The organism is Candidatus Mycobacterium methanotrophicum (assembly GCF_023515995.1).
In the GTDB taxonomy this organism is placed as follows: domain Bacteria; phylum Actinomycetota; class Actinomycetes; order Mycobacteriales; family Mycobacteriaceae; genus Mycobacterium; species Mycobacterium methanotrophicum.
This window is the reverse complement of the sequence record NZ_CP097320.1, coordinates 2,329,769-2,387,004: the sequence shown is the minus strand read 5'-3', so window position 1 is coordinate 2,387,004 and position 57,236 is coordinate 2,329,769. Positions and strand designations below refer to the sequence as shown.

At 65.4% G+C, this 57,236-nt stretch carries 53 protein-coding genes and 9 pseudogenes (2 of these 62 running past the window's edge); 17 read left to right on the top strand and 45 right to left on the bottom strand.

Annotation, left to right across the window (positions count from 1 at the left end):
* From M5I08_RS12560 to M5I08_RS12530, 7 genes are all read right to left on the bottom strand, one after another.
* Window positions 1-211, bottom strand: the beginning of a protein-coding gene (locus M5I08_RS12560) for a metal ABC transporter permease (RefSeq protein ID WP_219066920.1). It extends 740 nt beyond the left edge of the window; 211 of the gene's 951 nt are visible here — the first part of the coding sequence; it begins with the start codon at window positions 209-211; its stop codon lies off the left edge, out of view.
* Between the two features lie 17 nt (window positions 212-228).
* Window positions 229-1,014: a metal ABC transporter ATP-binding protein gene (locus M5I08_RS12555; protein ID WP_219066864.1), complete on the bottom strand. Its 786-nt coding sequence runs from the start codon at window positions 1,012-1,014 to the stop codon at window positions 229-231.
* On the bottom strand, window positions 1,001-1,972 hold the full coding sequence (locus M5I08_RS12550; protein WP_219066865.1) for a metal ABC transporter solute-binding protein, Zn/Mn family: 972 nt from the start codon (window positions 1,970-1,972) through the stop codon (window positions 1,001-1,003). The genes M5I08_RS12555 and M5I08_RS12550 overlap by 14 nt, the downstream gene beginning before the upstream one ends.
* Window positions 1,973-2,081: 109 nt before the next feature.
* Window positions 2,082-3,041: a sulfotransferase family protein gene (locus tag M5I08_RS12545; RefSeq protein ID WP_219066866.1), complete on the bottom strand. Its 960-nt coding sequence runs from the start codon at window positions 3,039-3,041 to the stop codon at window positions 2,082-2,084.
* Window positions 3,041-4,246, bottom strand: coding sequence for a cupin domain-containing protein (locus M5I08_RS12540; RefSeq protein ID WP_219066867.1), 1,206 nt, complete (start codon window positions 4,244-4,246; stop codon window positions 3,041-3,043). The genes M5I08_RS12545 and M5I08_RS12540 overlap by 1 nt, the downstream gene beginning before the upstream one ends.
* A 224-nt stretch (window positions 4,247-4,470) precedes the next feature.
* The gene (locus M5I08_RS12535) at window positions 4,471-5,973 is read right to left on the bottom strand and encodes a PPE family protein (protein WP_219066921.1); all 1,503 of its coding nucleotides are present in this window, start codon (window positions 5,971-5,973) and stop codon (window positions 4,471-4,473) included.
* An 88-nt stretch (window positions 5,974-6,061) separates the two neighbouring features.
* Window positions 6,062-6,982, bottom strand: a complete 921-nt coding sequence (locus tag M5I08_RS12530) for a heme o synthase (protein WP_219066868.1) — start codon at window positions 6,980-6,982, stop codon at window positions 6,062-6,064.
* A gap of 237 nt (window positions 6,983-7,219) precedes the next feature.
* On the opposite strand from M5I08_RS12530, the gene tkt reads away from it, so the two are divergent.
* The 6 genes and pseudogenes from tkt to M5I08_RS12505 all read left to right on the top strand — a co-directional run bounded on the left by tkt (window position 7,220) and on the right by M5I08_RS12505 (window position 12,457).
* Entirely contained in the window at window positions 7,220-9,310 is a 2,091-nt protein-coding gene (gene tkt, locus M5I08_RS12525; RefSeq protein WP_219066869.1) for a transketolase, read from the top strand.
* A 39-nt stretch (window positions 9,311-9,349) separates the two neighbouring features.
* Window positions 9,350-10,468, top strand: coding sequence for a transaldolase (tal, locus tag M5I08_RS12520; protein ID WP_219066870.1), 1,119 nt, complete (start codon window positions 9,350-9,352; stop codon window positions 10,466-10,468).
* A pseudogene (locus tag M5I08_RS26815) lies at window positions 10,465-10,617 on the top strand (hypothetical protein); the annotation flags it as partial. The gene tal and the pseudogene M5I08_RS26815, both read left to right, overlap by 4 nt.
* A gap of 5 nt (window positions 10,618-10,622) precedes the next feature.
* Window positions 10,623-11,119 (top strand): annotated as a pseudogene (locus tag M5I08_RS12515) (glucose-6-phosphate dehydrogenase assembly protein OpcA); the annotation flags it as partial.
* Between the two features lie 41 nt (window positions 11,120-11,160).
* A complete protein-coding gene (gene pgl / locus M5I08_RS12510) occupies window positions 11,161-11,904 on the top strand; it encodes a 6-phosphogluconolactonase (protein ID WP_219066871.1) in 744 nt (247 codons plus the stop codon).
* Window positions 11,905-12,058: 154 nt separating this feature from the next.
* Complete coding sequence (locus M5I08_RS12505) at window positions 12,059-12,457, top strand: ATPase (protein WP_219066872.1); 399 nt, start codon at window positions 12,059-12,061, stop codon at window positions 12,455-12,457.
* Between the two features lie 109 nt (window positions 12,458-12,566).
* On the opposite strand, the gene ppc is transcribed toward M5I08_RS12505, so the two are convergent.
* The 4 genes from ppc to secG all read right to left on the bottom strand — a co-directional run bounded on the left by ppc (window position 12,567) and on the right by secG (window position 16,492).
* The gene (gene ppc, locus M5I08_RS12500; RefSeq protein ID WP_219066873.1) at window positions 12,567-15,359 is read right to left on the bottom strand and encodes a phosphoenolpyruvate carboxylase; all 2,793 of its coding nucleotides are present in this window, start codon (window positions 15,357-15,359) and stop codon (window positions 12,567-12,569) included.
* A gap of 147 nt (window positions 15,360-15,506) precedes the next feature.
* Complete coding sequence (locus M5I08_RS12495; protein WP_219066874.1) at window positions 15,507-15,902, bottom strand: PIN domain-containing protein; 396 nt, start codon at window positions 15,900-15,902, stop codon at window positions 15,507-15,509.
* Entirely contained in the window at window positions 15,899-16,192 is a 294-nt protein-coding gene (locus M5I08_RS12490) for a type II toxin-antitoxin system Phd/YefM family antitoxin (RefSeq protein ID WP_219066875.1), read from the bottom strand. The genes M5I08_RS12495 and M5I08_RS12490 overlap by 4 nt, the downstream gene beginning before the upstream one ends.
* Window positions 16,193-16,255: 63 nt before the next feature.
* Entirely contained in the window at window positions 16,256-16,492 is a 237-nt protein-coding gene (gene secG, locus M5I08_RS12485) for a preprotein translocase subunit SecG (RefSeq protein WP_219066876.1), read from the bottom strand.
* A gap of 149 nt (window positions 16,493-16,641) precedes the next feature.
* Here secG and M5I08_RS12480 point away from each other — a divergent pair.
* A pseudogene (locus tag M5I08_RS12480) lies at window positions 16,642-16,749 on the top strand (VapC toxin family PIN domain ribonuclease); the annotation flags it as partial.
* Between the two features lie 743 nt (window positions 16,750-17,492).
* Here the strand turns inward: M5I08_RS12480 and M5I08_RS12475 are convergent.
* From M5I08_RS12475 to M5I08_RS12410, 14 genes and pseudogenes are all read right to left on the bottom strand, one after another.
* Window positions 17,493-18,752 (bottom strand): hypothetical protein, encoded by a 1,260-nt coding sequence (locus M5I08_RS12475; RefSeq protein ID WP_219066877.1) that lies wholly within the window; start codon window positions 18,750-18,752, stop codon window positions 17,493-17,495.
* A gap of 437 nt (window positions 18,753-19,189) precedes the next feature.
* Entirely contained in the window at window positions 19,190-19,738 is a 549-nt protein-coding gene (locus M5I08_RS12470; protein WP_219066878.1) for a hypothetical protein, read from the bottom strand.
* A 502-nt stretch (window positions 19,739-20,240) separates the two neighbouring features.
* Window positions 20,241-20,594 (bottom strand): DNA-binding protein, encoded by a 354-nt coding sequence (locus tag M5I08_RS12465; RefSeq protein ID WP_219066922.1) that lies wholly within the window; start codon window positions 20,592-20,594, stop codon window positions 20,241-20,243.
* A 63-nt stretch (window positions 20,595-20,657) separates the two neighbouring features.
* Window positions 20,658-21,443, bottom strand: a complete 786-nt coding sequence (tpiA, locus tag M5I08_RS12460; RefSeq protein ID WP_219066879.1) for a triose-phosphate isomerase — start codon at window positions 21,441-21,443, stop codon at window positions 20,658-20,660.
* Between the two features lie 8 nt (window positions 21,444-21,451).
* A complete protein-coding gene (locus M5I08_RS12455; protein WP_219066880.1) occupies window positions 21,452-22,669 on the bottom strand; it encodes a phosphoglycerate kinase in 1,218 nt (405 codons plus the stop codon).
* Window positions 22,670-22,672: 3 nt separating this feature from the next.
* Window positions 22,673-23,695, bottom strand: coding sequence for a type I glyceraldehyde-3-phosphate dehydrogenase (gene gap / locus M5I08_RS12450; RefSeq protein ID WP_219066881.1), 1,023 nt, complete (start codon window positions 23,693-23,695; stop codon window positions 22,673-22,675).
* Between the two features lie 40 nt (window positions 23,696-23,735).
* Window positions 23,736-23,858, bottom strand: a pseudogene (locus M5I08_RS12445) (hypothetical protein); the annotation flags it as partial.
* Between the two features lie 68 nt (window positions 23,859-23,926).
* Window positions 23,927-24,904: a DNA-binding protein WhiA gene (whiA, locus tag M5I08_RS12440; RefSeq protein WP_219066882.1), complete on the bottom strand. Its 978-nt coding sequence runs from the start codon at window positions 24,902-24,904 to the stop codon at window positions 23,927-23,929.
* Window positions 24,901-25,980: a uridine diphosphate-N-acetylglucosamine-binding protein YvcK gene (yvcK, locus tag M5I08_RS12435; RefSeq protein ID WP_219066883.1), complete on the bottom strand. Its 1,080-nt coding sequence runs from the start codon at window positions 25,978-25,980 to the stop codon at window positions 24,901-24,903. Before yvcK ends, whiA begins: the two co-directional genes overlap by 4 nt.
* Window positions 25,981-26,029: 49 nt before the next feature.
* Complete coding sequence (gene rapZ, locus M5I08_RS12430; protein ID WP_219066884.1) at window positions 26,030-26,971, bottom strand: RNase adapter RapZ; 942 nt, start codon at window positions 26,969-26,971, stop codon at window positions 26,030-26,032.
* Window positions 26,968-28,938 (bottom strand): excinuclease ABC subunit UvrC, encoded by a 1,971-nt coding sequence (uvrC, locus tag M5I08_RS12425; protein WP_219066885.1) that lies wholly within the window; start codon window positions 28,936-28,938, stop codon window positions 26,968-26,970. The genes rapZ and uvrC overlap by 4 nt, the downstream gene beginning before the upstream one ends.
* A 69-nt stretch (window positions 28,939-29,007) precedes the next feature.
* Window positions 29,008-29,475, bottom strand: a complete 468-nt coding sequence (locus M5I08_RS12420; RefSeq protein WP_249763353.1) for a PH domain-containing protein — start codon at window positions 29,473-29,475, stop codon at window positions 29,008-29,010.
* Window positions 29,475-29,957 carry a 6,7-dimethyl-8-ribityllumazine synthase gene (gene ribH / locus M5I08_RS12415; RefSeq protein WP_219066887.1) on the bottom strand — a complete coding sequence of 161 codons (483 nt, stop codon included), beginning with the start codon at window positions 29,955-29,957 and terminating at the stop codon, window positions 29,475-29,477. The genes M5I08_RS12420 and ribH overlap by 1 nt, the downstream gene beginning before the upstream one ends.
* Before the next feature lie 73 nt (window positions 29,958-30,030).
* Window positions 30,031-31,308, bottom strand: a complete 1,278-nt coding sequence (locus tag M5I08_RS12410) for a bifunctional 3,4-dihydroxy-2-butanone-4-phosphate synthase/GTP cyclohydrolase II (protein ID WP_219066888.1) — start codon at window positions 31,306-31,308, stop codon at window positions 30,031-30,033.
* A gap of 349 nt (window positions 31,309-31,657) precedes the next feature.
* Between M5I08_RS12410 and M5I08_RS12405 the strand changes: the two genes are divergently transcribed.
* On the top strand, window positions 31,658-32,158 hold the full coding sequence (locus M5I08_RS12405; protein WP_219066889.1) for an Rv2253 family sensor-like surface protein: 501 nt from the start codon (window positions 31,658-31,660) through the stop codon (window positions 32,156-32,158).
* Between the two features lie 3 nt (window positions 32,159-32,161).
* Here M5I08_RS12405 and M5I08_RS12400 read toward each other — a convergent pair whose 3' ends face one another.
* Window positions 32,162-32,764, bottom strand: coding sequence for a riboflavin synthase (locus M5I08_RS12400; RefSeq protein ID WP_219066890.1), 603 nt, complete (start codon window positions 32,762-32,764; stop codon window positions 32,162-32,164).
* A 92-nt stretch (window positions 32,765-32,856) separates the two neighbouring features.
* Here M5I08_RS12400 and M5I08_RS12395 point away from each other — a divergent pair, with 92 nt between their 5' ends.
* The gene (locus M5I08_RS12395) at window positions 32,857-33,567 is read left to right on the top strand and encodes an LppX_LprAFG lipoprotein (protein WP_219066891.1); all 711 of its coding nucleotides are present in this window, start codon (window positions 32,857-32,859) and stop codon (window positions 33,565-33,567) included.
* Complete coding sequence (locus tag M5I08_RS12390) at window positions 33,564-35,111, top strand: MFS transporter (RefSeq protein ID WP_219066892.1); 1,548 nt, start codon at window positions 33,564-33,566, stop codon at window positions 35,109-35,111. The genes M5I08_RS12395 and M5I08_RS12390 overlap by 4 nt, the downstream gene beginning before the upstream one ends.
* An 86-nt stretch (window positions 35,112-35,197) precedes the next feature.
* Here M5I08_RS12390 and ribD read toward each other — a convergent pair whose 3' ends face one another.
* The 4 genes from ribD to fmt form a co-directional block, all read right to left on the bottom strand.
* Window positions 35,198-36,217, bottom strand: a complete 1,020-nt coding sequence (ribD, locus tag M5I08_RS12385) for a bifunctional diaminohydroxyphosphoribosylaminopyrimidine deaminase/5-amino-6-(5-phosphoribosylamino)uracil reductase RibD (RefSeq protein WP_219066893.1) — start codon at window positions 36,215-36,217, stop codon at window positions 35,198-35,200.
* A complete protein-coding gene (gene rpe / locus M5I08_RS12380) occupies window positions 36,214-36,903 on the bottom strand; it encodes a ribulose-phosphate 3-epimerase (protein ID WP_219066894.1) in 690 nt (229 codons plus the stop codon). Before rpe ends, ribD begins: the two co-directional genes overlap by 4 nt.
* A 115-nt stretch (window positions 36,904-37,018) precedes the next feature.
* Window positions 37,019-38,404, bottom strand: a complete 1,386-nt coding sequence (locus M5I08_RS12375; RefSeq protein WP_219066895.1) for an RsmB/NOP family class I SAM-dependent RNA methyltransferase — start codon at window positions 38,402-38,404, stop codon at window positions 37,019-37,021.
* Window positions 38,401-39,333, bottom strand: a complete 933-nt coding sequence (fmt, locus tag M5I08_RS12370; RefSeq protein ID WP_219066896.1) for a methionyl-tRNA formyltransferase — start codon at window positions 39,331-39,333, stop codon at window positions 38,401-38,403. The genes M5I08_RS12375 and fmt overlap by 4 nt, the downstream gene beginning before the upstream one ends.
* A 59-nt stretch (window positions 39,334-39,392) precedes the next feature.
* Here fmt and M5I08_RS12365 point away from each other — a divergent pair, with 59 nt between their 5' ends.
* Entirely contained in the window at window positions 39,393-39,872 is a 480-nt protein-coding gene (locus M5I08_RS12365) for a DUF2231 domain-containing protein (protein ID WP_219066897.1), read from the top strand.
* Window positions 39,873-39,882: 10 nt separating this feature from the next.
* On the opposite strand, the pseudogene M5I08_RS12360 reads toward M5I08_RS12365, so the two are convergent.
* A pseudogene (locus tag M5I08_RS12360) lies at window positions 39,883-40,736 on the bottom strand (aconitase family protein); the annotation flags it as partial.
* A gap of 234 nt (window positions 40,737-40,970) precedes the next feature.
* Between M5I08_RS12360 and M5I08_RS12355 the strand changes: the two are divergent.
* Complete coding sequence (locus tag M5I08_RS12355) at window positions 40,971-41,183, top strand: hypothetical protein (RefSeq protein ID WP_219066898.1); 213 nt, start codon at window positions 40,971-40,973, stop codon at window positions 41,181-41,183.
* A 54-nt stretch (window positions 41,184-41,237) separates the two neighbouring features.
* Here the strand turns inward: M5I08_RS12355 and ligD are convergent.
* From ligD to M5I08_RS12290, 13 genes and pseudogenes are all read right to left on the bottom strand, one after another.
* Window positions 41,238-42,294: pseudogene (ligD, locus tag M5I08_RS12345) on the bottom strand (non-homologous end-joining DNA ligase).
* Between the two features lie 371 nt (window positions 42,295-42,665).
* The gene (eno, locus tag M5I08_RS12340; RefSeq protein WP_249763272.1) at window positions 42,666-43,976 is read right to left on the bottom strand and encodes a phosphopyruvate hydratase; all 1,311 of its coding nucleotides are present in this window, start codon (window positions 43,974-43,976) and stop codon (window positions 42,666-42,668) included.
* A 152-nt stretch (window positions 43,977-44,128) separates the two neighbouring features.
* A complete protein-coding gene (locus M5I08_RS26810; RefSeq protein ID WP_219066900.1) occupies window positions 44,129-44,221 on the bottom strand; it encodes a hypothetical protein in 93 nt (30 codons plus the stop codon).
* Between the two features lie 27 nt (window positions 44,222-44,248).
* Complete coding sequence (locus M5I08_RS12335) at window positions 44,249-44,734, bottom strand: hydrogenase maturation protease (protein WP_219066901.1); 486 nt, start codon at window positions 44,732-44,734, stop codon at window positions 44,249-44,251.
* Window positions 44,718-46,184 (bottom strand): Ni/Fe hydrogenase subunit alpha, encoded by a 1,467-nt coding sequence (locus tag M5I08_RS12330; RefSeq protein WP_219066902.1) that lies wholly within the window; start codon window positions 46,182-46,184, stop codon window positions 44,718-44,720. The genes M5I08_RS12335 and M5I08_RS12330 overlap by 17 nt, the downstream gene beginning before the upstream one ends.
* 16 nt (window positions 46,185-46,200) lie before the next feature.
* Complete coding sequence (locus tag M5I08_RS12325) at window positions 46,201-46,830, bottom strand: NADH-quinone oxidoreductase subunit B family protein (protein ID WP_219066903.1); 630 nt, start codon at window positions 46,828-46,830, stop codon at window positions 46,201-46,203.
* Window positions 46,827-47,540 carry a 2Fe-2S iron-sulfur cluster-binding protein gene (locus M5I08_RS12320; protein ID WP_219066904.1) on the bottom strand — a complete coding sequence of 238 codons (714 nt, stop codon included), beginning with the start codon at window positions 47,538-47,540 and terminating at the stop codon, window positions 46,827-46,829. The genes M5I08_RS12325 and M5I08_RS12320 overlap by 4 nt, the downstream gene beginning before the upstream one ends.
* Entirely contained in the window at window positions 47,537-49,333 is a 1,797-nt protein-coding gene (locus M5I08_RS12315) for an NAD(P)H-dependent oxidoreductase subunit E (protein ID WP_304502940.1), read from the bottom strand. The genes M5I08_RS12320 and M5I08_RS12315 overlap by 4 nt, the downstream gene beginning before the upstream one ends.
* Window positions 49,334-49,582: 249 nt before the next feature.
* Complete coding sequence (locus M5I08_RS12310) at window positions 49,583-50,629, bottom strand: zinc-dependent alcohol dehydrogenase family protein (RefSeq protein ID WP_219066924.1); 1,047 nt, start codon at window positions 50,627-50,629, stop codon at window positions 49,583-49,585.
* A gap of 8 nt (window positions 50,630-50,637) precedes the next feature.
* The gene (locus M5I08_RS12305) at window positions 50,638-51,015 is read right to left on the bottom strand and encodes an NAD(P)(+) transhydrogenase (Re/Si-specific) subunit beta (protein WP_219066905.1); all 378 of its coding nucleotides are present in this window, start codon (window positions 51,013-51,015) and stop codon (window positions 50,638-50,640) included.
* A 278-nt stretch (window positions 51,016-51,293) separates the two neighbouring features.
* Window positions 51,294-51,440 (bottom strand): hypothetical protein, encoded by a 147-nt coding sequence (locus tag M5I08_RS12300; protein ID WP_219066906.1) that lies wholly within the window; start codon window positions 51,438-51,440, stop codon window positions 51,294-51,296.
* Window positions 51,441-51,529: 89 nt separating this feature from the next.
* Window positions 51,530-51,703, bottom strand: coding sequence for a hypothetical protein (locus M5I08_RS12295; protein ID WP_249763474.1), 174 nt, complete (start codon window positions 51,701-51,703; stop codon window positions 51,530-51,532).
* Window positions 51,704-51,872: 169 nt separating this feature from the next.
* Complete coding sequence (locus M5I08_RS12290; RefSeq protein ID WP_219066907.1) at window positions 51,873-52,205, bottom strand: hypothetical protein; 333 nt, start codon at window positions 52,203-52,205, stop codon at window positions 51,873-51,875.
* A gap of 575 nt (window positions 52,206-52,780) precedes the next feature.
* On the opposite strand from M5I08_RS12290, the gene M5I08_RS12285 reads away from it, so the two are divergent.
* The 5 genes and pseudogenes from M5I08_RS12285 to sat all read left to right on the top strand — a co-directional run bounded on the left by M5I08_RS12285 (window position 52,781) and on the right by sat (window position 56,892).
* The gene (locus M5I08_RS12285) at window positions 52,781-53,068 is read left to right on the top strand and encodes a hypothetical protein (protein ID WP_219066908.1); all 288 of its coding nucleotides are present in this window, start codon (window positions 52,781-52,783) and stop codon (window positions 53,066-53,068) included.
* Window positions 53,069-53,469: 401 nt separating this feature from the next.
* Window positions 53,470-54,222, top strand: coding sequence for a phosphoadenylyl-sulfate reductase (locus tag M5I08_RS12280; RefSeq protein ID WP_219065908.1), 753 nt, complete (start codon window positions 53,470-53,472; stop codon window positions 54,220-54,222).
* Window positions 54,223-54,532: 310 nt separating this feature from the next.
* Window positions 54,533-55,043: pseudogene (locus tag M5I08_RS12275) on the top strand (PPE family protein); the annotation flags it as partial.
* Between the two features lie 360 nt (window positions 55,044-55,403).
* Window positions 55,404-55,592, top strand: a pseudogene (locus M5I08_RS12270) (ISL3 family transposase); the annotation flags it as partial.
* A gap of 34 nt (window positions 55,593-55,626) precedes the next feature.
* The gene (sat, locus tag M5I08_RS12265; protein WP_219065905.1) at window positions 55,627-56,892 is read left to right on the top strand and encodes a sulfate adenylyltransferase; all 1,266 of its coding nucleotides are present in this window, start codon (window positions 55,627-55,629) and stop codon (window positions 56,890-56,892) included.
* Between the two features lie 22 nt (window positions 56,893-56,914).
* On the opposite strand, the pseudogene M5I08_RS12260 reads toward sat, so the two are convergent.
* A pseudogene (locus M5I08_RS12260) lies at window positions 56,915-57,236 on the bottom strand (transposase family protein) (its annotated part continues 449 nt past the right edge of the window); the annotation flags it as partial.

The following is a 57,236-nucleotide window of genomic DNA, read 5'->3' as shown; positions in this document are numbered from 1 at the left end:
ACACTGGGGGCAGGCCCAGCAGAACAGCACCGGTGGCTCCAGGCAGCCCGATATGCGCGCAGGCGTGGGCAGCAAAGACGGTGCGCCGCACGACGATGAAATATCCGAGCAGCCCGGCCGCCAATGCCACAACCGTCCCGCCGACAAGCGCGTGGCGCATGAACGCAGACCCAAGGATCGGCCACCAGTCGCTCTGGTAGCCAATGGGCATCGCCACGAAAGTTGCTGTCACAGAGCACTCCTCATAAACAACTCGCCGTGCGGCGTGTGCGTGACCCGGATGGGTGTGCCGTAGAGATCGGTCAACAACACGTCATCGACCACGTCGGCAATCGGCGCGTGGTGAGCGTGCTTGTCGAGCAGATAGATCGCGCTGTCCAGGATGGGCAGCAGCGGATTGAGGTCATGAGCAACCACGAGGATGGTCATGCCCAGTTCGCCGTGCAACCGGGACAGCAGGAGAACCATCTCGCGCTGGCTGCGCAGGTCCAGCGAAGCCAGGGGCTCGTCGAGGATCAGCATGCGCGGCGAGTCCACCAGCGCCTCGGCGATAGCCACACGCTGCCGTTGCCCGCCCGACAGTGTGGCCAGTCGCTTGTTAGCGAAGCCGCCAGCCCCGACGGCGTCCAAGGTCTGCCGAACCTGGCGTCGTTGCGCGGTGGTGATCCGCCTCAACCCCCAATGATGACCGGTCAAGCCCAGCAGTACGGCGTCGGCAGCGCGGATCGCTTCTCCAGCGCTGGCCGCGTAGTCCTGAGGGACGTACCCGATGCGGTTGTCTGCGCCGGGTCGCCGGCCGAAAACCCGCAGCTGCCCCGATGGCACGGGAATCAAACCGAGAATCATCTGGAGCAGAGTTGTCTTGCCCGACCCGTTGGCGCCGATGACCGCAACGATGCCGCCGGCGGGCACCTCGAAGGAGGCCTGCGACCAGATCAGCCGCCCGCCACGCACCGCGCTGACATCACAAAACCGCAGCGCGGTGGGATCGGCGTGGACCTCAGAGCGGGACACCGAGCGCCTTCGCCAACTTAGTGAGTTGGGTGTCCTGCCAGCCCGCAAATGTCGTCTGGTCTTGTGGAACGGTCTCCGTAACGGTTACCACCGGGACATTGGCTCGCTCGGCGGCGACGCGGATCTGGTCGGGTATTGAGCCCTCGGTCTGCGGGTTGTAGATCAGCACATCGATCCGGTGGCCGGCCAACGCGTCAAGGAACGCTTGAAGGTCAGCTGGAGACGGATCGGATTCGCTGGCCGCGGCCTGTTGGTAACCCTGCGGGGTCTTGTTGACCAGCCCGAGCGCGTCGGCCATGTAGGTGAAGATTCCCTCCGTGGCGGCGTAGGACTTGCCTGCAGCGTGCACCTTGATGGTGTCGATCAGGCGGGTGTAGGGCTGCAGCGTTGTGCTGAACGCCGAACGCCGCCCGGTGAAGTACGCCTGCATCCGCGGATCGATCTTGCTCAGCTCGGCGCTGACCGCGTCGGCGACGGCGGTGACCGCCGACGGGCTGTACCACAGGTGCGGGTTAGCTCCGTCGGCTGTTCTCGTGACTTCGGCTGCGCTGACGACCGGTGCCACCGGCGCGGAAATCGCCGCCAGCTTTGATGCCCAGGGATCGTAATCCGCGCCGTTGACCACGATCAGTCTCGCACCGGAAAACGACGCCGCGTCGCGTGGTGACGGTTCGTAGTCGTGCGGGTCCACTGACGAACTGACCAGCACCGTCTTCACCTGAGCGCATGCGCCGCCGAGCTGAGAGACAATGTCTGCCCACTGATCGACACTGACCGCAACGTCCACCGGTGCGCCCGGACACGGCGGCGGTGCCGCACTACCACCGGCCGCTGCTACAGCACCAGCGCTCGCGGTCGATCTCGATTGACCGCCTCGCTCTGAGCCGCAGGCGACCAGACCGCAGATCAGCGCCACGACCACCGCGGCGGTGAGCCGAAAGCGGCGGCAACATGTCATGACGCAAACGATAATTGGCGCCAATAGTCCCGTCTCTTTTGAATACCACAATGGCCGCGAGATTAGGAACTCCATGGCCTCGTGTCGGTGCGCGAGCGGGCCAGCCGCTTTACTGATGCGATGCGAGCGCGCGATAGCCGGGCTCGGCGAAGCGCTCGGCGGCCTTACGCATCGCATCGGTCATCAGGCGCCGCTCGGAGGCATTCCCGTCAAAGACCCGGGGCGCTGCTTCCTTGGAGTAGAACCGGGACTCTTCGGTCATGCGTTCGATTGCCGCAGCGTCGTTCGCAAGCCCGAAATGGGGGGCCACCCACTGCCAGGTCGCGGTGGGCAGGTCGGCGTAGTCGATCGACAGGCGCCCTACAGGGTCCACCGCGGCCGCCGCCAGCATGGCGCCCAGCGCGCGGGCCCCGAACTCGACGCGCGCCCTCGCCGGAACCGCCACCGGATCGAGACCGAAGATCCGCGCAGTCTGCGGGGGCACCGCCTGGAGCCCAAGCCAGCCCGGCGGCGTAGCCAGGAGCGAGGCCAGGACGCGCGCCGGATCGCGCTGGACCCAGACCCACGGCGTGTCGGGAAAGGCGGCGGCGAGGATTTCCCGGCGGCGGATGTTCCAGCTGGTGCACTTGAGCACCAGGTGGTGTTCGTCGCCGTGTCGGCATCTGCCCAGCGCCCGCACCAAAAGCCGCACCAACCGGACCAGTGTGGCTGGCTCGACCCGATCGGGGTCGAGCCCGAGAAGCGCGTTGAGCGGGGACGGCTCGGCCACGACGATCACGCCCGGAAGCGTGCCCAGAAGTCGGGACACCAGCGTGGACCCGCATCGCGGGAGGTGAAAGATCATGCCCGCCGGCTCGAGCGACGGCTCGCCATCAAGAGCGAGGAGCGCGTCGAGTCCGGTCCTGACGAGCGGCTTGGCGTGCGGGCCGGTGGCCCAACGGGCGACGGTCTGGTCGAAAAACGGTTCGACGAAGCGTTCCGCCGAAAGATCGGCCCAGTCGACCATCGGTACGGGTCCGGAAAGGTCGAATCTGATCGGCGTCCACCGCGCCAGGTCAGCGAGTTCCATCAGTCGGGCAGCCGGACGAGAAATCCGCTCACGATCAGGGTTCGGACCAAGTCGGTCTGCTGCGCCGCACGCAGGCCTGGCAACTCACTGACCCGAAACGGCTCGGTAGTCCTGGAGATGAACCGCAGTGCTGCTTCGTGGTCGGCAGCGGCGGTCGTGGACAAGCCGGCGAACTGAAGGGCAACGCCGTCCTCAACGGCTTTCACGCGCGAATAGAGCGGTTGGTACTTCACCACCCGCGTTTGCCCGTCAAGTGCGTGGGCGTCCGCGACCTTTCCGACTGGCGGGCATCTGCCGCGCCGGACCAAGACATCCGCCAGTAGACCCAGACCACCAGCCATCGCGCCCGGATCCTCAACTGTTCCAACAGTTTCCCGCACCAGAGCGCGTAGCGTCGCATCCAACTCGGCATCGTCGAGATGCCGTGGCGGTACACGCGCGTTCAGCCGGTCATCGCGCCAGCTCTGCGAGTAAAGCGCTCCGATGGCGAGCATGAGCACGGTCGGTGCGTGGATTCCGACGGTCAGGTGGATGGATTGCTCTGCGGTTGTCTCGGCGGAATGAACGCGACCGCGTGGCACGTACAGCACGTCGCCGGCTTCCAGGCGCGAATCGGTGGGCGGCGGAAGGCCCGCGATGGCGACGGCTTTGTCCTTCTCACGCTGGATCTCGCGCGGCGGGCGGTCGGCGCCGAGGTACAACTGCCAGATTTTGGAGCCCTGGACCTGCGCGATCAACACGTCGTGGTCGTCGTAGTGGGCAGCCAGCCCGGTCTGAGCCGGTGGCGTGATGTAGGTGTTGACCTGTATTGGAAAGTTCAGCTCGACCTCGATCGAGCGGGCCAACGCCCCGACCGCGCGCACGTATTGCTCGACGCCGTCCAACACGATTGTGTAGCCGTCGGCGAACTCCCGGCGGATAGCGACAACATCGAGGCTGCCATCAACGAGCCGGTAGTTGTCGGAGCCCTTTTTGTCTCTGCCCTTTACCAGCCGCACCGCTGACGGCTCGCGGCGAAACAACTCCAGCAATTCGTCGACCGTCGAGGGGCCAGGCAGCAGACCATCGAAATAGCCTGGGCAGCCTCGCTTGACGTGGTGATGGGTTTGAGACCAGATCTCGTCGAGAAAGGTTTCGACGGAGAGCGGCTGAAGCAGCCAGGCCAACGAGAGCTCCACGTCGACGCCCGAAAAGCGTTGCTGCATCACACGTGCTCTCCGCCCCTGCCGGCCTGGCCTGGTTTCCAGGCCGTCAACGAGCCCCGAGCGGGGCTGAGATGAATATGATTTTCCACGATAACTACCACAGGACCGCGGATTCTAAAACTTGCGGCCGACCAGGTGCCGAACAGCGCAACTCGTCGCGCGATCCAAGCAAAGCGAGTGCCCGATAGGCCCACTCCGCGACACGCGTAGCAGCCTTGACGTTTCTACTCGTGGCAGCCTGCAGGCTTGCCCGCGCGATCCCAGCTATTCGGCAGCATCGGTATTTGCGGGCCACTGCCGAATTCATCATCGGCCAGCGTGGTCAAGCCCGCCGCCGCAGGCGCGGTCTCCTTGCCTACTGTGCCGGCGAAGCCCAGTGGCCCAGCGCCCCGATCAGAGCTCGGCGAGTCCGGCACGCCCCAATCTGGATCGACATTGGTATGCGCTTCCATGAATTCGTGACCATTCGCGCGCATCGCCGCCCGCCGTCGCTGCCGCGTCCGTCGGTGTACCTGCGCGGCTGCCGCGACAGCGGCTGCCGCGGCAGCCTCCGGCTCGGATCCCTTCTTCTTGGCGCCGGAGCTGGCGCGCGAATTCATCCCCGAATCGACTCCGATGCCAGGCGGCCCCACCGCGTAGGGCGGCACAAAGCCCGCCCCACCCCCAGCCGGCGTCGGCGTCGCCGCCGAACTGACCACACTGGTCGCGCTCGGCGCAGGAGCAGACGCCGTTGTGGTGCCAGGGGAAGTCGAAAAACCCATTGCAGCAGGGCTATTCGCCGCCAACGGCAAACCGTGCGGCTGAGGCGTCGGTACGGGCGGCGACACGGCGGGCGCCGTGGCGGCTTCCACCTGGATCCCGGCCAGCCCGCCCAGGCCCGCAACGCCTCCCGCGGCTGCGGCCGGCACGGCCAACGGAAGCGCCAGCAGTTGAGGGAAGTACTCGACGGCTTGGAGCGCGTGGCCGAACTCGTCTGATGCCAGTCCCCCGATGTCGGCGAACAGCTGCGTGAACCCCTGGGCCGGATGCTTCGCAATTAACTCGACGTCTCTCCACAACGTTTGGGGAACTTCGAGCAATCGATTTATCCACCAACTCAAGGCGTAGGGATCACCGGCGTCATTGTCGATGATGGGCAACATCCCGTTATCGCCCCCGCCACCGAACTCGCCATCGGCGGGGCGGGCATAACTGACGATCTGCGGGGCCGGATCGGTCCGCGGGGCCGAGGCCACCGCGGCATCGGAGACCGCTTCATAGGTGCTCATCGTGGTGGCGGCCTGGATCCACATCCGCGCATAGTCGGCCTCGTTGAGCGCGATCGGAACCGTGTTGATGCCAAAGAAATTCGTCGCCAGCAACACGCCGTGGACCGTATGGTTGGCGGCCAGCTCCGGCAAGGTCGGCATCGCGGCCAATGCCGCGGTGTAGGCGGTGGCCGCGGCCTCATGCTGGACCGCCATCGAAGCGCTTTTGGCGCTGGCCTGCACCAGCCACGCCAAAAAGGGCAGGTGCGCCGCCACGTACCGCTCGGCGCTGGGCCCTTCCCAGGCCCCAGCCTGAACCGCCGCCAAGAGCGCGGCGAGTTCCTCTGCGACTGACGCGTATCCGGTGCTCAACGAGTTCCACGCGCCGGCCGCGGCCGTCAGCGACCCGGGCCCGGGGCCGCTGCTCAGCAACGCCGAGTGCACCTCCGGCGGTGAAGCCATCCACGCCGGCGAGATCACGTCGGGCATTCAATACGACGCTGTGTCGTAGTGACAAGACCCCGGCCGGGTAGGGGGTATTCGCAGGTCTAGGACGTGGCGTTAAGGATCAGACGTGGAGCAGGGTCGGCAGCGCCATCGCCGAGTCGAGTGCCAACGCGCAGAACACCACCGCCAGGTAGTTGTTCGACTGCAAGAACAGCCGCAGCGGCTTGACCGGCTCACCGCGGCGCACACCGGCGTAGAGCTGATGGGCCATCGCCAGGAACCACGCCCCGGCCGCCGTCGCCACCGCGGTGTACAGCCAGCCGGCTGCCAGCGCCAGCGCCAGCGTGGCAGCCACCGTCAGCCAGGTGTACACCACGATCTGCTTGGTGACCTGACGCTCGGTGGCAACGGCCGGCAGCATCGGCACACCCGCCGCTTTGTAGTCGTCCTTGTACCGCATGGCCAGCGCCCAGGTATGCGGCGGCGTCCAGAAGAAGATGATCGCAAACATCACCAGTGCCGGCCATCCGATCGTGCCGGTGACAGCCGACCAGGCGATCATCACCGGCATACAACCCGCCGCCCCACCCCACACGACGTTCTGCGAGGTGCGGCGTTTGAGCAACAGCGTGTAGACGAACACGTAAAACGCGATCGTGGCCACCGCCAGCAGCCCCGAGAGCAGGTTGGTTGTCCACCACAACCAGAAGAATGAGCCGATACTCAGCACCAGACCGAACACCAGGGCGTTCCTGGTCGGCACGGCAGCCCGCGCCAGCGGTCGTCGGGCAGTCCGCTTCATCAGCTTGTCGATGTCGGCGTCGGCCACACAGTTCAGCGTGTTGGCGCCGCCGGCGGCCAGCATCCCGCCGATCAGGGTATCCAGGATCAGCAGCGGGTTCACCGTGCCGCGATCGGCCAACAACATCGCCGGGATGGCGGTGACCAGCAACAGCTCAATGACTCGCGGCTTGGTCAGCGCCAGATAAGCCAGCAATCTGGTGCTGACTCGACTCGGCGCAACGCGCTCGCGAATGCTCACGCAATAGCTCCTCGGATCACAGCAGCGCAGCTCCTCGGATCACAGCAGCATGCAGCTTCTACTACAGGCGATGGTAGACCGCCGCCCTGCACCGGTCGTCGTCCAGGGTCAATTCACAACAATTTCCCCGGGGTTCACCCGCTACCGGATCTGCATCGACTCAGGGTCCGGCATTAGGCATTAGGGTGGAAATGCATTAGGGTGGAATCCGATCACTCTGTCGACCGGAGGGCCCTCGTGACAGCACTCGAAGACATCTCCACCCTCACCCGCCCCCACCTTCCCGATGACTGGACCGAGATCGATTCGGTCGCCGTCGACACTGCCCGGGTGCTGGCCGCTGACGCCGTCCAGAAGGTGGGCAACGGCCATCCGGGGACGGCGATGAGTCTGGCCCCGCTGGCCTACACGCTGTTTCAGCGCACCATGCGCCACGACCCCAGCGACACCTACTGGTTGGGCCGCGATCGGTTCCTGCTGTCCTGCGGGCACAGCAGCCTGACCTTGTATATCCAGCTCTACCTGGGTGGATTCGGCTTGGAGCTATCCGACATCGAGTCGCTGCGCACCTGGGGATCGAAGACTCCCGGCCACCCGGAATTCCGGCACACCAAGGGTGTGGAGATCACCACCGGACCGCTGGGCCAAGGTCTGGCGTCGTCGGTGGGCATGGCGATGGCCTCGCGCTATGAACGCGGCCTGTTCGATCCGGACGCTGCCTGGGGCACAAGTCCATTCGACCACTACATCTATGTGCTCGCCTCCGACGGCGACATCGAAGAAGGCGTTACCTCCGAGGCGTCGTCGCTTGCCGCGGTCCAGCAGCTTGGCAACCTCATCGTGTTCTACGACTACAACCGGATCTCGATCGAGGACGACACCAACATCGCGCTCTGCGAGGACACCGCCGCCCGGTATGAGGCCTACGGCTGGCACGTGCAGCGCGTCGAGGGCGGCGAAAACGTGGTGGGTATCGAGGAAGCCATCGCCAACGCCAAGGCCGTCACCGACCGGCCGTCATTTATCGAGCTGCGCACCATCATCGGTTACCCGGCGCCGAACCTGATGAACACCGGTAAGGCGCACGGCGCGGCCCTCGGCGACGACGAGGTGGCCGCGGTCAAGAAGATCCTGGGCTTCGATCCCGACAAGGCGTTCGAGGTGCGCGACGCCGTTCTCGCCCACACCCGCAAGCTGGTGGAGCGGGGCAGAAAAGCACACGCCAAGTGGCGCCCCGAATTCGAGGCCTGGGCGCAGCGCGAACCCGAACGCAAGGCGCTGCTGGACCGGCTGACCGCCGAAAAGTTGCCCGACGGCTGGGACGCCGACATCCCGCACTGGGAACCGGGTGACAAGGCGCTGGCCACCCGCGCCGCGTCCGGCAAAGTGCTGAACGCGGTGGGCCCGAAGCTCCCCGAGCTGTGGGGCGGCTCGGCCGACCTAGCGGGCAGCAACAACACCACCATGGACAATGTCAAATCGTTTGGCCCGCCGTCGATTTCGACAAAAGACTACACAGCGGACTGGTATGGCCGCACGCTGCACTTCGGTATCCGCGAACACGCGATGGGTGCGATCTTGTCCGGCATCGTGCTGCACGGCCCGACCCGCGCCTACGGCGGCACCTTCCTGCAATTCTCCGACTACATGCGCCCGTCGGTGCGACTGGCGTCGCTGATGGATATCGACACCATCTACGTGTGGACCCACGATTCGATCGGACTCGGCGAAGACGGACCCACCCACCAGCCCATCGAGCATTTGGCGGCGCTGCGCGCCATCCCCAAGCTCTCGGTGGTCCGTCCCGCCGACGCCAACGAAACCGCATACGCCTGGCGCACGATCTTGGCTCGAGGCAACGGCAGCGGTCCGGTGGGCCTCATCCTGACCCGACAAGGCGTGCCGGTGCTGGAGGGCACCAACGCCGAGGGGGTAGCCAGGGGGGGATACATATTGGGCGACGACGGCAATGACGAGCCAGACGTCGTTCTGATCGCCACCGGCTCCGAGGTCCAGTTGGCTGTCGAGGCGCAAAAGCTGTTGGCGGGCAAGGACATTGTTGCGCGCGTGGTATCGATGCCGTGCGTCGAATGGTTCGAGTCGCAGCCCTACGAATACCGCGACAGCGTGTTGCCGCCGTCGGTGTCGGCCCGGGTCGCCGTCGAGGCCGGCGTCGCGCAGAGTTGGCACAAGCTGGTCGGCGACGCAGGCGAGATTGTATCGATCGAGCACTACGGGGAATCCGCCGATTACAAGACCTTGTTCCGCGAATTCGGGTTTACCCCGGAAGCCGTCGTCGACGCCGCCGAACGAACAATCGACAACTAGCCGCCGAACGAACAATCGACAACAAGAAGAAGGAACTCGATGACTCAGAATCCCAACCTCGCCGCGCTGTCCGCCGCGGGCGTATCCGTGTGGCTGGACGACCTGTCGCGACAGCGCCTGCAGTCCGGCAACCTTCAGGAACTGATCGACACCAGGAGCGTCGTCGGTGTCACCACCAATCCCACGATCTTCCAGAAAGCCCTGGCCAAGGGCGACGTCTACGAAGCCCAGGTCGCCGAGCTTGCCGAGCGCGGCGCCGATGTAGACGCCACCGTCCGTACGGTGACCACCGACGACGTCCGCAACGCCTGCGACGTGCTCGCACCACAGTGGCAGGCTTCCGACGGGGTCGACGGCCGGGTGTCGATCGAAGTCGACCCGCGGCTGGCGCACGACACCGACAAAACTGTCAAGCAGGCGATCGAGTTGTGGAAGATCGTCGACCGGCCGAACCTGTTCATCAAGATCCCGGCGACCAAGGCCGGCCTGCCTGCGATCACCGCGACTCTGGCGGAGGGGATTTCGGTCAACGTCACGCTGATCTTCTCGGTCGAACGCCATCGCGCGGTGATGGACGCCTACCTCGACGGGCTGCAGGCGGCCAAGGCGGCCGGCCACGATATCTCCAAGATCCATTCGGTCGCCTCGTTTTTCGTCTCACGGGTGGACACCGAAATCGACAAGCGGTTGGAAAAGATCGGCTCGACCGACGCGCTGGCGCTGCGGGGGCAGGCCGCCGTGGCCAATGCCCGGCTGGCCTACGCCGCATATCAGGAAGTCTTCGTCGGCGGCGACCGCTTCGAACAGCTCAACGCCGACGGCGCGCGGGTACAGCGGCCGCTGTGGGCATCGACCGGCGTTAAGAATCCCGACTATTCCGACACGCTCTACGTCACCGAGCTGGTCGCCCCGAATACCGTGAACACCATGCCGGAGAATACAATTGATGCCGTCGCCGACCATGGTGTCGTGACCGGCGACACGGTCACCGGCACTGCCGCGGCCGCTCATGAAGTCTTCGACAAGCTCGCGGCGGTCGGAATCGATCTGGCCGACGTGTTCCTGGTACTGGAGAACGAAGGCGTGCAGAAATTCGAGGATTCCTGGAATGAGCTGCTGAGGGAGACCAAGACTCAGCTTGACTCCGCGGCCAAATGAGTCCAGCCGCCACCCGGGCCAACGTCGGGCAGCGGCAAAACCCGTTGCGGGACAAGCGCGATAAACGGCTGCCCCGAATTGCCGCGCCGTGCGCCGTAGTGATCTTCGGCGTCACCGGCGATCTAGCCCGCAAGAAGGTGGTACCGGCCACGAGCTGCCGGACACCAGCACCAACGAGATCAACAAGAAGCTCGACGAACTGCGCGCGAAGTCCGGCGCAGTGACGTTGGGCCGAGTGCTGACTTTGGTCGTCGCGCCGGACAGCGAAGCGGTGCTCGAAGAACCCATCGACGCGGCCGACGCGGCCAGCCACGAGCATCCCAGCCGGGTGATCGTGGTGATGACCGGGGACGCCGATGCTGCCGACGCCCATTTGGACGCCCAACTGCGGGTCGGCGGCGACAGCGGCGCGCCGGCGAGGTGGTGGTGCTGCGGCTCTCGGGGCCACTCGCCGGGCATAACAGCACCGTGGTCGTACCCTTCTTGCTTCCCGATATCCCGGTGGCGGCATGGTGGCCGGATATCGCCCCAGCTGTGCCGGCCCAGGATCCATTGGGCCAGCTGCCAATTCGGCGTATCACCGACGCAACCAACGGAGCCGATCGGTTGTCCGCGATCAAAAGCAGGCTGCCCGGATACACCCCCGGTGACTACTTTTCAGCGCTCGAGGGCATCGACCGAGTGGAGTACCTATGAGCACCACGGTGGAGAAGTTCCCCGACAGCGACAGGCTGGTCGCCGCGGCGGGCGACCGGTTGATCGACGTCATCAACGCCTCAGTGGCGGCTCGCGGACGCGCGCTGGTTGTGCTGACCGGCGGCGGCAACGGCAACCGGCTGATGAGTCACCTTGCCGCCCAAGGGCAGCGGGTCGACTGGACCAAGGTGCACCTGTTCTGGGGTGACGAGCGTTACGTGGCCGAGGACGACGACGAACGCAACGACAAGCAGGCCCGTGATGCGTTGCTCGACCACATCGACGTCCCGGCCCGCAACGTGCATCCGATGCCCGCCCGCGACGGCGAGTTCGGCAGTGACCTTGCCGCCGCGGCATTGTCCTATGAGCAGCTTTTGGCGGCGAACGCCGAACCGGGCGATTCCGCACCCAATTTCGACGTCCATCTGCTCGGCATGGGGCCAGAAGGCCACATCAATTCGCTGTTCCCGGATAGCCCCGCCGTGCGCGAGACCACCCGGCTGGTGGTCGGGGTGGAGGATTCACCGAAGCCGCCGCCACTGCGAATCACCTTGACGCTGCCAGCAATTCAGCGGTCTCGCCAGGTCTGGCTGTTGGTGTCCGGGGCAGAGAAAGCCGATGCGGTGGCCGCGGCGATCGGCGGCGCCGACCCGGTGTCGGTGCCGGCGACCGGCGCGCTCGGCCGCGAGGACACGGCCTGGTTTCTCGACACCGAAGCCGCCGCCAAGCTTCGGAGCTAACGCCGCCGCTCAGCCAGCCGATCGGTGTAGCCGCGGGCGTACTCCTGCAGCCGTCGGATGATGTCGGGTTGGGCGGGCCGGTGATGGTCGCAGTGTCTGAATCCCATACCGATCAGATGCCGATTCCATCCACGGGGTTCCGCCGACAGCCATAATGAGCTGCATGGCAGATAAAAGCGCCGGCAGCCGCCCTCCGCGCCAGCGGATCAAGACTCTTACCCAGGCAGCGATGAACGCCGATGTCACCGTGGGGCGACTCGAAGGCGTGCTGGGCGGACTGGGCGATACCCTGGGCGACCTCAACGATTCACTTTCCCGGTTGAACGGCGCCGTGGACCGCCTCGACGACGGCCTGGACCGCTTCGAGGCCACGTTGAGCAGGATTGACGACTTGATGGGCCGGCTGGTCACGCTGGTTGCGCCGGTCGAGGCCATCGTCGAGCGCATCGACTACATGGTCGGCGTCTGCGAGACGGTGATGTCGCCGCTGTCGGTAACCGAACGCGCGGTGCGCAACGTGCTGAACGCCTTACGCAATCGGACCGTACGTTAGCCGCGGCGCTCAACCGTCCCCGCGGCGCTCGCCGAACGTGAAGCTGTTGCGAGATCTTGGCGAAAAAGTCGCAACAGTTTCACGCTCGGCGCGGCGTACCAGCAGAACACTAGCCGCTGTTGCGCAACGCGCTGGCCAGACCGTTCATGGTCAGCAGAATTCCACGCTGCACCAGCTCATCGTCCTCGCCGGCGCGGTAGCGGCGCAGCAGCTCGACCTGTAGATGGTTCAGCGGTTCCAGGTACGGGAAACGGTTGAACACCGAACGGGCCAGCGACGGGTTGTCTTCCAGCAGGTCGTCCTGGCCGGTGATCAGCTTGTGCGCGTTGATGCTTCGCTGACGCTCGGCGGCGATCTTGTCGAACACCCGGCGGCGTAGCGGTTCGTCGCCCACCAACTCGGCGTAGCGGGCCGCCAAGCCAAGGTCCGTCTTGGCCAGCACCTGCGCCATGTTCGAGAGCACCGTCTGGAAAAACGGCCAGCGTTGATACAGGTCACGCAGCGCCTCGACGCGCCCGTCGCCGTCGGCGATCCAGCTCTCGACGGCCGAACCGGTTCCGTACCAGCCCGGCAGCATCACCCGCGACTGGCTCCAGGCCAGCACCCACGGGATCGCCCGCAGGTCGGCGATCGACGACGTCGGTTTCCGCGACGTCGGGCGGCTGCCGATGTTCATCGACCCGATCTCGCTTACCGGTGTGGACTGCAGGAAATAGTCGACGAACCCCGGCGTCTCATGCACTAATTCGGTGTAGGCACGCTGCGCGCGGTCGGCCAGTTCGTCAAGGATCTCGTATGCCGGGCCGGCGGAGTCGCCGAGACCCTCGACATCGAGCAGGGTGGACTCCAAGGTAGCCGCCACCAGGGTCTCCAAGTTGCGTTGCGCCGTTTGCGGTTCGGCGTATTTGGCGGCGATCACTTCGCCTTGCTCGGTCAGCCGCAGCGAGCCGTTCACCGCGCCCGGCGGCTGGGCAAGGATGGCCTGATAACTGGGGCCGCCGCCGCGGCCCACTGTGCCGCCGCGACCGTGGAAGAGCCGCAACCGGATTCCGGTCTTGCGTGCTGATTGCACGAGGTCGAGCTCGGCGCGGTACAGCGCCCAGTTGGCGGTCAGGTAGCCGCCGTCCTTGTTCGAGTCGGAGTAGCCCAGCATCACCTCTTGGCTGTCGCCGCGGGCCCGCACGATGCCCTGATACACCGGAAGGTCCAGTGCCGCTTCCAGAATCGATGCACCACGCCGCAGGTCGTCGATGGTCTCGAACAGCGGCACGATGCCCACCGGGCAATACGGCTCGCTGCCGGTGGCGTCGAGCAGACCGCATTCCTTCAGCAGGATCGCCGCTTCCAGCAAATCGGAGACCGAACGACACATCGAGATGACGTAGTTGGGTACCGCGGGCGAGCCATAGGCGGCGACCGCGCGAGCGGCCGCCTCGATGATGGCGAGTTCGCCGCGGGCCAGTTCCGACAATTCGCCGCGGTCCCCGGTCAGCGGCCGTCGGGTGCTCAGTTCAGCAGCCAGGATGTTGACCCGTTCGTCTTCGCCCAGCGAGCTGTAGTCGGGATGCGCTCCGGCCCAGGCCAGTAACTCCGCGACCACCTGTTCGTGAACGTCGGAGTTCTGCCGCATGTCCAGACCGGACAGGTGAAAACCGAAGACGCGCAAGGCTTCCCGTAATCGGGCCAGCCGGTCGTCGGCCAACAAAGCGGAGCCGTTCGCCCGCAGGGACGCGTCGACGGTGTCGAGATCGGCCCGTAACTCCCCCGGCGTCGCGTATGGCGGCAGGCCGAGGTCGAGCAGGTTTGCCGGCTGGCGATCCAGGATCTGCGCGGCGGTAGCGGTGAGGCGGGCCCGGATCACGCGCACTGCCCGGCGGTACGGCTCGTCAGCGCGGGCGCCGTCGTCGCGGCCGGCCGCCAGCGCCGTCAGCGCGTCGCTGACGGCGACCAGTCGTGCCGACATCGACAGCTCCTGCTCCAGAGCGGTCAGCTCGGCGGCATATCGACCCAACGCGGTGTAGGCCGCGCTGCCGGTGGCCAGGCGCACGACACCAGCAGTGACGTTCGGGTTGCCGTCGCGGTCGCCGCCGATCCAGGAGCCGGGCCGCAGAATGGGTTCGGGGAGCAGGTCGGCGTCGGGCCAGCGGCTGCGCAGCGCCTGGCGGACCTCGGCGTTGACTTTCGGCACCACGTCGAAGAACGCGGCCTGGTAGTACCTCAACCCGACGGCGATCTCGTCGGAGATCTGCAGCCGCGACAGCCGGATCAGCGCGGTCTGCCACAGCGTCAGCACCTGGCGGCGCAGTTCCAGTTCGATGTCGCTGCCGTCGTCGGTTTCGGTGTGCCCGTGCGCCCGCAGCCGCATCAGCTGGGTGATCCGGTGCTGGGTGTCGAACACCGTTCGTCGGCGGGTTTCGGTGGGGTGGGCGGTGATCACGGGCGAGACCAGCGCGCCGGCCAGCGCCTGTGCCACGGTCGCCGCGTCCAGGTCGGCCGCGTCGAGCTTGCGGTAGGTGGCGGCCAGGCTGCTGTCCTGTGGCGGTTCACCCGCAGCCAGGTGGATGGCGCGGCGGCGTTCCCGGTGGATGTCCTCGGCGACGTTGGCCAGCAACGCAAAGTGGCTGAACGCCCGGATCACCGGGATCGCCTGGTGAATGTCGATGCCGTCGAACATGCCGGCGACCTCGGCCCGTTCGATCTCCGAGCGGCGTACCCGAAACGACTCGACCCGGGCCCGCTCGACCAAAGCGAACACCTCGTCGCCGTGCTGCTGGCGCACCGTGTCGCCCAGAATTGCGCCGAGCAGCCGAATGTCCTCGCGCATCGGCTCGGTGGCTTCGCGCCCGGTGCGGGTGCGTTGGACGGTGCCGATCGGCTCCAGCGAGTCGGGTGCTTCGACCATACCTTCTAGTATCAGGGCGGTTGGCCGTGTTCGCCTTTCGTGGGCTCAGGCGTTGTATGTGATCGGCAGCGACTGCACGCTGAAAACATCATCGGTCTCGGATGTTTCGCCTTGGGCGGCAACCGGTTTCAAGCCCGCGCGCCAATCTCAGAGTGCGACGATGCGCAGGAGTGGCTGCAGTCCGTCGAAATCGGAGGTGTTGCGGGTGGCCAGGGCTGCGCCGTCGCCGATGGCGACCGCCGCGATCATCAAATCGACGCGGCGCTTACCTCCTGGAGTCCGTCCGGCGGTGGCGGCGATGGAGCAGAGTTCGCGGTAGATGTCGGCTTCACGCTGAGCAAACGGCAGGCCGTCGCCGTAGGTAGACCGGTGCTGTATGAGGTCGATGCGGGCCTGCGCGGCGATGTCAGGGTCGGGATGTGCTGTGCCCTCACCGAATTCAGCGAATACCAGAGCTGAGACCAGATATTCATGGTCCCCGGGCGGTAGAAGCTCCCAGCGGGGCTTGCTGATCAGCAGGTTGGTATCCAGGTGGATTCTCACCGGTCGCGATCGCCGACGCGCCCCGATTCGTCTCGCCCGCGCTCGACGATCTCCAGCATCGCCTCCTCGTAGCCGGCAGGGGTGGGCTGGGCATAGATGCTGGCCTGTTCGATCTTGGTCAGGCTGACGCCTCGTCGGCGTTGAGCGGGGGGCGTGGATGGTTGTTTAGCGATGACAACGCCGGTGTCTTTGCCGCGGACGGTGACGTGAAATGCCTGGCCGGCCTCGGCGGCGTGGATTATTTCCGAGGCATTTTGACGTAGCTCGCGGATCCCGACGGTTTCACTCATCGGACGATAGTAGCACTTATGTAGCACATTGGCGTCGATAGTTAGGCGCGCATCCACACGACGTCAGACGTTGTATTTGATCCGCAACGCCATGCCGACGATGGCCACCAGCCAGATGCCGACGACGAATAACGTCAGCCGGTCCAGGTTTTTCTCCACCACCGTCGACCCGGACAGGCTGGACTGCACCCCGCCGCCGAACAGCGTCGACAGGCCACCGCCCTTGGCACGGTGCAACAGCACCAGCAGGACCACCAGGATGCTGGTCACCACCAGGGTGATCTGCAGGGCCAATTCCATGGCCCACACCTTACCGGTCCGCGGCGAGCCGCCTGCGATCGGCGCAAGGCTGCCGAGGAAGCACTGCCGTGATCGTCGTGGCACGTCGGGAATCTAGTGCCGCACCCGGGTGATGAGCACGTCGCCGGCGGTGCCGTGGCGCGTTCGACTGGGCATCGTGCGCGATAACCCAAAACGCCTTCGTCCGGATCATCAGCCAGCCCCGATATCCCAGCCCGGTGCCACCCGCCCAGGCGATCGGCAAGTTGGCCCACGCCGCACCCTCATCCACGCCGTGATGGCCCAACACCCACGGTGCCCCGCTGGCTTGCCGTGGGTCGCCGCCGCCTTGCCCAAGCAAACAATCCGCCGCACGTTCCCACCGGGACACCGGAGTTAACCATCTCGCAGCGCAGCGGCGCATGCGTGAGACCACGCCGTGGCGGCTGCCGTCCGCTGGCGCTGCCGTCCGCCGCCACGGACCCCGCCAGCCCCCTGCCGCCAGGGGGCAGCCCAACGGGTGTCACCCAGTGCGACGTGGCAGGGCTGCCCGTCGGGCGGATGACCGGCTCGGGGCGTAAGCACCGCGAACCGGCGACGGGCCGCACTGTTATCAAGAACTCGCCATAAGCCATTCGCAGATCACTCTCCAAAGAGCTGCCGATCTAAGCGATCGAAAACGAGGTCGAGTTTCTCGCAGGGGGTAGATATCCGACTTGTCAGCAACCTCACGCTGATCTGACTTCGTCGGGCCAGGCGCGGCAGAAAACCGCATCTGCCTCATTCGCCACGGATCGGCGCAGGTTGTCGGTGGTGTCGGTGGCCGCCGGTCATCGTCCCGCGAGTCAAGCCAGCGGCGACCGGATCGGAACGCACCCGGTTGGCCCTGCGCGCCCTGACCCGGCTGGCCGGCGCCAGCCCCGCGGCCGCCGCACCGGCTGACGGACTCCGGCTGAAACGACCACGCGCAACGTGCCCGCATACTCGGGTGTGAACGCGAATTTTCGGCGTCAACGCGCCGCTACGACGGTGGCGAGTCGAAGGTCAGCGTGTCGTCGGGGTAGTCGATGTAGATCGGCTCTTCGTCGAACGGCGCGAAGCCGCTGTCGATGCTGGTCACGCCTGAGACGGTGTCGCCTGCCGGCAGCACCGACGGCGCGTAGCCTGCACCGTTGTCCGTCACGGTGTAGGAGTACAGCTCCGTAGTGCCGTCGTAAACCGAAATCGTGTCGTCGACCGGCACGGAGCCGAGGGATGACGGGATGGTCCCGTAGACACCACCGGAGTCGACGTCGTCGGAAACCGACGCGTGATCCACGGTCGCCCCGGCGCTGTTCGTGACGGTTTCGGTCAAGTCACTGGTCGGGGTCGGGGCCCCGCTCACCGCCAGGCCGATGGGCGTTCCCGCGTTGGTGTCGCTGACGACCAGGTAGCCCGTGGGCACGTCGACGGTCACACCAGTGAAGCCCGCCGCCTCCAACGGGCTGGTGCCCGGCTCCGTGCCAGTCGGTCCGATGCCCAGGATGCCGGTGACCTGGTCATCGGCAAGGAAGGCCTGGAAGCTACTCGGCGCGGTGGAGGATGTCGGCCAGGACAAGATCTCCACATCGATGGGGGTCGTGGTGTCGAGGGCGCTGGTGCCGGGGGCGGTGGCGTAGTCGACCGGCACGTTGTCATAGGACAAATAGAGGTAGTCCACCCCGCCGCTGTAGCCGCTTTCGCTGATGCCGGCGGGAGAGCCCAGGGTGAACAGGTTTTCCAGCGCCGAGAAGTCGTTGGACCCGAGGTCTTGCCACGGGACCACGAGGCCGCTGGATCCGGTGTCGACAAGCAGCGTGTTGTTCGCGCCGTCGACCGTCGCCTGCACGGTCGGCTCGGTGTACTCGGCGACGGTGATCGGAACGTCGTAGGTTCCCGATGTGGAGCTGTCCGTTGTCGTCGCCGCGGCCGCGGTGGCATCCGATGTCGACGAGGCGGCGGTGGCCGCGGGTTCTGCGGCCGACGACGCCGCGGCCGAGGGATCGAGCGCGTTGAGGCTGGCCAGGACGCTGTCGCCGAAGCTGGTGACGTCGGTGCCGGCGGCGGGGTCGAAACCGGCGACGGCGTCGCTCAGCGACGTGATCAGCGGTTGGATGATCGGGTCGAGCAGGCTGTCGATATCGGCTTTCGCGGTCGGCGCCGAGCCGGTCGCCATCGCCGCTGCGGCGGCGAACGCGCCGACGGCCCCGCCCATGACGACAAGCCGACGCCGGTTGCCGTCGGCGCCGTCGCGACCAGCCATTTGTTGCCTCCCCCGGGCGCTAGATGTGCCGTGCAGTCGACAGACCGTAACGAAGCTGTATGTCGTGCAGGTGTCGCTAAGCTAAACGGCACCTCGGCCCGCCGTCAACTGCAACGGCCCGCCAAATGCTGTTTCACGGTACAACCGGTGGCGCGGCGAATGGCGCCAGTGGCGGACCAACCGCCACTGGCGGTCGTCTGTGGCGCGGCGTCGGTTGTGCGCCGAGCGGGTTTTCCGGGTTAGCGGCGCTGTCCGGTGCGGGGTCGTCGGCTGGCGCACTGAACGTGGCGAAATCGAAGGCGGCGCCGTCTAGGCGGGGCATGGTCGCGGGAGCCAGTGCGAGCAAGGCCGTCGCCGCCGTCGCGATACCAGACAACTTTGCGCGACCCATCTGCAGCTACCGGCTCACTGATGCGCGCAGCGAACCGATCGAAGCATCACAAGAGGGAAAACAGATCAGCCAGGCCAGCGGCGCTGCCGCCCGCGTCACCCCCGAGCCCGAAGAGCTGGTCAGCATAGCCTGCGAGGGTGTTGGGGATCAGGAGGTCGAGGGCAGCCCCGCCTAGCTGGGCATCAGCCAAAAACAAATCGAACGCGGTGAGCGTTGAGGGTGCGGTATCGAAGACTTGGGTAGCGGAGAGCACGTCACCGCTGGCTTGCTCAAGCTGTTGGTCACCGGCGAGAAACAGCAGATTGCCGAGGTCTACCAGGGAATTGTCGTCAGACGTCACCAGCGACGCTTGGATCTCCTCGTACTCAGTTATTACATTCAAGCCGTTATCGAGGACCCCTGTTTGAGGGCCTAGCATCCCTTGGAGCTCACCGGGCAAGTCTGCCTGACCCAAGTTGGTGTTAGCGTCGGTCAAGTTATCAGCGCTGCTGCTCAACAAGCTTTCAGGTGTGACCGGGGCGAAAGGGACAGACGTGTCGGCAGTGTCGGCATGGGCGGCAGGTGCGCCCATCATCCCGATCACGGCGGCTACCACCCCGGCGCCGACTATGCCCGCGCAGACACCCCACCGACCGGCACGTTCTGCGATGCGACGGCTGCTATTTATGATTTATCGCAAACTCCAAATTCCCTCGGGCGGCTAGCGGCTGGCACCCTGCCAGTAAGAAGAACCGAAGCTGAAACAAGTTTTTCCGTAGATATACGTAGGAAGGTATCGTTTGTTGCGTTCGCTGTCTACGCCCATGCTGACAAGCTGATAGTCCCATGAGCGCACTGAGGTTCCGCAACCTGACCGTCTGACCCATCCGAGCCCCCGACGAGCTGGGGCGTCGACGGCCTACTGGCAGCAATCGACAGGGGCTCACTACCGGACTGGCGCAACATCGCCAACACGGTCCGCGCCGATCCCTGGGGTCCATTCGTCAAGGAGTTCGTGCAAGCGCTCGACCTGGCCGAGGACCGCGGTGTCGCGCAAACCCTTCGGCGCGGCGTCCAACCAGGCACCGCCGACCAGAATGACGCGACAGAATCTCCCGTCAGCCGTTACGCGTTTCTCGCGCTACGAAGTCATCGAGCACGGGACGCAGCAGCTTGGACACGCTCATCCGCCGGCTGCTCGCAAGCTCCTTGAGCTTCGCGTGCGTGGTTTCGGAAACCACCACCTGCACAGCCGGCGAGTGCGCGGTGCCGCCGGACAGCGACTTGCCTCCGGGAATAAGGTTGGCTTCGCGTTCGCGCGCAAGCCTCACCGACTCCTCGGCCATCTGACTTACGCGCTCATCATTCAGCCGCTCGCCATTGACAAAGACCGCTTCGCTTTCGAAATCGACATCGGTGACCTCGACATCGTCACCAATCACGTAGTGGGAGGCATTACGCGTCTTCTTCATCGCGTCCACTGCTACCTCGCTTACATCGAAACGGAGCCGGCTTCATCGGCCCAGCCCCGCTCCTTACGGCAGCGGTCCGCCGGCCGCGATCGCGGACAGCGTGGCGAATTGCTCGCCGTCCAGCGACGCGCCGCCGACCAGCGCGCCGTCGACGTCATCCTGGGCCACGATGTCGCCGATGTTCTTGGCGTTCACCGAGCCCCCGTAGAGCACCCGGACGGTCTCGGCGATGTGCGGCGAGGCCAGTGCGTCCAGCTCCTTGCGCACCGCCGCACACACCTCCTGGGCGTCGGCGGCGCTGGCCACCCGCCCGGTACCGATCGCCCACACCGGCTCGTAGGCGATGACGACCTTGTCGATCTGCTCGGCCGAGAGCCCGGCCAGCGACCCGCGCAGCTGCTCTCGGCAGTGGCTGACGTGCTCACCGGCTTCCCGGACGTCCAGGTGCTCGCCGATGCACACGATCGGGGTCAGCTCGTGCCGCAGCGCCGCGGCGGCCTTGGCGGCCACCAGCGGGTCGTCCTCGCCGTGGTAGGTGCGCCGCTCGGAGTGCCCGACAACGACGTAGCTGCAGCCCAGCTTGGCCAGAAACGCCCCGCTGATCTCGCCGGTGTAGGCGCCCAAGTCGTGCTGCGATATGTCCTGGGCGCCGTAGGTCAGCCGCAGCTTGTCGCCGTCGACCAAGGTCTGCACGCTGCGCAGATCGGTGAACGGCGGAATGACCGCGGCGTCGACGCGGTCGTAGTACTTGTCCGGCAGCGAGAACGCGATCTTTTGCACCAGCGCGATGGCCTCGAAGTGGTTGAGGTTCATCTTCCAGTTGCCGGCTATCAGCGGCTTGCGGCTCATCGGCGTCCTTAATCTTCTGTGCTCAGCACTTCTAGACCGGGCAACGTCTTGCCCTCGAGGTATTCCAGCGACGCCCCGCCGCCGGTGGAGATGTGCGAGAAGCCGTCCTCGGGCAGGCCCAGCGCGCGCACCGCGGCAGCGGAGTCGCCGCCGCCGACCACGCTGAACGCGCCCTTGGCGGTCGCTTCGACGATCGCTTCGGCGACGCCCTTGGTGCCCGCGGCGTACGCCGGGAACTCGAAAACCCCCATCGGGCCGTTCCAGAAAACAGTCTCGGCGTTCGACAGCAGCGCGCCGAACCGGGTCACCGACCCGGGCCCGATGTCCAGGCCCGTCTTGCCTTCGGGAATCGCGTCGGCGGCGACGACCTGCGGCGGCGAATCGGCGGCGAACTTGTCGGCAACCACGATGTCCACCGGTAGCCGCAGCACGTCGGCGTAGGTGTCCAGCAACCGTCGGCAGGTGTCGATCATCTCGGGCTGCAACAACGAGGTGCCGACCGAAATCCCGTTTGCCGCAAGGAAGGTGAAGCACATGCCGCCGCCGACGAGGATGCTGTCCGCGTGCAAGGCCAGTTGCTCGATGACACCGAGCTTGTCCGAGACCTTCGAACCCCCGAGCACCACGGCATAAGGGCGGCGCGTCGAGCTGGTCAGCCGCTGCAGCACGCTGATCTCTTCGGCGACCAGGGTGCCGGCGTAATGCGACAGAAGCGTCGCGACGTCGTAGACCGAGGCTTGCTTGCGGTGCAGCACCCCGAATCCGTCGGACACGAAAGCACCTGTGGGCCCGACTAATTCGGCGAGCTCCCTGGCCAACGCCAGCCGTTGACCGTCGTCCTTGCTGGTTTCCCGCGGATCGAAGCGGACGTTTTCCAGCAGCAGCACATCCCCATCGGTCAAACGCTCCGCGCGGGCCCGCGCATCGCGGCCGACGACGTCATCGGCCAACTGCACGTCCCTGCCCAGCTGCTCACCGAGTGCCGCAGCGACCGGCGCCAACGACAGTGCCAATTCGGGTTCGCCCTTGGGCCGCCCGAGATGCGCGGTCACCACCACCCTGGCGCCGCCGTCGACCAGCGCCTTCAGCGTCGGCGCCGAGGCGATGATGCGGCCCGGATCGGTGATGACGCCGTCGTGCAGCGGCACGTTCAGGTCGGAACGCACCAGCACCCCGCGACCCGAAACCCCTTGTGCGAGAAGGTCGCCGAGGCTCGGAATGCTCACGGTCTACAGCGACTTGCCGACCAGCGCGACCAGGTCGACGAGGCGGTTGGAGTAGCCCCATTCGTTGTCGTACCAGGACACCACCTTGGCCTGGTTGTCGATCACCTTGGTCAGCCCGGAGTCGAAGATCGAGCTGTGCGAGTCGGTGACGATGTCGGTCGACACGATCGGCGCGTCGTAGTACTTCAGGATGCCCTTCATCGGACCGTCGGCGGCGGCCTTGTACGCGGTGTTGATCTCTTCGACGCCGGCCGACTTGGACAACTCGGCGGTCAAATCAGTGATCGAGCCGGTGGCAACCGGCACCCGCAGCGCGTAGCCGTCGAGCTTGCCCTTCAGTTCCGGTAGCACCAAGCCGATCGCCTTGGCCGCGCCGGTCGAGGTCGGCACGATGTTGACCGCGGCGGCGCGGGCGCGGCGCAGGTCCTTGTGCGGGCCGTCCTGCAGGTTCTGGTCGTGGGTGTAGGCGTGGACGGTGGTCATCAGCCCCTTGACGATGCCGAACTCGTCGTTGAGCACCTTGGCCAGCGGCGCCAGACAGTTCGTGGTGCACGAGGCCATGGAGATGATCCGCTGGCTGCCGTCGTGCGCCTCGTCGTTGACACCGAGCACGATGGTGACGTCCGCACCGGTAGCCGGGGCGGAGATGATCACCTTCTTGGCACCGGCTTGCAGGTGGCCCTTGGCCTTGGCGGCGTCGGTGAACCGACCGGTGGATTCGATGACGATATCCACACCCAGATCCCCCCACGGCAGCGCGGCGGGACCCTCCTTGACCTCCAGCGACTTGATTTTGGCGTTGCCGACGACGATGGTGTCCTCGCCCTCCAGGCTGACGTCATACGGCAGCCGGCCCAGGATTGAGTCGAACTTGAGCAGGTGCGCCAGCGCCGCATTGTCGGTCAGGTCGTTGACCGCTACCAGCTCGACGTCGGTGCTGGCGCCCTCGGCTTGCTGCGCAAGTAAGGCCCGGTAGAAGTTGCGTCCGATTCGGCCGAAGCCGTTGATGCCTACCCGGACCGTCACTTGTCTCTCCTTAGTCGGTGACGAATTGCTCGCCGCCAGCCTAGTAGCTACGAGTATGCGGGGCCAATTGGCCCAACGCGGCCCGGGCGGCGTGATAGCCGCACAGCCCGTGGATACCCCCGCCCGGTGGGGTGGATTGCGAGCGCAGGTAGACGCCGGGCAGGCGCCCTGCATTCACACTGGATGACGCTGCTGTCCTAGCCGGGATCGCGCGACGCGCCAGCGGGGCTGCTAGGCGTCTTCCAACAAGTCCGGGGTCACTGCCGATTCGGTGTCCGGGATGCCGTCGACTTTCGCCTTGCGGTCAGCCAGCGACAATAAACGCCGAATACGGCCGGCCACAGCGTCTTTCGTCATCGGTGGATCAGCGAGCCGACCCAACTCCTCCAACGAGGCCTGCCGGTGTTCGATGCGCAACTTGCCGGCTGCGGCAAGGTGGTCGGGCACATCCTCACCGAGGATTTCCAGTGCACGGTCAACGCGGGCGGCCGCCGCCACCGCGGCACGAGCCGAGCGCCGCAGGTTGGCGTCGTCGAAATTCGCCAGCCGGTTGGCCGTTGCCCGGACCTCGCGGCGCATCCGCCGCTCCTCCCAGATCAGCCGGGTGTCCTGGGCGCCCATCCGGATCAGCAATGCCCCGATTGCCTCACCATCACGCACCACCACCCGGTCGGCTCCGCGCACCTCCCGCGCTTTGGCGCTGATCCCGAGCCGGCGTGCCGCCCCCACCAGGGCCAGCGCCGCTTCGGGACCGGGACAGCTGACCTCGAGCGCCGACGAGCGGCCCGGCTCAGTCAACGAGCCGTGCGCCAAGAAGGCGCCCCGCCAAGCGGCTTCGGCGTCGCCGATGCTGCCGCCGACGACCTGGGCGGGTAGTCCCCGCACCGGGCGTCCGCGCAAGTCGAGCAGACCCGTCTGGCGAGCCAGCGCCTCACCGTCGTTGGCGACCCGCAACACGTAGCGCGTCGTCTTGCGGATTCCGCTCGCCGACAACACATGCACCACGGCGTTGTAGCCGTACAAGTCGAAGATGTCCTTGCGTAGCCGTCGCGCAGTGCTGCCCAAGTCCACCTCGGCTTCGACGACCACGCGGCCGGCCACGATATGCAACCCGCCGGCGAATCGCAGCAGTGAGGTCACTTCGGCCCGCCGCGCGGTCACTGAACTCACCACCAGGCGGCTCAACTCGTCTTTGACTTCAGCCGTCATCGCCACGCGTCGTCACCCCTCGGTCCGTTACGGCCCGGTCCCTCGGCGCCGGTCTGTCGACGCTCTTTGTCGATCGGCATCGCGGCCGTGGCCGTCGCTGACGGCGGCTCCGAGCCGGTGCTGCGCACACCCACCCCATCCAGCGTCGCGGCCAACTTGTCCGGGTCATGTAAAGGTGTACCAGGTCGGGCCACGTCTGCGAATTGAACCTGCGCACGAAGCAGAGTCGCCGTACGTCGCAGCTGCTCGCGCTCGCGCTCACTCGGCACCCGCTCAGCGTCGATGATCACGTCGTGGACGGTGAAACCGGGTGCGTGCTGTGCGAGCACATGCAGGTGACGCTCTGCTGAGAAGCCGGCCGTCTCCCCCGGCTCGGCCACCAAATTGAGCACCAGCGCCCGGCGGGCCGTGGCAGTCTGCAGCGCCGCGGCCAGCTCGGGCACCAGCACATGCGGGATCACGCTGGTGAACCAAGATCCGGGCCCTAGGACGACCAGATCGGCGGACATGATCGCGTCCACCGCCTGTCGGGTGGCCGGCGGGTCGCCGGGCAGCAGCCGAACCCGGCGAACCTTTCCCGGCGTGGTGGCGATGGCGACCTGCCCGCGGATCACGCGGAACATCCGCGGGTCGGCCTCCAGGCCCGAGACGTCGGCCTCGATCTGCAGCGCGATCGGGCACATCGGCAACACCCGGCCCCGCACGCCGAGAATCCGGCCAAGTTCGTCGAGCCCGGCCACCGGATCGGTGAGCAATTCGTTGAGCCCGGCGAGCAGCAAGTTGCCGATCGGGTGTCCGGCAAGCGCGCCGCTGCCGCCGAATCTGTGCTGCAGAACAGTTGCCCACAGCTGTCCGCGCGGACTGTCGGATGCCAACGCCGCCAATGCCATTCGAAGATCGCCGGGAGGCAGGACGTCGAGCTCACTACGCAGCCGGCCCGACGAGCCGCCGTCGTCTGCGACCGTGACGACGGCGGTGACGTGGGGGGTGAGTCGTCGTGCTGCCGACAGCGTCGCGTACAAACCATGCCCGCCGCCCAGGGCGACAATTCTGCGGTTTTTTCCCAGAAGGCTCATTGGCGCCGCTCCTCCTCGTCGCTGCGCTCTGCATCGTCGCCGGCGCGGCTCATTCGCGACCCAGATCTCGGTGCAACACCCGCACCGACAAGTGTTTGTTCGGCTCGAGCAGCCGCGCCAACGCCTCGGCGATGGCGACGCTGCGATGCTTGCCGCCGGTACAGCCGATCGCGACGGTCATATAGCGCTTCCCCTCTCTGCGATAACCGTCGACAATCAGCGTCAGCAATCGCTGGCAAGCCTCCAAGAACTCCCCCGCGCCAGGCTGGCCGAGCACGTAGTCACGGACCGCGGGATGTTGCCCGGTATGCGGACGCAGCTCGTCGACCCAGTGCGGATTGGGCAAGAATCGCGCATCCACCACCATGTCGGCGTCCATCGGCAGACCGTACTTGAAGCCGAAGGACTCCACGGTGACGCTGGTGCTGGCGACGGTCTCGCCGCCGAAGGCCCGCTCGATGCTTTCCCGCAGCTCGCGCACCGACAGCGTCGAGGTGTCAATGATCAGGTCGGCGTTGGCGCGAACCGGAGCCAGCATCTCGCGCTCAGCGGCGATGCCTTCGGCCAATGTCTGCTCGCCCTGTAATGGATGACTGCGGCGATTCTGCTCATAGCGGCGCACCAGCATGTCATTGGAGGCCTCCATGAACAACACCCGCGGGCTGATATCGCGGGTGGCCAGGTCGTTGCGCACCCAGTCCAGGTCGCCGGTGAACCCGCGGGAGCGTACGTCCATCACCACGGCCAACTGGGTGATTCGGGATCCCGCGGCGAGCCCGAAGTCCACCATCCGGGTGATCAGCTGAGGCGGCAGGTTATCGGCGACATACCAACCCAGGTCCTCGAGCACCTTGGCCGCAGTGCCACGTCCGGCGCCGGACAACCCAGTGACCAACACCACGTCAATGCCGGATTCCGTTGCGCCAGCGTGGTTATCGGCCTGATCCGCCGATACGGCCCGATCCACCCCGTCCCTTTCCTGACCCGTCATCCCGATGCCCGTTCGGCGACCCGGTCCGGGTCCGCCGCGTCCGTTCCGGCGGCGCGTGCTCGCAGCGCTTCGAGCACCGCGGTCGCCGTAGCGACCCCGATTCCCGGAACCGAAGTGATTTCGTCGACCGTAGCCTGCTTGAGGCGGGCCAGCGATCCGAAGTGGGTCACCAGCGCCTTGCGGCGATGCTCGCCCAAACCGGGCACCGCATCCAACGCTGAGGCGGTCATCCCCTTGGACCGTTTGCTGCGGTGGTAGTTGATGGCAAAGCGGTGCGCCTCGTCGCGCACTCGCTGCAGTAGGTACAGGCCTTCGCTGTTGCGCGGCAAGATGATCGGGTCGGGCTCGGAGGGAACCCACACCTCCTCCAGCCGTTTGGCCAGGCCGATCACCGCGACGTCGGTGACGCCCAATTCGTCGAGTACGGCGCTGGCGGCGTTGACCTGCGGGGCGCCGCCGTCGACGACGTACAAGTTCGGCGGGTAAGCGAACCGACGCGACTTGCCTTCGGGCGACAAAACGTTCGAGTCTTGTATGTGCCGCATGAAGCGGCGCCGCGTCACCTCGGCGATCGAGGCGACGTCGTCGGAGCGACCGCGGCCTGCGGCTTCCCGGATGGCGAAGTGACGGTAATCGGACTTGCGCGGCAGCCCGTCTTCGAACACCACCAGCGAGCCGACCACGTCGGTGCCCTGAACGTGGCTGATGTCCACACATTCGATCCGTAACGGCGCGTCAGCCAGCCCTAGCGCTTCCTGAATATTCTGCAGTGCAGCAGATCTGGCGGTGAAGTCCCCGGCCCGTTTGAGTTTGTGCTGCTGCAGCGCCTCCTTGGCGTTGCGCTGCACGGTTTCGGCCAATGCCTTCTTGTCGCCGCGGAGCGGCACCCGCAGTGTCACCCGCGAACCGCGCAGACCGGCCAGCCAGGTAGTCAACTCGTCGGCATTGGACGGCAGACACGGCACCAGAACTTCCCGTGGCACGGGGTTGGCGGATTCGTCTGCGCCGCCGTCAAGTTCGGCCTGATCGGCGTAGAACTGAGTCAAGAACTGCTCTACCAATCGCGTTTCGCCGGAATCACCTGGATCGCCGGGCTTTTCGACGATCCAGCCACGCTGGCCGCGGACCCGGCCGCCGCGGACATGGAATACCTGGACGGCAGCTTCGAGTTCGTCGTCGGCGAATGCCACCACATCGGCGTCGGTGCCGTCGCCGAGCACCACGGCCTGCTTCTCCAGGGCCCGCTTCAACGCCGACAGGTCGTCACGTAGCCGTGCGGCTCGTTCGAAGTCGAGTTGCGCCGCGGCGGCGTTCATCTCCTGTTCGAGCCGGCGGGCATACCGGTCGGTTTTGCCGGACAGAAAGTCGCAGAAGTCCAACACGATCTGGCGATGCTGCTCGGCGCTGACCCTACCGATGCACGGCGCCGAGCACTTGTCGATGTAGCCGAGCAGGCACGGTCGGTCGATGTGCTTGTGCCGTTTGAATACTCCGGCCGAGCAGGTGCGCGCCGGGAACACCCGGGTCAGCAGATCCAGCGTTTCGCGGATGGCCCAGGCATGCGAGTACGGCCCGAAATACCGCACGCCTTTGCGGCGTGGGCCGCGATAAACCATCAACCGCGGGAATTCCTCGTTGAGGGTCACAGCCAGCAGCGGGTAGGATTTGTCGTCGCGGTAGCGGACGTTGAATCGCGGGTCGAATTCCTTGATCCAGTTGTATTCCAGCTGCAGCGCTTCGACCTCGGTGTTGACCACTGTCCACTCCACCTTGGCGGCGGTGGTCACCATCTGCCGGGTCCGCGGGTGCAGGCTCGCGATGTCGGCGAAGTAGGAGGTCAGCCGGCTGCGCAGGCTCTTGGCCTTGCCGACGTAGATCACCCGGCCGTGCTGGTCCCGGAATCGGTACACGCCGGGCTCGACCGGGATGGACCCGGGCGCGGGGCGGTAAGTTGCGGGATCAGGCACGGTTACAAGGTTAGTGTGCCGCCGCGAGCAGACGCAGAATCGCACTGGGAAGGCGCTGAACGTGCGATTCTACGTCTGTTCGCGGGGAGGTCGGTACCGCGCCATCAGTGCTCGGACGGTGTCCATGGCGTCCACGGCGCGGCCCTTATCGACGGCCTGGATCGCCATCAATGGGATGTACTCGTCGGCGGGAAGATCGATCCGCGCCCAGCGTGCACCGGCGGGAAACGACACACCGACCATGTCCGACCATGGCACTAGGCGCTCGCCGAGCAGGTTGCGCACTAATAGCCCGGCAGCCCCAATCCGCAGCCTTGGCCGGGCGAACAACAACACGACCCCGGCGATCACCAGGCCCAGCCCCGCGATCGCCACCTGATCGGCAGTCTGGAAGATCACGCCGCTGGATTTGATCTTGAGCAGCAGACCCACCGCGATGTGGATAGCAGCGATCACAAACGCCGCGACGTAGGCGAAATACGGCGTCAGGTGCGGGCGAACTTGCACGTCCCAGCTGTCCTTTTTCGGCTTGACGATCACGGCTTTTCGGGCAAATCGCGCAGGGTCAGCGCGGTGCTCAGCGCCGCAGCCGTCGCCTGGGCGCCTTTGTCCTCGGTCGACGTCGGCAGCCCGGCCCGATCGCGTGCCTGCTCTTCGGTGTTGGTGGTCAAAACCCCGTTGGCGATCGGCTTCGACGCATCCAGTGAAACCCGCGTCAATCCCTGGGTGACCGCGTCACAGACATAATCGAAATGCGGTGTCTGCCCGCGAATTACCACGCCCAATGCGACGACGGCGTCATGACTGCGAGCCAATGCCTGCGCGACCACCGGAATCTCGATCGCCCCCAACACCCGAACCACTGCCGGGTCTTTCACGCCCCAGGCATCGGCCAGCTTGCGGGCACCGGCCAGCAGCGAGTCGCAGATTTCGGCATGCCATGTGCTGGCCACGATCGCCAGCCGGACTCCGGACGCGTCGTGTGCCGTCAAATCCGGCACACCGGCGGCTGGGCTCACTGGCGCGACTCTCCCCCGCGAGCGGGAGGTGCCCCCACCTCATCGCTTCGCTCTGCATCGTCGCCCGCGCGGCTCACAAAGCTCCCCCGAATTCGCCGCGCAGATACCCGGATTCGTTGTAGTCGTCGAGCCCGACCAGGTCGTGGCCCATCCGGTCGCGTTTGGTCATCAGATATCGGATGTTGTCCGCGTTCGCCCGTACCGGCAGGGGCACCCGCTCCATGATGTGCAGTCCGTACCCGTCCAGCCCGACCCGTTTGGCGGGATTGTTGGTCAGCAGCCGCATCGAACGAACCCCGAGATCAACCAGAATTTGCGCACCGATGCCGTAATCCCTTGCGTCCGCGGGCAACCCGAGCTTGAGGTTGGCGTCCACGGTGTCGTGGCCGGCGTCCTGCAGCTGATAGGCCTGAAGTTTGTGCATCAGACCGATGCCACGACCCTCGTGGCCGCGCATGTAGAGCACCACGCCGCGGCCTTCGCGAGCAACCATCGCCATCGCGGCATCCAGCTGCGGCCCACAGTCACAGCGACGTGATCCGAACACGTCCCCGGTCAGGCATTCGGAGTGCACCCGGACCAGCACGTCGTCGCCGTCGTAGTTGGGCCCTGCGATCTCACCCCTGACCAGAGCCACGTGCTCGACGTCTTCGTAGATGCTGGTGTAGCCAACCGTCCGGAATTCGCCGTGCCGGGTCGGGATCCGGGCCTCGGCGATGCGCTCGACGTGCTTCTCGTGTCTGCGGCGATGCTCGATCAAGTCGGCGATGGCGATGAGCGCCAGGTTGTGGTCGTCGGCGAAGACCCGCAGCTCGTCCGTCTGCGCCATCGCGCCCTCGTCCTTCTGGCTGACGATTTCGCAGATTGCGCCGGCGGGCGACAAGCCCGCCATCCGGGCCAAGTCGACCGCGGCTTCGGTATGGCCGGGGCGCCGCAAGACGCCACCATCCTTGGCGCGCAGTGGAACTACGTGCCCGGGTCTGGTGAAGTCATGCGCAGCACTGCCCGGATTAGCAAGCAACCGCATCGTAGTAGCCCGGTCTGAAGCCGAAATACCGGTTCCCACATCGTTTTTCGCGTCCACTGTCACGGTGTAAGCGGTACCGTGCTTGTCCTGATTGATCGCATACATCGGCAACAGACCCAGTCGGTCGCAGATCGCACCGTCCAACGGCACGCACAAATACCCCGACGTGTAGCGCACCATGAACGCCACCAGTTCAGGGGTGGCCTTTTCGGCCGCGAAGATGAGGTCGCCCTCGTTTTCCCGGTCCTCGTCGTCGATCACGACGACAGCCTTGCCGGCGGCGATGTCGGCAACCGCACGCTCGACGGAGTCCAACCTCGTCATCGCTGCCACCTTGTCAGAAGATCCACCTGAAGCGCTCAAGTGTTGCATCCAGTATGAACCACGAGGCGGCCGTGGTTATTGCCGCGGCTTACCGAGCGGGATGCTCCCCGCAACCCGGTGGCGTCCGTCGCAGCTGCAACGGTTCTAGCTGCGCAAATGCGGCGATTCATCGAGTGATGTGGACACCGCAAATCGCACTAGCGGAAATAAAGGCAGATGAACTGGTCTGGCCGCTCCCCGTTTGGCGGATGGCGGCAAACCACGGCGGCGACATAACGACGGGTATACATCCCAGGCTGTCGCGGCGCATCCTATTTCCAAAGCCGTTGCGGGCCGAGAGGAGAAACCTATGGCCTCGGACCGTCTCAAGAGTCTTGTCGGTTTATGCGCCGCGCCACTCACGATCGCGCTGTCACTTCCCCCTACCGCCTTCGCCGACACGCCGTCGTGGAACGGCGAGTACGCAATCACATTCATGGTCGGTCCAAAATCCGGCACCAGCATGGCCGTTGGCGACCCCGAGGTGCAGCACACCGATACCTATGGGTTCCGATCGAGCTGCACGAGCGGAAAATGCGTCGCCACGATCGTCAGCGGCCCTCCGCCGAGCAACCCGACGGTTCCCCAACCGGTGCAATTCACCTGGGACGGATCGGCCTGGACGCAAGTCAGCGATTTCCAGTGGGACTGCATGATGCCCGACACCACGATCCAATGGAGTCCGGCCCGATCCACTGTGCACTACACGCCCCAACCCAACGGAACACTTGCCGGCGTCATGCACACCGACATCTTGAGCGGCCCGTGCCAGGGCTGGATCGAGATGGACATGACCGCTGAGCGCGCGTAGCGGCTACTTTCCCGCCATCAGCCGCTCAACGTATTTGGCGATCACGTCGACTTCGAGATTCACCGGCGTCCCGGGCGCGGCCCGGCCCAGCGTCGTCAGTTCCCGGGTGGTGGGAATCAGCGATACCTCAAACCAGTCCTGGGGATCACTGCCGAGTGCGGAGACGGTCAGCGAAATACCGTCGACGGTGATAGAGCCCTTTTCGACGACGTAGCGGGCCAGTTCACCGGGCAGCCCGATCCGGACCACCTCCCAGTGCTCGGCCGGGGCGCGGACCTGAATCTCCCCGGTGCCGTCCACATGCCCCTGCACGATGTGGCCGCCAAGCCGGCTGTTCAGAGCCGCGGCGCGTTCGAGGTTGACCGGGCTGCCGGTGGCCAGTCGGCCCAAGCTGGACCGCTGCAACGTCTCGCCCATCACGTCGGCGGTGAACTGGCCCTCCGGCAGCACCTCGACCACCGTCAGGCATACGCCGTTGACGGCGATCGAGTCGCCGTGACCGGCATCGGCGGTAACGACCGGACCACGGATGGTGAAGCGCGCGGAATCGCCCAGGTCGTCCTTGCCGACGACCTCACCCAATTCCTCGACAATTCCGGTGAACACCGCCTCAGGCTAATGAGTCCGCAGACTGCGCGCGATCTCGCCGTCACCTTGGGCTTCGCCGTCGGGCATTTAGCACCCTCTACGATGCACGTATGCCGACGCGCCGATTAGGCCCAATCCTCGCCGTCCTAGCCGCCCTCAGCATCGTCGCCGCCCTGGTCGGCGGCTGCTCGTCATCCAAGCGACCGGCCGCGCCACTTCCGGACGCGGCCGCCCTGCTCGCCAAGTCCAACCTGACCACCAGAAACGTCAAAAGCGTGCACTTGGTGCTATCGGTGGCCGGCAAGATCAAAGGCCTGCCGGTCAAGACGCTGACCGGCGACTTGACCACGTCACCTGACACCGCGGCCAAGGGCGAGGCCAACCTGACGGTCTTGGGCTCGGCCGTCGATGCCCAGTTCGTGATCGACGACGGAACCCTCTTCGCGGCGCTGACCCCGGGCCACTGGGAAAGCTTCGGGCCGGCGAACGCCATCTACGACCCGTCCGAGATCCTCAACCCGAACACCGGCCTGGCCAACATCTTGACCAACATCAGCAACCCCAAATCCGAATCACGCGAAAACATCAACGGGCAAAGCACGGTCAAGATCACCGGAACGGCCTCGGCCGACGCAGTGAATGGGCTTGCGCCGCAACTAAAGGCGACTCAGCCGCTGCCGGCGACGATGTGGATCCAGGAAAACGGCGATCACCAGTTGGTGCAGGCCAAGCTGGACCAGAGCGCGGGCAACTCCGTCCAGATGACGTTGTCGAACTGGAACGCGCCCGTACAAGTCACCAAGCCGCCGGTGGCCGGATGACCACACCGCACGCCGGCCGCGGAGTCGCCATCGGGGCGGGCAGCCTCGCCGTCCTGCTCGGGGCCCTCGACACCTATGTCGTGGTCACCATCATGCGCGGCATCATCAACACCGTCGGCATCCCGGTCAACCAGCTGCAACGAATCACGCCAATCGTCACCTGGTACCTGCTGGGCTACATCGCCGCGATGCCGCTGCTAGGACGCGCCTCGGACCGATTCGGCCGCAAACTGCTGCTGCAAGCCAGCCTCGCCGCGTTCATGGTCGGCTCGGTGATTACCGCGCTGTCCACCGATCTGCACGTGCTGGTGGTCGGCCGCACGATCCAAGGCGTGGCCAGCGGCGCACTGCTGCCGGTGACGCTGGCCCTCGGCGCGGATCTGTGGAGCCAGCGCAACCGCGCCGGGATACTCGGCGGCATCGGCGCCGCGCAGGAGCTGGGCAGCGTGCTCGGCCCGCTCTACGGAATCTTCATCGTCTGGCTGACGAGTCGCTGGCAGGACGTGTTCTGGATCAACGTGCCGCTGGCCCTGGCCGCGATGGTGATGATCCAATTCAGCCTGCCGTCGCGGGACCGCAGCGCCGACCCGGAAAAGATCGACGTGGTCGGTGGACTGCTGCTGGCAATCACGTTGGGGCTGGCCGTGATCGGGCTGTACAACCCTTCCCCCAACGGTCAGCAGGTGCTGCCCGGCTACGGAAAGCCGCTGCTGATCGCGGCGGTGGCTGTCGCGGTGACCTTCGCGGTGTGGGAGCGGTTTGCGCGGACCAAGCTGATCGAGCCCACCGGCGTGCATTTCGGGCCCTTCCTGTCGGCGCTCGGCGCGTCGCTGTGTGCCGGTGCTGCGCTGATGGTGACGCTGGTCGACGTCGAGCTGTTCGCCCAGGGCGTGCTGGGCAAGGCGCAAGACCAGGCCGCCATCCTGCTGCTGCGCTTCCTGATCGCGCTGCCGATCGGCGCGCTGCTGGGCGGGTGGATCGCGACCAAGGTCGGCGACCGGGCCATGGCGTTCGTCGGGTTGTTGATCGCGGCCGGCGGCTACCGGCTGATCTCGAAGTGGTCGGTCGACCTGCTGAGCCAGCGTCACAACATCTTTGGCCTGTTGTCACTGCCTGCATTGGATACCGATCTGGTGGTCGCCGGCTTGGGGCTGGGTCTGGTGATCGGGCCGTTGACGTCGGCCAGCTTGCGGGTGGTGCCGTCGGCGCAGCACGGTATCGCCTCGGCGGCGGTCGTGGTGGCCCGGATGACAGGCATGCTCATCGGGGTGGCAGCACTGAGTGCGTGGGGCTTTTATCAGCTGCCCCACATCGTTTCGAAGCTGTCGGCGCAAACGCCGGAAAACGCCAGCCTGGCGATGCGGATCGTGGCGCAGGCCATCCTCTACCGGCGTGCCTTCGCCCAGATGTATGGCGGCATCTTCACGGTCACGGCCATCGTCTGCGTGGTGGGTGCAGTCTTCGGGCTGCTGATCAGCAGCCGTCGCACCCACGCCGACGAGCCCGAATTGCGCGCGGAGCAGCCGATCGGCCCTCGGGCCTAGTGGAGCACTCGGCCGCGAGCGTGCGCAGTTGTACAGGTTTGTCGGCGCGTCGGCGGACAAACACGCACGCTCGCGCCTCGGGGTGGTTAGCGGGGCGCCAAGCTCAGCAGCACATCCGGGCCGACCCGGTCGATGCCGTCGTAGCGCCAGCGCAGCGCCCGGGCGATGCTCGGCACGCCGACGTCGTCGACGGCGGTGATCGGCCCGCCGAGCAGAATCGGCGCGACATAGGCCAGGATGCGGTCGATCGCCCCGGCCCGCAGGAACGCCCCGGCGAGCGTGGGTCCGCCCTCAAGTAGCACATCGGTGCGATCGGACAACGCCTTGAGCACTTCCGCCGGATCGCGGGTGCGCACCATCATCGTGCGCGAATCGTCGTTGAGAACCTTTGACTCCGAAGGGATTTCACGCAAGCCCACCACCACACGCAATGGCTGGCGGGCCGCTAAGCGGCCGTCGATCAACCGGGCGGTCAACGTCGGATCATCTCTGAGCACCGTGCCGGTGCCGACCACGATGGCGTCGGCCGCCGCCCGGCGGCGGTGCAGGTCGGCGCGCGCGGCCTCGCTGCTGATCCACTGGCTTGAGCCGTCGGCGGCGGCGCTGCGCCCATCGATGCTAGTGGCGTACTTCCATGTCACGTGCGGCAAGCCGGTGCGTTGCTTGTGCAGCCATTCGCGCAGCGGTCCCGCCGCCACCAGATCGGCTTCCACATCGCGGACGACGCGTACCCCGGCGGCCGCCAGCCGCGCCGCACCACCGCCGGCGGTGGGGTTCGGGTCGGTGATCGCGTACACCACCGACGCGATGCCCGCGTCGAGCAGCGCATCAACGCACGGCGGGGTCTTGCCGTGGTGGTTGCAGGGTTCCAGGGTGACCACCGCGGTGCCGCCTTCGGCGAGGTGTCCCGCCCGACGCAGCGCCACCACCTCGGCATGCGCGCTGCCCGCCGGTCCGGTGCCGCCTGCGCCGGCAATCCGGCCGGCGCGGTCCAGAATCACCGCTCCGACCGGCGGGTTGGGATAGGTGCTGCCCTTGACCAGGTCTGCGTGCTCGACGGCAAGTCGCATCGCGCTGTCGTAGCCAACGGCTGCCGCGGTACTCATCGGCGCAGATGCGGCGACGCGGCACCGGCCCGTCGCCGCAATGCCTCAACCGCGACCGCCGGATCCTGGGCACCGTAGACCGCGGATCCGGCGACAAAGCAGTCGACACCGGCTTCGGCGGCCTGCTCGATGGTGTCGGCGTTGATGCCGCCGTCGATCTCGACCAGGATGGTCAACTCGCCGGAGTCGACCATCCTGCGGACCGTGCGGACCTTGCTCAGCACCTCGGGAATGAACTCCTGACCCCCGAAGCCGGGCTCGACCGACATCACTAGGAAGGTGTCGAAGTACTTGAGGATGTCCAGGTAAGGCTCCAGCGGGGTGCCGGGCTTGATGCTCAGCCCCGCCTTGGCGCCGGCGGCCCGGATGTCACGGGCCACCGCGACCGGGTTGTCGGTGGCCTCGGCGTGAAACGTGACGTTGTAGGCGCCCGCCTCGGCGTACGGCGGCGCCCAGCGGGCGGGGTCTTCGATCATCAGATGGCAGTCCATCGGAATGTCGCTGGTCGCCAACAGGCTTTCCACCACCGGCAGCCCGATCGTCAGGTTCGGTACGAAATGCGCATCCATGACATCGACGTGCAACCAGTCGGCGCCTTCGGCGGCGGTGGCCTCGTCGGCAAGCCGGGCGAAATCAGCGGCCAGTATCGACGGCGCGATCAGCGGCCGATCGGTCTTTCCTGTCATGCCTTCAGCCTATGCGACGGCTGGTTGCGGTCTTTCGCGGGCGTGCACAATTGTACGTCCTTTGCGGCGTGTCGGCGTACAAGCGCGCACGCTCGCGGCAAAAGGACCAGCCGGACTAATTCAGCTTGGTGAACGCCCCGGCGAACATGGCGTCGGTGCCGTGCCGGTGTGGCCACAGCTGAACATAGGGGCCCTCCCCCAGATTTGGTGCGGGCTCAAACAGCGGCCGGGCATCCAGCGCGGACACCGGCTGGCGCCGCAGCACGCCGGCCACCACGCCGACCGTTTCGGCCAGATGCGGCGAGCAAGTGGCATAAAGCACCACGCCGCCGGGTCGCGTCAGTGCGATCGCGGCTTCCAGCAGCTCGCGTTGCAACCAGGTCAGCGCCGGGATGTCGGCGGGCTGACGCCGCCAGCGCGCGTCGGGCCGGCGCCGTAACGCACCCAGCCCGGTGCAGGGCACATCGACCAGCACCCGGTCGAAACCCGGTTCCAGGCCGCTACGCCGTCCATCGCCGCACAGCACCTCGACCGGCAGGCCGCGGGTGTTCCGCCGCACCATGTCGGCGCGATGCGGCGCCGGCTCCACCGCGGTGATCCGGGCGCCCGTGTCTGCGCCCAACGCGGCCAGCAGCGCGGTCTTGCCGCCCGGCCCGGCACACAAGTCCAGCCACCGCCCGGCATCGCCGGTTACCGGCGCCAACGTGAGGGCGCGGGCCACCAATTGGCTGCCCTCGTCCTGGGCCAGCGCTTGGCCGTCGCGCACCGCCGGCAACAGCGCCGGGTCACCGCCCGGCAGGTACACCGCATACGGCGAGTACCGCCCGACGGCGCCGCCCACGGCAGCGGCCAACTCCCCGGCGGTCAGCACGCCCGGCCGGGCGGCCAGATGCACCACCGGTCGCTCGTCGTCGCTGGCCAAAGCCGCATCGAGCTCGCCGGCGTCGGCGCCCAGCGCGTCGACGAAGGCTTGTGCGATCCAGCGTGGGTGGGCATGGACGAAAGCGGCATGCCCGACCGGATCGGCCCTTTGGTCGGGTGCCAGCTCCTCGACCCATGACCGCTCATCGCGGGCGCTGATCGCGCGCAGCACACCGTTGACGAAACCTGCTCGCGCCGAATCGAATTCGATTCCGGCCTGTTCCACCGTGGTGGACACGGCGGCGTGCGCGTCGACCCGGGTACGCAGCAGTTGATACACCCCGAGGCGGAGCAGATCCAGCAGCACCGGGTCGATGGCGTCGGGCGCCCGACCCGCGGCTGCACCGATGATCGCGTCGAGCAGTCCACGGATGCGGCAACTGCCGTAGGTCAGCTCGGTGGCGAAAGCGGCGTCGCGTCCGCTGATCTGCCGTTCCCGCAACAGGACCGGCAGCAGCAAGTTGGGATAGGCGTCACGCTCGCTCGTCGCTCGCAATACATCGAACGCGGCTTGGCGCGCCGGGTCCATCGCTTTGCGCCGCGGTGCACGCGGGGGCGGCTTGCGGGGCGGCCGGGTCATGACGCCCGCACCGCTGGGTCCAGGCGGGCCCCGCGAGCCCAGTCGACGGCGTTCATCAGCTTCTTGCCCGGCGCCTGGACCTGGCACAGGCGCACCGGCTCCGAGCCGGTACCGATCCACACGCTGCGACGGTCGACGTGAATATCACCGGGCGCCAGCATGTTCGGAGCATCGCCGTCGAGTTGCACCGGCCCGAGCTTGACCCTCAGGTCACCGATCAGCGTCCACGCGCCCGGGTTGGGTGTGACGGCCCGGATCCGACGCTCGACGGCTTGGGCCGGCAGGTCCCAGCGCACCCGCGCCTGCTCGACGGTGACCTTGGGCGCGACGCTGACGCCGTCGACCGGTTGCGGCGCCGGCGTCAGCGCCCCGTCGGCGATGCCGTCCAGCGTGGTGATCAGCAGCGCCGCACCCGAAATCGCCAGCCGCCCGAGCAGATCGCCGGCGGTGTCGGTCGGCCGGATGGCCTCGGTGACCACCCCGTAGACCGGTCCGGAGTCCAGACCCGATTCGATCTGGAACGTCGTTGCGCCGGTGACGGTGTCGCCCGCGGCAATCGCGGCCTGCACGGGCGCTGCCCCCCGCCAGGCGGGCAGCAGCGAGAAATGCAGATTGACCCAGCCGTACCTCGGGACTGCCAGCAACTCGTCGTTCAGCAGCGCACCGTAGGCCACCACCGGGCAGCAGTCGGGCGCCAACTTTGACAACTCGGCGACAAATTCCGGGGTGTTGGGCCGCTGCGGCCGCAGCACCGGGATGCCGTGCTCCAGTGCGAGCCGGGCCACCGCCGACGGTTCCGGTTTGCCGCGACGTCCAGCGGCGGCATCTGGCCGAGTGAGCACTGCGATCACCTCGTGGCGCGGCGAGTCGATGAGACTGCGCAGCGCTGGAAGCGCGGGTTCGGGGGTGCCGGCGAAGACGAGGCGCACCGGCACAGTGTAGGAAGAAGTCGCGGCGACCAATCGACCTAGTGGAGTATGCGTTGACATTGACCACAATTGCGGGGCTTCCCGCCCACGTGCTTTTGGTGCACGCCATGGTGGTGTTGGCGCCGCTGACGGCGCTGCTGGAAATTCTGTGCGCGCTGTGGCCGGCGGCCCGGCGGCACCTGGTATGGCCGACGCTTGCCTTCGCCGTTGTGACCACCGCGCTCACACCGATCACCACGAATGCAGGCGAGTGGCTCTACGACAGGGAACGCCACCATCGCGACATCCTGCACACCCACGCCGCCCGCGGCGGGTGGATGATTTATTTTTCGATCGCGATGCTTGCCGTCGCCGTCGTATTGGCGTGGGCGCACTGGCGTGAAATCCGGTCCGCCAAACCACGGGCGGCTGCCACCGTGGCAGTTGCCGTCCTCGCCATTGCGGTGGGCGCCGCCTCGATCCTGCAGGTGGTCCGTATCGGCGACTCCGGAGCTCGGTCGGTGTGGGCTGATGAGCTGACCAAATCGGACAAGCCGTAGTGCTTCGCCGTTAATCTTCGGCCAGGCCCGGGATCAGTTCCCCGGCCAATACATCCTGGACTTGCCGCGGCGAAAGGCGGTGCCGCACAGTGAAAGACGAATCCTTGGTGACGTTGTCCACTTGTAACGTCTGCTTGTCGGCAAGCGTACCCTCGCCGCCGACGATGATGTGACCTGAGGCTTGCGCCTGTTGCGCTCGCTGTGGATACGAGTCGTCGATCTGGGTGAAGCTGAACATCGCAAGCTTGGGAATGTCGGAGCGAAACGGCAGCGCCCGAGCGCCGGCCGGCGAGATCTCGTCGGTGGAGACGTTGTCGCCGACCTTGAGCAACACCGGCGCCTCGATCTCGTCGGGCAGCGGCGAAAGTTCCGCAGGCTGGAAATGTTGGGCCCCTTCACCGGGGGATCCACTTGCCGCGCCTGGCCAGCGTCCAACGGCGGCGCCAACATTGCGGTGTTGACCGAGCACTCGCGCGGCAGATCGAGTTTGGGATAATCCATTTTCACCTCGCGTGCCCACTCGCGCGGATCGGTGATCACGCCCGTCAATGCCGATGCGGCAGCGGTTTCCGGTGAACACAACCAGACCGAATCCTCCTTTGTGCCAGACCGGCCGGGGAAGTTGCGCGGCATCGCGCGCAGCGAGTTGCGGCCGCTGGCCGGTGCCTGACCCATGCCGATACATCCCATGCATCCGGCTCGATGAATGCGTGCGCCGCCGACTACCAGAGCGGTCACCGCGCCCGTCTTCGTCAGATCGGCCTCGCCGGCGACCTCGGACACCGGTACCACGTTTCCCGGCGAGGACGGCTTGGCGATCAGCGGCTCGATCTTGGAAAGGTCGATGGTCTCGTCGACGTCGTAGCCGACGGGGCATCGGGCACGAACACACCCCGCCCAATGCCGGCCCGAGATCGACCCGACACGCCGACAAGAGCCACATCAGACCCATCAATCACATCAGCACCAGCTGAATAGCTACGTCTACGAAAATGGGGGTACTCCAAAGCCTCTCGATGAAGCAGCGACGATTATGTTGAGCTGCCGCGATTGGCGTAGACCTCAGTGAGTGTCTTCTGCGCTTACGTGCCGCCATCTATGGCCGAGTTCGTTGTCGTGGAGGGACCGGAGCTGATGTGCGTAGTGGTCAAGGCGGTCAGCGGCGTGCTTCATCTCGTTGAAGTCGTGACCGTGGTCATGGGGGGCGGTTTTCTCCTCGGCGCGCTTTCGCACGATGTGCAGTTCTTCTCGACTCAACTCGACGACCTTTTCCAGTGTCTCTTCCAGATTCATGCGGTGTCTCCTGTGTAGTGGCGCGGGTTGGGCGATCTGAACGACGCACAGTCCCAGTGGTTAAAACATAAATCACCAGCCGGTGGGAACGAGCAAGGGGCTGCGCATGATTGGCCAGCGATTACAGGGCATCTCCCTGATCACCTCGTCAGGGTCCTTGTCGGTGCGCAAGCCGATGTAGCGAGGACGGCGCAGCTTGCCGTCACGCGTCCACTCGGAAAAGCCGATCTCGGCGACCAACTGCGGACGCGCCCAGCGGGTGCCGGCTTCGTGATGAATCTGGCCGCGCACGAAGGGTGATGTGTCCTGCTCAATACCGAACAGTCGCTGATGCAGACTGTGCAGGGTAGCGTGGTCGAAGCCGGTGCCGATCTTACCGGCGTACACCAGGTCTCGCCCCTGATAGTAGCCGACCAACAGCGCACCCAGCCCGACCCGGCTGCCCTTCGGGGCCGTGTACCCCCCCGATCACAAACTCCTGATTGCGCACGCATTTGAATTTCAGCCAATTCGGTGAACGGCGGCCCTCCTCATACTTGGAATCAGCCAGCTTGGCGATCACACCCTCGTCGCCGTGCTCGCAGGCTTCGTGGTAAGCGGCTTCGCCTTCCGTCCAGCGGTGTGTTATATAGCGCAGCGGACCGCCCCACTGGATCGCTTCATGCAGCAGCCGCTTGCGCCAGATCAGCGGCAAGCTGGTGATGGCATAGCCGTCGAGGTGCAATATGTCGAAAACACAGTAGAACACCGGGATTCGCTATGCACGCGCCTCCTCGGAGTTAGTAATGCCTAGTCGGCCTTGAAGCCGCTGAAAGCTCGTGCGCTCCCCTTGGAAGGCGACCACTTCACCATCGATCACGAAGCGGGATGTGTGCTGGGCGGCAAGCGCATCGACCATCTCGGAGTAGGTGTCGTTAAGGGGTTTACGATTGCGCGACAACAGCCGCATCCGGTGGCCGTCGCGGAACGCCAGACAACGCTCTCCACCGAATTTGAGTTCGAAGATCCATCGTGGGTCGGAGAACCGTTTGTCGGTCGGCGTGGCCAACATTGGAGCCCGCCAGTAGGGCACGGCCTCGAGACGCAACAACGCGCGCACCTCGTCTGGTAGGCGCTCGATCACGAGAATTCAGCCAGGGTGCGTCCCGAGAGCACCGGCTCCAGTTGGCTGAACGTCGGGTGCTGCGTTGACCTTAAGCTGGAAATCGTAGTGATCGCTGGTAGGCCAGTGGGTTTTCGACCGCGAAATGCGGTGCGTTTTGCGCTTGGCCGTTGGTGCATGCCGATCCCCCTGTTTGTCACATGACACTTGTTGATGTTGGATTCATGATTCCGCGTTCCGCGCGGTGCGAATAGTGACAAAAGTCATCACCATGGCACCTGTGGCACCGGACCATTTGCCTGTCATGACAATGGACACACGGGCCCGCCCCCTTATCGTTGCGTCCATAGCACCACCAGCAGTAGAACGCCATCGATCAGTCCCGGTCGGCCCGCTCGTCACCCCAGACCGTACGGCAGACTCGTCCCGTCATCATCGGCGATCTCGATCAGCCGGTTGTACTTCGCCACCCGCTCTCCCCGTGCGGGAGCCCCCGTTTTCATATGTCCCGCACCGGTACCGACCGCGAAGTCCGCGATAAACGAGTCTTCGGTCTCACCGGACCGGTGCGATACGAACTGCGCATAGCCAGCGTCGCGACACACCCGCATCGCATCGATTGTCTCTGTGACGGTACCGATTTGATTGACCTTGATCAGCGACGCGTTGGCCACCTTGCCGCTGATGGCCTCGCCGATGATTGTCGGATTGGTGCAGAAGATGTCGTCGCCAACAAGCTCGACCTTGTCACCCAACCGCTGCGTCAGCTGTTGCCAACCATCCCAATCAGACTCGGCCAACCCGTCTTCAAGGAGCCACACCGGAAACCGCTCGATGATCTCGGCGTAGCGTGCGATCATCTCGTCGCTCGAATATGCCACGCCGGCAACGTGATACACGCCATCACGATAGAATTCGCTGGACGCAGGATCGATCGCGATGGCGATGCCCTCGCGTCCGGCCGTATAGCCGGCCACGCTGATCGCCTCGACCAGCAATTCGAGTGCCTGCTCTGGCTGGGTAATCTCCGGCGCGAATCCGCCTTCGTCGCCAAGGCCCACCGCAAGTCCGCGAGAATTCAACAACCCACGCAACGCCGCGTAGACCTCTGAGCCCGCGCGCACCGCCTCGGCGATCGTCGGCGCCCCCAGCGGGGCAAGCATGAACTCCTGAAAATCGAGTTGGTTGAGCGCGTGCACACCGCCATTGAGGACATTGAAATGCGGCACTGGCAGGCGCGGTGAGTTCACTGATCCCACGAAAGACTCCCACAGCGACGTGCCCGCAACGGCAGCGAACGCGCGAGACGCCGCTATTGACACGCCCACAATGGCGTTAGCCCCGAGGCGGGACTTGTTCTCAGTACCGTCCAGATCGATAAGCGCGTGATCAAGGTCGGCGAGACTCTGGAAGCTGCGGTCGCGGAAGGCCTCCAGAATCTCACCGTTGACCGAACTCACGGCGCCAAGCACGCCCTGACCGGAGTAGCGCTTCGGATCGCCATCCCGACGTTCGACCGCCTCACGACTTCCCGTCGAGGCTCCAGCCGGCACTCCGGCATGCACCCGAAGGCCGTCGCCGGCCTCTAGAGTGACCGAAAGCGTCGGGCGAGACCTGGAATCGAGGATCTCGACCGCATGGACGTTCCGAACCGTAACGCTCACTACACCTCCCGATTTCCGAACCGAAGCATCCCCGGTTACCTGCACCGACCATTATGTGTGATCAGTCTGCTGCTCGGCCTGTAGTGAGCGTAGTGACTCAGCTTCGGCCGCTGCGGGTCGGCGAACGCGATCCGACGTAAAGCGTGCGCGAGGGCGTACGTCATGTAGAGGTAGCAAGCGAAAGCTCAATAGATCAATTACGAGATGACGAAATGGTCTTCGACGTCCCTGACGCCGGGTACAGACCATGCGGCGAGCCGTGCCGCTGCGATTTCGTCCCACGAGTGCACCGTGCCGCTTAGTGTGACGTGCTAGTGCTAACGCGGTGTCGGCGACCAGAACTCCACGGAATCGCTGAGGTTGTGTTGTGCCGGGCTGGTCAGTCCCTGCTGCAGTTCCCATTGGTAGCCGCGGATCGCCAGCAGGTAGGCGTCGGGGACGCGTTCGAAGCACTGCTGGCTGGTCGCCAGGATGGCCGGCACGGAGAGTGCGTGCGAGGTGAAGCTGAAGTCCAGCTTGGGCTTGGGACGGGTCAGGGTGAATGATTCGACGGTGGGGTCTTTGGTGGCGTCCACGAACAACACTCGGGTGTATCGGCTGATCAGGTCGGCGTCTTCGAGGCTGAGCTGATAGGTGCGGCGCAGGCATGCGTGAGGCCGAGGACAAAGTTGTTCGAGCCTTTCGATGAAGGCCCAGCCCAATCCGTCGTCCTGACGTCCGTCGTTGCCGATGCCGTAGATCAGGCAGGTGGGGTTCTCCAAGAACCCAAGCGCCACGCGGGTTGGTTCAGCGTCGGCGTTCATCGACCACCCGCCCCTGCGCGTCCACAACGGTGACAATCAACGGCATCTGCCCCAGGGCGTGGGTGGCGCAGCTTAGGCAGGGATCGTAGGCGCGGATCCCCACCTCGATGGCGTTCATCATGCCCTCGGTGATTTCGCTCTGGCCCCCGAGATAGTCCTCGGCGACGCTGCGTACCGTCCGGTTGAGCACCTGGTTGTTCTGGGTGGTGGCCACGATCAGGTTGGCGAAGGTGACGTTGCCTTCGCGATCAGCGCGGTAGTGGTGCAGCAGGCTCCCCCGGGGGGCTTCCACCACACCGACCCCCTCCCCGACCCAGGCGTCCGCACCCGGTGACACCACCAGGTCATCCTTTTGCAGGTCGGGGTCGTTGAGCAGGTCCTTGACGACCTCGGCGGCGTGGATGATTTCGATGGTGCGCGCCCAGTTAGTGTGCAGCGTCATGTTGTTGGCGCGTCCGCCAGTGTAGGCGTGGAATTTCTCCAGCGCTTCGGCGGCGATCGGGGTCGATAGCGTCTGCGTGACGTTGAGCCGGGCCAGCGGGCCCACCCGCACCGACCCCGCGTCGCGGCCGAGGTCGGTGAGGAACGGGAACTTCATGTAGGTCCACTTCTCGACGCCCTCGGAGAAGTGGTCGAGGTAGTCGCGGTAATCAAATTCGCGTACGAGCTTCTTCTGTTCGTCGATGACCCGCAGCCGCCCGTCGTAGTAGTCGACGTTGCCGTCATCGTCCACCAGGCACATGTTGAGCGCCGACACGGTGGCGAAGCCGTCGACTTGGGCACGGTGCTCGTCGTGGAAGTCGTAGAACATCTGCAGACCCAGCTGAGCGTCGTCGATGACCTCGTCGATGGAGGACAATCCGTCTTCGCCGCGCAGCAATCGGTCCACGTCGGCCGCGGTGAGGCTTTTGTTCACCCCGCCGGGCACCGCCGAGATGCCGTGCATGCGTTTTCCGAACACGGCCTCGATGACCTCCTGGCCCCACTTGCGCAGCCGGACAACACGTTTGATGAGACCGGGGTTGGCCTCGATCAATCCGATGAAGTTGCGCTGCTCGGGTGCGGCGTCGATCCCGAACAACATCTCCGGGACCACCAGGTAGAAGTAGGCGGTGACGTGCGATTGCAGCATCTGCGCGTAGTGACCCAGCCGGCGCATCTTGACTGCGGTCGGGGTGAGACAAGTCCCCGACGCCGGCCCTATCCCGATCATGTCGTCGAGGGCCTTGGCCCCGCCGAGGTGGTGGCTGACGAAGCAGATCCCACAGATCCGCTGCATGAGAACCGGTGCTTCCCAGTACGGGTGGCCCTGAATGAACTTCTCGTAGCCGCGGAACTCCACCACATGCAGCTTGGCGTCGGTGACGTTGCGGTCGTCATCGAGTTCGATGACGACCTTTCCGTGTCCCTCGATGCGGGTGACCGGATCGATGACGAGTGTGTTTGCCATGGCGGCCGTTCCCCGATCAGTCGAAATGGTTGAGCGACTTGGGTAGATTCACGGGACGTCCGTTGACCAGGTCCTCCAGGACTTCGAGGATCGCGTCCGCGCTCGGCGGGCAGCCCGGGACGAAGTAGTCCATCTGCACGACCTCGTGGCACGGATAGACGTTGTTGGTGAGGATCGGGATCCGACGGTCGTAGGGCACCACCGGGCTGGCGTCTGGCGGCGTCGTCGGGGAGTCCGGGTAGGCCTCGGCCAGACAATCCTTGAGCCCGACCAGGTTACGCAGCGATGGGACGCCGCCCCAGATGGCGCAGGCGCCGACCGAAATCAGGACGTCGCAGTTGTCCCGGAAGTGCCGCAGTGTCTCGATGTTGTCCTCGTTGGCCACCCCGCCCTCGATGAAGCCGATCGCGCACCGCTCCGGAATGCGCTTGATGTCAGTGAACGACGACCGCAGTATGGTGATTTTGTCCAGCAGGTCGATCATCCGCTCATCGATGTCGAGCAGCGACAACGTGCATCCCCAGCAGCCGCACAGGCTGATCATGGAGACCTTGATCTTCCCGGCCCGCTTGGCGGCCAGCTCGGGGTCGAGCGGGGTGGCCGGAAGTTCATGGGACGCAACCTCATTCGCGCCTGAAGTTATCACTTTCTATGCCTCCGTGATGGTTCCAGCGCCCGGTCCTTCACCGATTCGACGTCGTAGCGCCGCTCGCCGATGGGCTCGTCGTAGCCGACCCCTTTTTCGAGTATCGTGCCCACGGGACAGATGTCGACGGCCTCGCGGACCTGCTCGGGGGGCATCTTGTTGGCCAGTTCGACATCGACCTCGATACGGGCGTGCGTTCCGCGCCTGCTGATGTTGAAGATCTTCTTGCCCGTCTCGCGATCCCGGACGAACTCCACGCAACGCTGGCAGAAGATGCAGCGGTCGCGCTCGAGCCAGATCGTGTCGCACGCATGGTCGGCGACCCGCTTAGGAAATTGGTAGGGGAAACGCGACACCATCATGTCCACCTCGTAGCCGACCGCCTGCAGCGCGCACCGGCCGGCCTTCTCACAACTGGGGCAATTATGGTTGCCCTCGGAGAACAGCATCTCCACCAACGCCTTACGCGCATCGGTGACCTGCGGGTCGTTGACCTCCACCCGCATCCCGTCGCTGACCTCGACCGCACAAGCGGCGGCGACCGCGCCGTTCACCTTGACCGAACACACCCGGCAGGTCCCCAGGACCGGATGTTCGGGCAGATAGCACAAGGTCGGGATGTAGACCCCCGCCTCGTCGGCGACATCGACGAGCGTCCTGCCCGCCTCGGTGGTGACGGTGGTGCCGTCGATCTCGATCTCGATGGTCACAGCAACTCCTGCGGCGCGAGTTCGGCGACGGCTTGGGCATAACCTGTCAGCTCAGCCGCTGGGTCGAAGGACGCCAGCACGTCGCCGTTACACTCACGAAGCCGTGCCGAATAAATCTCCGGGAACTTCTTCAGCGTGGTCAGGATCGGATTGGGCGAGGTGGCACCCAGCCCGCATCGGCTGGTGTGAGCGACGATCCCACCCCAGGCAACCATGTCGTCGAGATCGGACCGGACCGCCCGACCCGCGGCTACCAGGCCGACCTTCTGCCGCAGCATCACGTTGCCCGCTCGACAGGGCACACAGATGCCGCACGATTCGTCGACGAAGAACTGCATGAAGTCCCCAACGATGTCGATCAGGTCACGTTCGTGGTTGAACACCATGAAGGAGCCGTTGCAGGACAGATCGTCATAGGCGAGCCTGCGGTCGGCGTCGGCGGCCACCGAGAGCATCTCCCCTGAGGGACCGCTGATCTGTACGGCCCGAGGGTTGTCCGCGCCGATGATGTCGAGCACCTCGCGCAACGTAACCCCCCACTCCACCTCATAGATCCCGGGGGCGGAGTCGCCGGCGATGCTGATCAGCCGGGTGCCAGTCGACCCCGCTACCCCCATTGCCGCGAACCACCCGGCGCCCTCTTGCATGATCCGGCTCGCCGCGGCGAACGTCTCGACGTTGTTGACCACCGTCGGCCTGCCCAGGAAACCGCACTCGACCGGGAAAGGCGGCTTGAGTCGCGGCGTTCCGCGCTTACCCTCGCAGGACTCGATGAGCGCGGATTCGTCGCCGCAGATGTAGGCCCCGGCACCCAACTGGATACGGATGTCGAACCCGTCGCCGACTACTCCCTCCTCGTGTAGCTCGTCGAGCTGCCGTGCAAGGTAGTCCCGCAGATACGCGTACTCCGCACGCAGGTAAAGGATTCCGCGTCGGGCGCCCACGGCGTGGGCCGCGATCGCCATGCCGGCGAACACCTGCTTGGGTGAGTAGGTCAGCAACGCCCGGTCCTTGAAGGTGCCGGGCTCGCCCTCATCGGCGTTGCAGATGATGTACTTCTCGTCGCCGGCGGCTGCGCGGCAGAACTTCCACTTGTTGGCGGTGGGGAAACCCGCGCCGCCCCGTCCCCGCAGGCCAGACTCGGAGACGGTGGCGATCACATCCTCGGGCGACATCGCTGTGCAGCGGCGCAACAACGCGCGGTAATCGGTGTCACCGCAGAAGAACACCGGACCCGAGGTATGCACAATGGTACGTGTCAGCGCATCGACATACGCCACATCGTCGCGTGGCAGGCCGGCCGGATTGGCGATCTGCGCCGGAGAAGCACCCTTTTTCAGTCCCTCGATGATCTCGCCGACCGAAGCCGGTGTCAGGTCGGTGAACACGACATCGTCGATGAGCATCGCCGGTTCGTGGTCGCTCAAGCCGATGCATGCGGTCTCAAACAATCCGAAGTCGGCCGATCCCGGCCCGCCGAATCGTGTCCCCGTCGCCCGTTCCAGGGCCTCATGCACCTGGTGGTAGCCGTGCATCTTCGCGATGACGGTGTTGCTCAGATAAATTCGGTGACGGCCCGAGGGCGTGGTGTGAAAGAAATGGTAGAAGGTCGCCGTCTCCAACACATCCTCGGCGGACAGCCCCAACCATTCGGCGATCCCGGCGGCGGCCTCGCGGGAGATGTAGCCGGCGTCGCGCTGCACACTCCACAAGATGTCGAGGAGCCCAGTGCGGTCTCGACCGTGCCCAGACAGAATCATCGCGATATCGGGGGTCATCGCTCCCAGAGTCATCGCTGCCACACCACCCACCCACGATATCCAGTTCGTCTCAGGGAGAACAGGGGAATGTCGCGGCAGCCATGGCGCACTATTCCGGGCCTGCCTGTGCGCCCGATGTGGCCGGTGGCGCATGACGGGGGTGCCAGGAGCGAAGATCTTTTACATTGCCGGGCAAGCGTTTTCGTCTGCTGGCTCACGATCACAGAGCAAGTATCTCCTCGTCGCTCCGTGGCGGCCCGTGCTAAGGCGGTTTGTATGACATCACCTCCGCTGCATAACGCTTGATGACCGCCGGCGATCTGCCGCTGGGGCTACCCGGATGATTGCTGCCCCGCTGAACCGGTCGTGGGCGAGGTCTGACACTGCCTTGTCGACGGCCTCGAACGGGTAAGGCGTGGTGGTGACCCGCATGCCGATGCGCTCGGCGACGGCCAGCAGCTCTTGGCCGTCTTCACGGGTGTTGGCGGTCACGCTGCGCAATGTACGTTCCTGAAACAGGTGGGTTTGGTAGTGCAGCGGGGGGATGTCGGTCAAGTGAATGCCGGCGACGGCCAGGGTGCCACCGCGGTCGAGCGCCGCTAAGGCGGGAGGGACGAGATCGCCGGCCGGGGCGAAGAGGATGGCCGCATCCAGTGGCTCCGGTGGCCGGTCGTTGCTGCCACCAACGGACGCCGCTCCCAGGGCGCGGGCCAGCTCTTGATCCTCGGCCGAGCGCGTGATGACATGCAGGGTCGCGCCCTGCGCGAGTGCTACCTGGGCGGTCAGGTGGGCGGACCCGCCGAAGCCGTACATGCCCAGTCGCCCGCCGGTGGGAAGCTCGGCACGACGCAGCGCCCGGTAGCCGATGATCCCGGCGCACAGCAGCGGGGCTACGGTGTCGTCCTCGAAGCAGTCGGGAAGCTGGTAGACGAACTGTTCGTCGGCCACCATGTACTCGGCGAAGCCCCCGTCGATGTCCCACCCGGTGAACGTGGGCGCCAGGCACAGGTTTTCGCGGTGCTGGCAGCAGAAGCGGCAGTGTCCGCAGGTCCGCGCCAGCCAGGCCGCGCCGACGCGCTGACCGAGCTGGTGGTCTGCGCAGCCCTCGCCGAGGCGGTCGACATAGCCGACCACTTCGTGGCCGGGGATGGTGTGGGGCTGGTGTGCAGGGAGATCTCCTTCGATCAGGTGCAAGTCGGTGCGGCACACCCCGCACATCGAGACGCGGATGCGGAGCTGACCGGGACCGGGTTCGGGGACGGGCCGTTCAACGAGGCGCAGCGGACCCGAATCGACGGGGCCGGGTTGGTTCACCTCCCAGGCGCGCATGGTCGCCATCAGCTGCTCACCAACGCTTTGATGGCGGCGCTGATCTCGGCGAGGCCGGCCTTGGCGTCGCAGAACAGCATGCCGGTCTTGGGGTTGGTGAACAGCTCGTTGTCGATACCGGCGTAGCCGGGCCGCATGGATCGCTTGATCATGATGACGCTCTTGGTCTGGTCGACGTTGAGGATCGGCATCCCCGACACGGGGTTGCCCGGGCGGCGGGTGACGTCGTTGGCGCCGACGACGAGCGCCACATCCGCGGTCGGGAATTCCTGGTGGGCCGCGTCCATCTCCTCCAGGTCGGTGTAGGGGACTTCGGCCAGCAGGACGTTCATGTGGCCGGGCATCCGGCCCGCGACGGGCCGGCGGGTCTCCGTGGTCGCAGTCATTCCACTCTCCAATCCTCAGCATGGTCTGGCAGCGTTCGTCCTACCGCGATCACGATGCCGCTCGGCAGGCGCAGCAGAATAGCGCCGAAAGTCCCAACCTCCCTGCGGGTGTGGTGACCTTCGGCCCTTACCGGAGCCGTACCAACCGCCGAAGAATGCCCACACATGGCAGTAAAGTCAACAGCAGAGCGGGCCATATGCCTGGGGTGCCGGGCTACAGTTCGCCGAAGGCAGCGCGGGTGTAGTGCACGAGCACTTCGAGCCAAGAGTCCAGTGCTTCACCGCCGATCGGCACGACCCGGATCGGCGGCCTGCGCACGGTGCTCTGGCAAGTCCAACTCATGGCCCTCGACCAGGACGGCGGGGAAATACTCGCCGTCACGGTGGCCGGGCAACCCAAGGTCAAACGTGGGCGAGCCGGTCACGGTCGATCGTTTGATAGCGATGCCGTGGTCACAGGGTGATTGCTCGGGAGTCGCCTTCCGGGCAGTTTCAATCCGGCCAGCTCAGCGGGCTAGTACAGATCTGTGCGCTCAGCCAATCCCTGGGCCAGATGCCAAGCGAGTTGCTGGTGTTCACAGTTGGCATTGTCGTTGGCATTGTCGACGCGAATCACGGAATGAGGCTGACCCGAGCGGTTGCGGCCCGCGATGCCCGATCCGGTCGACGAGATAATCTCCGAGTTCAATCGCTGAATTCTGTTCCGCTCCAATCGGACAAGGCTCATACCTGAGGTTCAGCTGTGGTCGTCGACTTCTGCGCGCAGTCGACACCCCGTCACCTTCTCGGTCCGGATCCGCACAAAGTAATCACGCCGGCCTCCAACCCACTGCTTTGATGACGCTCATCGAAAGTGCTCAGTCTTGCTCGGTGAAACTGCTCACCGGTGACGGGGGCTTACTGTAGCGGCTTTCGGCGGTGGGCGCGCAGGCTGTGGGCGGTGAAGCTGACCTGATCGATGAGCAGGTTGGCGTTGTAGCCGGCCCAGTAGGGGGTTGGGGCTGGTCGCGGCCGGTGGAGTGCAGGTAGTTGGCTAGGCGGTCGGCGGTGCCGGCGGCGCGGCGCGCGGCCCAGCGGGCCACCCGCGTGTCGTCCGCGTCCAGCACCCGACACGCCGCCCGGGCCGGCCAGCCGCGCACCACCGCGTGACCGACCAGCCCGCAGATGCCGGCCTTGACGGATGCGCCCACACGGGCCGGGACTGGGCCGGCGGTTCAGTCTCAACGCGATTTTCCCCGGTACAGATGAAGCTCCACCGCCTGCCCGGTGATTGTGGCCCGCAGCTGCTCCAGCTCCGCCCTGACTTCCTCCAACTCGACCTGCTCGGCGGCTCTTGCCCGGACGCCCTGGCCTCGCCGGCAGCGCCGCCAGGGCGGCCTCCTTCCCCGACCGGCAGATCATCGTCACCGTGGTGCGGTCGATCCGCCACTTCGCAGCGGCCTGCCGCCGGGTGAACTGCCCCGTCAGCACCGAGGTGAACAGCTCCCGCTTCTCGCTCGGCGGCAGCGCCCGCCGCGGTTTGCGCCCCTTTCCCACCGGTGTTGAGCGTCTCTTTCTATGACGACCACGGTGGGGCTGCGCGTCAGTGTTGTTGAGCTGCGGCGGTGTGCAAGGTGTCGCGGTCGTGGGTCGGGGCAGTGATGATGCCTTGTGGGGCAAGCGGAGCGCCGATAGTTGCGGGGGCCGGGGCTGGTGCGGAAGGGTGCAACACCGATCGCCCCTTGTCGGCGGCCAGGGGCATCGGCCGATTGGCGAGCGGTTGGGCGTGTCGGCCGGCACCGTGCGCGGCTGGCTGCGCGCCGCACGCGCCGGTAGCGAATGGCTTCATCAGCGCGCCGTCATGGCCCACGCCCGGGTCAACCTGGCCTGTGAGGATCCCGCCTTGCCCGTGGCGGGTCTTACGCCCCTGGCCTATGCGGTCGACGCGTTGGGCGCCGCCGCCGCGGCGGTCCGGCGCTTTTTCGGCTCCGCGCTGCCCCTCTCGGGGTGGCAGCTGATTGTGGTCATCACCGGTGGCCGTCTGCTGCGGCCCCCGCGGGTCAGGCCTGGCTGAACTCGCGCCACCGAAAATTGGTGAAGTCTGTGTTCTTCACCACACCACTGGGCCTCTCAACCGCATATTCGCCGACCGGCAGGCGCGTCTCATCGTCAAGCTGACGCCCCAAACCGCAGGAAACCGTGTGCACCGCGCATGTCGCCGCCATCCTCAAAACGAATGTCGCGCAACACGGGGTTCAGCAGATGACATGACAATCCTCCAGACGTATCCGACACGCCCACATCTGGCTGGGTATTTTTTTGCCGCTCCTGCCGCATTAACTCAGACGCAAAACAGAAGTGACTAACGTCCCGAACGAGCGGGACGTCGGTCCCTACCCGCCTATCCGGCACTCCGCTCGAATGGTCTGATACGTCTGGGGATTTCACGCAGCAGGCATCAGATGGAGGCATGGCATGAACGATTCACCACAGCCGCAGACCGAGGCGCGGGTGAGCGATCCGCCGCGCGGTTTTACCGAGGCGGAGCTGTATGAGTTGGCGGCGCGTGGTGCCGCCGAGATGGATGGAGCTGGTGCGATCGAGCTGTTGGGCTGGACCGACGAGACCTTCGGCGCCGACGGCTATGTGGTGGCCTCCAACATGGAGGACGCGGTGCTGGTGGATCTGGCGGCCAAGGTGCGCCCAGGTGTGCAGGTGCTGTTTTTGGACACCGGCTATCACTTCCCGGAGACCATCGGCACCCGTGATGCGGTCAAGCTAACCTATGACATCCGGTTGCTCAACCTCACCCCAGCGCACACGGTGGCCGAGCAGGACGCAATGCTGGGCAAAGACCTGTTCGCCCGCGACCCCAACGAGTGTTGCCGGCTGCGCAAGGTCGTCCCGCTGAGCACCGCGCTACGCGGGTATTCGGCGTGGGTCACCGGTATTCGCCGGGTTGACGCGCCGACTCGCACCAACGCCCCGTTGATCAGCTTCGATGAGAAGTTCAACCTGGTGAAGGTCAACCCGTTGGCCGCCTGGTCGGATCAGGACATGACCGACTACATCGCCGAAAACAATGTGCTGGTCAACCCGCTGATCGACGAGGGCTACACGTCGATCGGCTGCGCCCCGTGCACGGCAAAACCGGCTCCGGGCGCCGACCGGCGCAGTGGCCGCTGGCCAGGACACCCCAAAACCGAATGCGGGCTACACATCTCGTGAGCACGCTGCCCATCATCGCGCACCCGCGTAGCCGCCAACACGGGGCCGTGGCGGGGTCAACGGTGAGAAGGATCAGCTGGCGGTGGTCTGACCCCAGGACTCCTGATGACATGGCGCAAAAGTGAACCGCGCGCGCCGCAACGCATTTACGGCGTTTCAGCCTCGGTGGATCGAGCCGACCTGCGGTTTCGTCGATATCCGCAGTGAACCCCCAGAAAGTATCCGCGCCGAAACCCCGAGGTCAGCGTCCGAACCGACTCGCTGGCTTGGACTTCATGTCATCAGGAGCCTTGGACTCGGGAGAGTGTTGGTGCTGGATTTCGCGGCGTTCGCTGCCGGAGGTCAACTCCGGGCGCATGTATGCCGGTACCGGGTCGGGGCCGATGCTGGCTGCTGCGGCGGCCTGGGACGCGTTAGCCGTCGAACTGGAGTCCATGGCAAGCAGCTACTCGTCGGTGATCTCAGGGCTGACCGGACAGGAGTGGCTGGGGCCCGCCTCGGTGGCAATGGCCAGCGCGGCAATCCGGTATGTGGCATGGCTGTCGGCCACCGCCGCCCAAGCCGCGGCGGCGGCGGCCTACGAGGCGGCATGCGTGATGACGGTGCCCCCGCCGGTGATCGCGGCCAACCGGGCGCTATTGACGGCGCTGATCGCGATCAATTTTTTCAGACAGAACACGCCGGCCTTCGCGGCCACCGAAACCCACTACGCCGAGATCGAGGTCCAAGACGCGGTCGCGACGTACGAGTATGCCGGTTCCTCGGCGACCGTGAGCACGTTGATTCCCTTCGGCGAGCCGCCGCCAGCGAAGCCGCCTGCAACGAGATGTGGGCCCAGGATGCTGCGATGATGTGCGCCCATGCGGGTTCCGCGGCGCCCGCTGCGCAGTTGTCCCCGTTCCGCGCCCCACCGCAAACCGGCTCTTCCGACTTGATGGGGGTCTGGTGTGACCGATTCGGATCGTGTCGGTGATCGATTGAGGGCTCGTGCCCTTGTGAACCGGGTGGTCTCACACATCTAGCCACAAGAAAGGCGCGAGCATTGTCCAACGGTAGTCCATTGCTGCTCGGTCTCGAAGACATCGTCGTTGACGCGGTGCACCGCAATGACGATGGCGTGCGGGTAGTCACGGTGCACACCGCCCCAGGGGTACGTCGGCGGGTGCACGAAGTGCCACACCCGGTCCCGCCGTTCACGCGGTTGGGTCACCATCCGCCCACGCGATATCAAGATCGGACCGAACCGGCCACAGATGGTGTGGCGGAAACGTAAATGGCCGTGCGCCAACGCATCGTGCGAAAAGAAGACCTTCACCGAGGCGACACCCGACGTCCCGCCGCGAGCCCGGGTGACCACCCGAGCCAAAGCTGCCAAATCCATATTTGAGAATGAGGGGCCGTAACATGAATTACGCAGGACACAACGGAAAACCGATAGTGGATAGAGTGTCAACCGTGGACGCCGCAAGGAAGATAAAAGGCATGCGGCGGGTTCCGGTAAAAAGGGCGATCGCACACGAAGTAATCAGCCTTGCCTACGGTTTCTTCACCCCTCTAACAGGATTTATGCGTAAGGATGAGGTTGACGGGGTCTTGACGGACATGGAACTCCCGGACGGAACACTTTGGAGCATGCCCATAGTGTTCGACATGTCGACGGCGAATATCAAGAAACTCAATCTAAAGGAAGGAGACAGCGTAGTTCTTGACTATATTGGCGCGCCAATGGCAGTTTTCGAAATTGAAGAGATATACGGATATGACCTGGAACGCATGTCCGAGAAAACATACGGCACGACGGACACCGGGCACCCTGGCGTGAAGAGGACGATGGCCTACGCGGATAGGTTCATCGGTGGCGGGATTACACTCATAAACAAGCCCGTCTTCAACGAGCCATTTAAGCGCTACTGGTTCACACCAAGGCAGCACGCGGATGCGTTAAGCAGGAAGGGGTGGAAGCACGTCGTCGCCCACCAAACGAGAAATGTTCCGCATACCGGTCACGAAGCGTTAATGAAACAGGCCTGGTTTGCCGCCAATGAAGACATTCCCGTTGATATCCTGAACACGGGAGTGCTGGTCAATGCAATCATAGGCGAGAAGAGGATTGGGGATTACATAGACGAAGCAATACTTTTGGCACAGGACGCTCTGCGAACCAACAGGTACTTTCGCGATGAAGTGCACATGGTGACCTTCACGCTGTGGGACATGCGGTATGCGGGCCCCAGGGAAGCAATTTTCCATGCAATCCTGAGGACGAATCTCGGATGCACGCATCACATGTTTGGCCGAGATCACGCAGGAGTGGGCGACTTCTACGGCCCATATGACGCGCAGAATCTCCTCAAGCAATACCGACACAAACTGTCCATAAAGCCAGTATTTCTCAGGGAGAACTGGTACTGCCCGGAATGTTCGGAAATCACCAACTCGGCTCTTTGCGGCCACGACTCGAAAGCTCAGCGCTTTAGCGGCAGCCTAATTAGAAGCATGTTGGTAGATGGAGTAAAGCCACCGGAGAAAATGATGAGGCCAGAGGTGCTTGACCTGGTAACGGACAGTGCCGCTAAATACGCGCAGGGTTCACCCTTTGTGAACGAAAATTACCTGAAAAACAGAACGCCGGTCTTTTCCCTAAAACAATTAGAGGCACTCGAACCATGAACGAAAAGCAGGACAAGTGTCCCCTTTGCAGGGTTGATAGTACGACCGCGGCTGCGACGATCTGGCCGATTCTGTTCGGGCACAGACGGATTCGGCGAAGGCATCGCCAGCGTCCTTTGAGTTCGGCGTTGGCGCGTTCCCCGATGGCTCGTGCCGCGGTGAGCAGCGTGTTGTAGCTCTGGTTGGCGATGTCGAGGTTGCGGCCCTTGATGGGGGTGTGTACTCCGATGCCGGTGCCTTCGTAGCCCTTATCGGCCAAGGTTGGCACACCGTCGGCGGCCGCCTTGTACAGCGCGCCCAGACAATGCATGCGAGCGGCAGTGATGTCGTGCGTGCTGCCCGGC

Excerpts from the sequence above, each read along its gene's own strand:
- M5I08_RS12550 (WP_219066865.1), bottom strand. The coding sequence starts at position 1,972 with ATGACATGTTGCCGCCGCTTTCGGCTCACCGCCGCGGTGGTCGTGGCG.
- M5I08_RS12545 (WP_219066866.1), bottom strand. The coding sequence starts at position 3,041 with ATGGAACTCGCTGACCTGGCGCGGTGGACGCCGATCAGATTCGACCTT.
- M5I08_RS12540 (WP_219066867.1), bottom strand. The coding sequence starts at position 4,246 with ATGCAGCAACGCTTTTCGGGCGTCGACGTGGAGCTCTCGTTGGCCTGG.
- tal (WP_219066870.1), top strand. The coding sequence starts at position 9,350 with ATGACTCAGAATCCCAACCTCGCCGCGCTGTCCGCCGCGGGCGTATCC.
- pgl (WP_219066871.1), top strand. The coding sequence starts at position 11,161 with ATGAGCACCACGGTGGAGAAGTTCCCCGACAGCGACAGGCTGGTCGCC.
- M5I08_RS12505 (WP_219066872.1), top strand. The coding sequence starts at position 12,059 with ATGAGCTGCATGGCAGATAAAAGCGCCGGCAGCCGCCCTCCGCGCCAG.
- ppc (WP_219066873.1), bottom strand. The coding sequence starts at position 15,359 with ATGGTCGAAGCACCCGACTCGCTGGAGCCGATCGGCACCGTCCAACGC.
- M5I08_RS12490 (WP_219066875.1), bottom strand. The coding sequence starts at position 16,192 with ATGAGTGAAACCGTCGGGATCCGCGAGCTACGTCAAAATGCCTCGGAA.
- secG (WP_219066876.1), bottom strand. The coding sequence starts at position 16,492 with ATGGAATTGGCCCTGCAGATCACCCTGGTGGTGACCAGCATCCTGGTG.
- M5I08_RS12475 (WP_219066877.1), bottom strand. The coding sequence starts at position 18,752 with ATGGCTGGTCGCGACGGCGCCGACGGCAACCGGCGTCGGCTTGTCGTC.
- M5I08_RS12465 (WP_219066922.1), bottom strand. The coding sequence starts at position 20,594 with ATGAAGAAGACGCGTAATGCCTCCCACTACGTGATTGGTGACGATGTC.
- tpiA (WP_219066879.1), bottom strand. The coding sequence starts at position 21,443 with ATGAGCCGCAAGCCGCTGATAGCCGGCAACTGGAAGATGAACCTCAAC.
- whiA (WP_219066882.1), bottom strand. The coding sequence starts at position 24,904 with ATGACGGCTGAAGTCAAAGACGAGTTGAGCCGCCTGGTGGTGAGTTCA.
- yvcK (WP_219066883.1), bottom strand. The coding sequence starts at position 25,980 with ATGAGCCTTCTGGGAAAAAACCGCAGAATTGTCGCCCTGGGCGGCGGG.
- rapZ (WP_219066884.1), bottom strand. The coding sequence starts at position 26,971 with ATGACGGGTCAGGAAAGGGACGGGGTGGATCGGGCCGTATCGGCGGAT.
- M5I08_RS12410 (WP_219066888.1), bottom strand. The coding sequence starts at position 31,308 with ATGACGAGGTTGGACTCCGTCGAGCGTGCGGTTGCCGACATCGCCGCC.
- M5I08_RS12405 (WP_219066889.1), top strand. The coding sequence starts at position 31,658 with ATGGCCTCGGACCGTCTCAAGAGTCTTGTCGGTTTATGCGCCGCGCCA.
- M5I08_RS12395 (WP_219066891.1), top strand. The coding sequence starts at position 32,857 with ATGCCGACGCGCCGATTAGGCCCAATCCTCGCCGTCCTAGCCGCCCTC.
- M5I08_RS12390 (WP_219066892.1), top strand. The coding sequence starts at position 33,564 with ATGACCACACCGCACGCCGGCCGCGGAGTCGCCATCGGGGCGGGCAGC.
- ribD (WP_219066893.1), bottom strand. The coding sequence starts at position 36,217 with ATGAGTACCGCGGCAGCCGTTGGCTACGACAGCGCGATGCGACTTGCC.
- rpe (WP_219066894.1), bottom strand. The coding sequence starts at position 36,903 with ATGACAGGAAAGACCGATCGGCCGCTGATCGCGCCGTCGATACTGGCC.
- M5I08_RS12375 (WP_219066895.1), bottom strand. The coding sequence starts at position 38,404 with ATGACCCGGCCGCCCCGCAAGCCGCCCCCGCGTGCACCGCGGCGCAAA.
- M5I08_RS12355 (WP_219066898.1), top strand. The coding sequence starts at position 40,971 with ATGGCCGAGTTCGTTGTCGTGGAGGGACCGGAGCTGATGTGCGTAGTG.
- M5I08_RS12335 (WP_219066901.1), bottom strand. The coding sequence starts at position 44,734 with ATGAACGCCGACGCTGAACCAACCCGCGTGGCGCTTGGGTTCTTGGAG.
- M5I08_RS12330 (WP_219066902.1), bottom strand. The coding sequence starts at position 46,184 with ATGGCAAACACACTCGTCATCGATCCGGTCACCCGCATCGAGGGACAC.
- M5I08_RS12315 (WP_304502940.1), bottom strand. The coding sequence starts at position 49,333 with ATGACTCTGGGAGCGATGACCCCCGATATCGCGATGATTCTGTCTGGG.
- M5I08_RS12310 (WP_219066924.1), bottom strand. The coding sequence starts at position 50,629 with ATGCGCGCCTGGGAGGTGAACCAACCCGGCCCCGTCGATTCGGGTCCG.
- M5I08_RS12305 (WP_219066905.1), bottom strand. The coding sequence starts at position 51,015 with ATGACTGCGACCACGGAGACCCGCCGGCCCGTCGCGGGCCGGATGCCC.
- M5I08_RS12280 (WP_219065908.1), top strand. The coding sequence starts at position 53,470 with ATGAACGATTCACCACAGCCGCAGACCGAGGCGCGGGTGAGCGATCCG.
- sat (WP_219065905.1), top strand. The coding sequence starts at position 55,627 with ATGAATTACGCAGGACACAACGGAAAACCGATAGTGGATAGAGTGTCA.